Genomic DNA, 45,721 nt, shown 5'->3' with positions numbered 1-45,721 from the left:
CGCATAGCGGGTGGTTTTTTTGTCTCGCACCTAACGGAGCGAGACGGACTGAAAGTCGCATAATAAAAAAGAGTTTGAGAAAATCCCAAACTCTACTATTTTTTGATTTTATTTTCTAGCTATCTTTTCATCTTCTTCTAGTTGTTTAACTAATTGATCAACGCTATCAAATTTCACCATATCACGGATACGGTCCAACCAGGAAACGATGACAGTTTCCCCATAGATATCGTCAGAAAAATCAAAGATATGAACTTCAAAACGCTCTTCTTCGCCATCAAAGGTTTCATTTTTACCTAGACTTGCCATACCACGATAGACTTTTCTTTGGATTTCAACGTCAACGGCATAAACACCATCAGCTGGCATATATGTCCGATCCAAATTGACTAGATTAGCTGTCGGGAAGCCAATAGTTCGACCTCGAGCATTTCCGTGAACCACTACACCTCTCGTTGGTAAAGGAAATCCCAAAAGTTTGCCTGCTTCTTTTACATCTCCTTCTAGAATGGCTTGGCGGATACGCGTTGAACTAATTTTCCCCTTTTCATCCTCAAGCGGTGGAACAATAACCACATCACCATGGAAAAGTTCTTTTAAATCCTCAGCTGTTTTTCTATCTGAACCAAAAGTATAGTCAAAACCAACTACAATCGTATCTGCCTTCGCTTCCTTGACAAATGTTTCAATAAATTCTTGGGCAGTCATATTTGCTACTCGACTAGTGAAATCCATCAAATATAAACTCTCAACTCCAGCTCTCTTCAATCTACGTTCACGTTCACTAGCATACAAAATATGCAATAAGTGTTCAGGTGAGTATTGATTCAGAGTTAGTTTTGGTGATTCGTTAAAAGTTACTAGAGCTACTCCCTGGCGCTTTTCAGCAGCAATATTAGAAGCTATTTCAAATAATTTTTGATGTCCAAGATGAACTCCATCAAAATAACCAAGTACAAGGACGTTTGGTCCTGGTGTTGCAATATCTTTTTCTGTTTTAATAGGTACTGTAATAATCATAGTATCTATTATACCAAAAAAATGGCGCTTTCAAAACAATTTAGACTGAATTCAGGACATAAAACTTAGAGCAAACTTTCTCTGACTTCTTTTCGCAACATTTCTAGACTTTCGATCCCGTACTTATCCATGACTTTTGGTAGATTTTCGATAATATCTGGACAAGCATAGGGATTCGTAAAGTTGGCAGTTCCGACACCGATTGCTGAGGCACCTGCAAGATACATTTCTAAGGCTGCTTCTGCTGAATCCACTCCTCCCATACCAATGATTGGAAGCTTAGTTGTTTGAGCTACTTGACGGATTAGTTTTAGAGCTACAGGAAATACTGCAGGTCCAGACATGCCACCTGTCCCATTTGCGATAATCGGCTTTCTAGTTTTGAGATCAAAACGCATACCAACAAGGGTATTAATCATGGTGAGACCACAAGCTCCAGCAGCTTCTACAGCTTTTGCAATTGTCACGATGTCCGTCACACTAGGTGTTAATTTGACGTAGACAGGGACATCTGAAGCCTCTACAGCAGCTTTTACCACATCATAAGCTAACTCAGGGTCCTGTCCGATTAAAAGTCCATGATTTCCATGATCGACATTAGGACATGAGATATTGAGCTCTATGGCCTTAACATTATTTGCCTTTGAAATACCATGAGAAACGGCTGCGTATTCTTGCTTTGAAAATCCAGCAACATTGGCAATGATAGGGAGATTTGGATATTCTCTTTCAAGCCAAGGTAACTTCTCAGAGAGAACGACTTCTAAACCAGGATTTTGCAAACCAATAGCATTAAGCATACCAGCTGGGTTTTCTGCTACTCGAGGAGTTGGGTTACCAAAACGTGGTTTAAGCGTAGTAGCCTTTATCATGATGGAACCTAAGAGGTCTAAATCATAATATTTGGCATACTCTTGACCAAATCCAAAGCAACCTGAGGCGGGAATGATAGGATTCTTTAATTCTAAGCCTGGTAGAGAAACTTGTAATCGATTTGTAGTCATGACACTCTCCTTATAAAACAACAGTTCCTGTTTTAAATACAGGCCCATCTTCACACACACGTTGACTAACTGTTTCGCTATCTGGTACTTTCAATACGCAAGCGTAGCAAGCTCCCATGCCACAGGCCATACGGGATTCTAGGGATAGGTAAGCTCTTGGATGGTCGTAAAATGTTTGATTAATGTATTTCATCATACCTGGCGCACCGCATGAGTAGATTGCATCAAATTCTGTGTCAAATTCGTTAATCACTACAGAAACATTTCCTTTACTACCATAAGAACCATCATCAGTCGTTACAAAGACCTGACTAAATCTGGATAATTCATCTTCCAAAATAACAGCATCTTTGGTAGCGAATCCTAAAACAGTTGTTATTTCAACAGCACGCTCATTCAGTTGTTTAGCTACTTCGAGTAAGGGCGGAACTCCGATTCCACCACCAACTATAAGAACACGGTTCTGCTTGTCTAAATCAGATAAGTCAAAGCCATTTCCTTGAGGTCCCATAACATCTAAGCTATCACCTGTTTTTAAGGTTGAAAAAATTGCCGTACCAGAACCTTCGATACGATAAATAAGATGGCATTGTTTTTTAGCCTTATCTATAGACGAGATTGAAATCGGACGACGCAAGAGATGGGCATCATCGGGCACACGTAAATGAAGAAATTGTCCAGCTTTCATAGCTTCAACCATTTCTCCTTCGAGAACTAGTTCAAAGATCGCTGGTGCGATTTCCTCTTGCTCAATCACTTTCATGTTTTCTAAACGAATAGCACCCATGCGTTTTTTACAATTTGGATTCATAACTTTTCCTCCTTAAATTTTAAGGGGATCAGATAAAGAAAAACCTTGCATTGCAAGGTTTCAGTTAAGATATTCACACAAAAGTAGCAAATAAGCACTTGCTTACTTGTTTCAATCGTAGTTTCTTTTCTCTGACACCTTGTAAGTCTCTCTGGACTTCCCTTAAAGGTTAAATTTTCACTAGTATACTGTATCAAACGTGAAAAGTCAAGTAAAAATAGGTAAGGTATCAGTTCATAAAAGTTGCTTACTTTTGTGAAGAAAGAATCTGCTCTAATTTTTGATAATCTTTAACACTATCGATTTCATAGATAGAGTTTTCTTCCAACTCTTCTACGTAAACATCTAGTTCTTTGATATTATCTTTAACCATATTGTCCCAATAGAGGTCAACAAACTCGCCACTTGCATAGGCTTCATCGATAAAACCAACAATCTTTTCAGCTGTTGGAGCATCCCAGAATGATACACCACTCAAGATGCGTCCATTTTTGCTATCGACAATAATATCTTGAACTTTGTAGTCATCACCGTAAACTAGGAACCATTCGTTGGTACAATCTTCACGATAAACACTGAAATAAGTCGAACGAGTCAAATCATTGCGGAACATATTCTTGAAAAGATAATTATCCGCATCAATAACATAGCTGTTAGCCAACTCTTCTTTCACCAAGTAAAGTGAGTAAAAGTTATTGTAATCAGCATACTTATCGTTGAATACCAACCGAACTCCGTACTTTTCTTTAAGATAGTCGAATTGTTCTTTTAAATAACCTACAACGATGATAATGTCATCAATTCCGCGTTCTTTTAAAAATTCAATTTGATATTCAACCAATGGCTTTTGATTGACTTTAACCAATGCTTTGGGAGTGTTTTCTGTCATGGGTCTCAAACGAGTTCCCAATCCGGCTGCTAAGATAATCGCTTTCACGCGTTTTCTCCTTTATTCTTTAATAATAATATAAACACCAGCCATTACGATAAGTGAAGTAATGATGGTCAGTAAATTAAGGGGCGAGCCCAAGAAAATTGCTGCAAACAAAACAGTCCATACTACATAACTCACATTTAGACCTGTTGCTTTTGCTGGCTGCAATCGATTAATAGCAATATAGTAGGCTAGATAAGAAATCATATTACATGCTGCAAAGACAATCAGAAGTCCCAACAATTGTCCATTTGCCACTTCTGCAAATGAATGATGCGAGAAGAGAACAATAACAAGATAGGACAGGAAGGAAGTTACTTGTCGAATCAAGAGGGCTTCGAGTTCACTGAGATCACTTTCCATAGCAAATGAGCTTAGAACACTTTCGCTTCCCCAAGCAAGAGCACAAATCAAGGCACACAGAATTCCGATATAGAAGGAATTAACTTGTTCAACCTTGTAAGTCTGAGCAATAATCCCTGCAATGATTAATAAAATTCCAAATACTGTATTCTTAGAAACCTTGTGCTTTAAAATAAAGAAGGCCAGAAGGACAGAAACTGCAGGATAAATTGCTGAAACCGAAGAAGCTAAAGAGCTACCAATATACTTAACCGCATAGAGATTGGCCTGCATACCAATCGGCCCAGCTAATAATGCTCCAATAATGACACTAACATTTCGAATGTTCAAGAAGATTGAAAAACGTACTTTTCCTTCTTTAACTAAAAGATATCCTAGCAAGATAAAAATACTAAGAAAGTCGTGTGCTGCTGCTACTACAAAAGGCGAAAGCTCAGTAAAGATTGAAAAGATATAAGCACTAATAGTTAATCCTAATCCCCAGAACACACCTGATAGTAGCCCAAAAGAAACTCCATTTTTAGTTTTCATTTAATTCTCCTTCAGACTCTAATTCTTTTACTGCTCTATTGTAACGAGAGATTCCGTAATCTCCGAAATCTGCACCATTTTCTTCTTTGTAAATAGTCCAAAGACTCCAAATGATATCTTGCAAGATTTTGTAAATACGAATCTTCTCCCTTGAAACTGGAGTCTTGTCACTCTCATAATGACTTAAAAAGTCTTCTTCTTCTGCACTTGTAAATTCAGATTCTAGGAAGAGGGCTGCCAAATCCCACATAGGATCATTCATAGAAGAATATTCCCAATCAATGAGATAAAGATGTCCATCTGGTGCTTCAATAAAGTTTTCAGGAACCAAATCAATATGACATGATTTCTTATCAATTCCAATTTGTTCAAGCTCTTCTTTCAGAGAAAATACAGATTTCCTGACAGCTTCATAGTTTGGATAGTAAATCTCTCCTTGAATCAATGATTCATATTTTTTGATTTCCTCAAAAGGAGCAAATTCTCCTTTTAATTCTTTACCAGAAGCATGGATCGTTTGTAGAATTGGTGCAATCTTTTCAAATTTGGTTTTAATGGTAGCTGAATCAAGTGTCTCAGCATTTTCAATGTACTGATTAACTTTGATACCAGCTTCAATATCGAAAAGATAATTTTCTACATCTAATTTCAAATCTTTCAACAATTCAAGATTGAACTTCTCATTCTGGCGATCGATTAATTTATCTGTACCTTTACCGAAAAACTTAACGATATACTGGTTTGCAGTCGTCTTGACTAGATAGTTTTGATTGGTCATCCCACCTAGTTGCTCAACACTGAGAATATCCTCTTCTTCCGATAATAAAGAAGCAATCTTTTCTTTAATAAGTTTCTCCACGGTCAACCTCCATATCCTTACACTTCCCATTTAAAGACTGTCTTGAAGGCAGTATTTAAATCTGTAGCAAAAACTCGATGAATATCCTTAATCTCTCTTACTGGTTCTTCTAGATAAATGATATTCTTCAAACGATTGGCAAACTTCTTAATTTCCATCATTTGAATGGCATTTTCAAAGTCAACTCTTCCAGAACGAGAAGATCCAACTAATAACAAGCCTTTTTCTAAAGAATCACGAGTATTGATATTAACCTTATACTCACTCACTCCCATCATCAAAATGGTACCTTGGGGTTTGATGTAACGAATCAAGTCATTGATAGCAGGACCGCATCCATCACCACCACAACACTCAAATCCATGATCAAAGCTTAAATCTTCTGGAATACTATCAGTGATATAACGTTCATTCGCAAAGGAAAAGAGTTCAAGTTTTTCCCAATGACGTCCAATGACGATAATCTCTGCTTCAGGCAAGGTATAATTGATAATATTTGCCATTACAAAGGCTAGACTACCATCACCAATAACTGCAATACGTTGACGTCTGCTGTGAGATACCGTCATAAAACGATTCATAGCATGCATGCCAACACTGACAAACTCAGTAATGGCGGCAACTGTGTCTTCGACGTCCTCATAAGCTACCACACGATCCTTAGGAAGAGAAACGAATTCTCGCATGAATCCATCATAACCACTAGACAAGAAATATGTTCCAGTCATGTAATTTTCATAGAATTCCTCATCACTTTGCATAGGTGGTTGATTTGGAATCATAACAACTTTCTGACCAACTTTGTAAGTACCTGTTGGATCAGAAATGACTGTACCACAAGACTCGTGAATCATAGCCATTGGTAGTTTTTTCGCTAAAATTTTTGGATCACGTTTACCTTGGTAGTAACGTTGATCTGCGTGACAAACCGCCATGTAATTTGGTCGAATGAGAATATGATTCTCTTGATCAATTTCTTCTTCCTGATACTTAATATTGATAAACTTTGGTTTTGTCAGTTGATAAATTTGATTAATCATGTCTTTAGTCTTTCTCAATCATGCTTTTAGCAATCTTCAAGTCTGTAACTGTTGTAATTTTGAGGTTTGAGTATTCACCTTTTGCCAAGGCTACATCTTTACCCTTAATGACAAAGATTTTACATGCATCTGTTAAAATTTCTTTTTCCTCTGCTGATAAAGAACCATACAAATCAATAAAGTCTTTACAACGGAAGGTTTGAGGAGTTTGCCCTTGATAGAGGTGAGCACGGTTTGGAATATCTGTGATAAATTTCCCATTAGTACTTTCAACAATGGTATCCACGGCTTCAACTACAGTATCAACAGCATCATGATTTTGTGCAAGAGCAATGTTATCTTGAATCATACGAAGTGTGATAAAGGGGCGAACCGAATCATGCGTTACCACGATATCATCTTCCGTAATTGGACGGTAAGCATCGATAGCTTCGATAATCTTTTCAATACTAGAATTGCGATCTGCACCACCTTTGGTGATGATGATACGATCCTTATGGAGTGGTAGGAATTTTTCAACTAAATCTTCTGCGTGTGTTACCCAGTCTCCGTGAACTCCAACCACAATCTTTTCGATACTTGGCTCTAAGACAAATTTTTCAATTGTATGAATCAAGATTGGGCGATCTCCCAACTCAAGAAATTGTTTGGGTAGGTTACTAATACCCATGCGCGTGCCGGTTCCACCTGCTAAAATTCCAGCGTAGATCATTTTCATACTCCTTTAGTTCATTCTAAAAAAACTTATTGTTAACTATTATATCACAATCTGGCTCTATCTTGAAAGAAATACAAAGACTTTATGCCTAGAAAACGCTCTTTTTAAACCTTAATCTGAACATTATTTCCTCCTAGTGAACTTTCTTTTAAAAAAATCAAATTATTATCTCATTTCTCCTATCTGTATCTAATCAATCCTATTAATATAGAGTCCTTAAGCATATTATAGAAAACTTAAAGAAACCTTAAACCAAATAAAAAGAGTTGAGAATATTTGCCAGAGATAACTCCCTTCTAACATTTCTCAACTCTATTCAAAAAGATTCGGTTTATTTTTCTTCTTGCTCACCGATGCCCTTAACAGCTTTTTTAAATTCGGCAAGCATTTTTCCTACTGATTCGCCTAACTCTGGTAAGCGCTTTGGTCCAAAAATCAATAGCGCACCAAGGACAATGACGATCAAGCCTGGTGCACCAATATCACGTAAGATTCCCATCTTTTTCTCCTTTCCTTTTTCTCTTAAAAATCCATTTACTAATAGCGATACTAACCTCATACAAAAGGATTAGGGGAACAGTCATCGCTAAATCACTAATAAAATCGGCCGGCGTCAATATAACAGCCAATACTAACAAGATAAAATAAGCATAACGTCTATAAGCAATGAGTAGCCCAGGCCCAATCAAACCAATGGAGGTTAAAAAAGCAATAATAACAGGCAATTCAAAGATAAATGCTAGTGGTACAGTAGTTTGAAAGACAAAAGCTAGATAATTTTGTGCAGTTAACTGCGTTTCAAATAAGTTTTCACCCAGTCCCAGCAAGACCTGAAGTAAAGCTGGTGTTACAAAATAAAATCCAAAGGCTAATCCTAAGATAAAACAAAGGAAAGTTGCAGGGATATAAGCAAAAATCGCCCCTGCTTCTTCAGTTTTAAGGGCTGGTCGAACGAAACTCCAGACTTGATAGACCGTAAAAGGTAAGGTAAGGCTAAAGGCCATCAAACTTGCCAAACGAAGATAAATCCATAAAATATCATTCGGCCCCAAGACAATTAACTTCTGACTAAACCCTTGTGTGATATATTGATAAACCTGATCGGCAAATAATAGTGAAACGCAGAATACTAAAAAGAAACAAACAACTACTGCTAGCAATCTCTTTCTAAATTCTACCAAATGTTCAATAATTGTCAATTCCCTTTGATCCATTACTGTTCACCCTGTCTAATGGTAATTAGAAAAACTACGAGGATAAAGAGAGTCTGACCTGCTACCCCTTCCCAACTAGGGTAAATTCCCAATATATCAATACTTGGTATTCCTGAGATCAGATGGTTTGGAATCATATTTGTCAACTGTAAGGCATGGATACTGACTCCCGTCATCTTAAAGGCTAAGGCATAAATCATCCAAGTCAGGATAAAGAAAACCTTATGAGGTAGAAAAAATTGACTGGCCTTGTTCATCACAAAAGCAATCACGACTAAGACTGAGAGGGCCAGAGAAATTCCTAGGACAAAATCAAAACTAGAAATCCTTGGCAGAATCCCTACGTAGAATAAAATCGTCTCAGCACCTTCTCGGAATACGGCTAGAAAACTCAGAGCAAACATAGAAAGGAAAGATCCTGTTTTCGTGACAGTTTGCATTTGTGATTCCATAAAAGTATTCCATTTTTTAACAGAAGATTTGCTATGAAGCCAAATACCGATTAAAATCATCATGATAACCGCAAAAATTCCGACTGCACCTTCGATGATTTCACGGTTAGTTCCTGAGGTAACTGCTGGAAAGGCAATCTGTAGGATATAGGCAATTAAAAGACTAGCAACTATACCAGCAAATGCACCACCATAGACCCACTTGAGGCCCTTTCTCATCTTAGTAGCTTTCAAAGTTGTCACAAGCGCCATGACAATCAAGAGTGCTTCTACACCTTCTCGGAGCAAGATGAGCATGGCGTCAAATGCATTATAGGAAGCGCTAGTATCAATTTGAGATAGCTCTGCAATCAAGCTAGAAAGCTTTTCTTGATATTCACTTTCCTTTCCCTTAACCATGATGACCGGACTTTCACTTTCGACCTTGGTATAAAGCGAAGGATTGGTTGTACTTACAGAACCCTCGATGGTGGGCCAAATAGTAATAAACTCCTTCATAGTTGCAGCTGCTTCACTATCTTGACCAGCTTGAAATTGGGTCAAAGCCTTCTTTAAAAGATCTATCCCATCCTTCAGTGTCAGGTTTGATGATGTCGTCGCAACTTCTGTACCTTCAACAAAGTTAGAAATGGCTTTTTTCAAATCATCAAACGATGCCTGAATACTATCAAAGTTCGTTGGTTCAGTCTCAATGCTACTACGCAAGAAGGAAATTGCTGTTTCCACTTGCCCATAATGAGCTGTACTATGGTCACGAACCACTGCTTCATTGATGGTCCAGGTTGAATTCATTTTTTTATAGGTTTCTCTTACTGCTTCCAGATCTTGAGAAGCGATTGCCTTGTCTAAGGCTTCAAAACGAGGTTCTAAGCGACTTACAAGTTTCTCTTTTTCTGCATCTAGGTCGACTGGATTTTGCTCTTTCTCAAATGTCAAAAGGGCTAAAGAAATCTGAGTTAACTGGTCTTCAGTAATATCACCAGTTAAGGCTAACTTTTCTTGAACTTGTCGCCCTGCTTCAGAGTTAGAATTCTCGACTTTCTCGAAATCTTTGGTCATTTCATCGATTAGTTTTCTTGCCTGATCTTGTTTGCCTTCTTTAACAGCTTTAGTTGCATCAGTTATTTTCACAAAGTAGGGACTCAAATTTTCCTTAGCTCCTACCGGAAAAATCAACAGGAAGAAACAAGCAAATAGGAGGATAATACTTTTAGGATTCCAATAATTTCTGCCCAATGTAACCTCCCTTCTCTACTCCACCAAAGCAAGCAAAAAGGCCACTGCCTATATGGGTAACGTACTCATTCATTTTATCCGTAGCACCTAGATTGGTCTGAACTTTAACAAAGCTATCTGGATCCTTTTGAAAAGAAATAAAGAGCAAACCAGTGTCAAACTGGCCAGTCTTTTCATCTATGCCATCAGAATAAGAATAAGAGCGACGCAGTAGAGGTTTATCCACTTCTTTTGCTAAGCGAACATGAGAATCGTCAGGAAGAAGACTTAAATCAACCTCATCAAATTCGTTTTTCTTACCAAAAGGAGCGCCACTTTCTTTGTAACGACCAAAGGTATTTTCTTGCTCCTCCAGATTGGTTCGATCCCAAGTATCAAGGAACATCTGAATGCGACGAACGGCCATGTAGGAACCATTTTCCATCCAGTCCTTACTGTCTGCCCACACAACCTGATCAAATTCTTTCTCAGTGGTAACATTAGCAGTCCCGTCTTTAAATCCAAAGAGATTCCGAGGAGTTTCCATACGATTACCGATAGCTGCAAAACCTGATTGACTCCAACGAAGAGTAACTGCATTCCTTCCCTTTCGGATGAGGTTGCGAATGGCATGAAAGGCAACTTGCTCATCATCAGCACAAGCTTGGATAACTATATCTCCTCCCGTGTACTTTTCTCGTAATTGTTCCTTTGGAAAAGGAGGCAAATCTCTAAAGAGTGTTGGACGTTTGTTCTCTAGTTTCATCTTTTCTAGGAAACTAGCCGAAACTCCGAAGGTCAGGGTCAAACGATGAGGATTAAGCCCAACTGTTTCTCCAGTATCACTTGGAGGTAAGAGGCTATTGTTACCATCTTTTTTAACCAATTCTCCTTCTACAAGTTTGGCACTATAATCCGTCCAATCTTTAAATAACTGGATGATTTTCTCTTTGTCAGTTGTATGCAAATCTAAAACCACAAAATAAATGTTTTTCTGCATGACAGTTGTAATGCCAGCTTGGTGTTTGCCATAGAAGGCTATCTTTTCATCCCCGTACGAGATTTTCTCCTGACCATCAAGCTTAGGTGCGAAAAAAGCAGAAGCACCGGAGAGACCAAGTGCGAGACCAGCACCTCCGATACCTGCTTTTTTTAGAAATTCTCGACGGTCCATTTTTTGTTCAAAAAATTTTTCGCCTTTGTTTGTCATATTACTTATTCTCCACCAAGAAATTTACCCATTTGTGATAATGGTTCACCAAGTTTTGTGACTGCTTCAGACAATTCCTTGGTATCCTCTTTCGTTAAGTCTGTATAGAGCTTATAGTGTTCCTTGTCCGTCATGTGTTTGTCTAACAAACTATTGACAGATTTGAAATCTTCCTCTAACTCCTTAACCAAGGCTGCATCTGATTTTTCAAGCAAGGGTTTAAAAAGTTGGAAAATCTTTTCAGCACCTTGGATATTTGCACGGAAATCATACAAATCTGTATGAGAATAAATCTCCTCTTCACCAGTAATCTTACTTGTCGCTACTTCATTTAAAAGGTCAACAGCCCCAGTTAGCATAATCTTGTAATCAACATCTACAGTCGCAATCTTAGCCTTCAATTCCTTGATATCATTTACCAGTTGGTCACCATAAGCCTCAGTTCCTTTAGTTGTGTTTTCCTCCCAAAGAATGCGCTCAATACGGTGAAAACCAGACCAACCTTCTTCGGTCTTGTTTTCATCTAAGTAGTCTGCTAATCGAAAATCAATCTTCACATCAGATTCACCGAAGCTCTCTGCAATCGGCTCTGAACGTTCATAGGACATACGGATTAAAGGGTAGGCCTTTTTAGCTTCTTCTAACTTACCATCCTTCAAAAGTTGAACAAAACCTTCTGTATCTGTTAAAAGTTTATCAATCTGTTCTTCCACAAAGGTTTTGTAGTCACTAGTTGCCTTATCCAATAATTTTTGGTTATCTTCTGATAATTTTGCGACCTGAGATGAATCACTTGTAGTTGACGATTGTTCAAAACGAACTGCACAAGCAGATAACAACAATGCCGAAGATAAAAGGATAAAACCAAGTTTTTTCATTAGATACTCCTATTAAATCATGGGAAGCCCATTTGTTTTTAATTCATTATAACATAGATTTTCTAATTATTCAATAAATTGTCAGAAAATTTAATGTTTTATCGTTGAAAATTTGAATAGACTTTTCTAGTTAAAATTGTTAAAATAATAGGGAAAATAAAAGAAAAGGAAGCTATATACCACCATGATGAATATGCAAAACATGATGCGTCAAGCTCAAAAACTTCAAAAACAAATGGAGCAAAGTCAGGCTGAACTTGCTGCTACAGAATTTGTTGGAACTTCTGCCCAAAACCTTGTAACTGCTACACTAACAGGAGACAAGAAAATTGTTAGGATTGACTTCAATCCTGCAGTTGTTGACCCAGAAGATATTGAAACTCTATCAGATATGACAGTTCAAGCAGTCAATGCTGCTCTTGAACAAATTGATGAAGCAACTAAAAAGAAACTAGGGGCTTTTGCTGGTAAATTACCATTCTAATAGCATAAAAAGAGGCTGATGTTCAATTCAACCTCTTTTGTCTTACCTAGAAAGTAAATATTTCTGTTGCTTTCTTTAGAAGCAAGTCCGTATATTCAGGATCTTCCTGAGCGGTCTCAAGCTCTTCTTTAATTCTTTCCAAATCATCTGTTATCATACCATCAACTCCCAAACGTAGGGACTTATCAAAGGATTCCGAACCATTGATTGTCCATACATAGAGTTTTTGTTTTGTATTCCAAAGCTTGGTTACAAAATATTCATCTAAAGTAGAATATTCCATGGTATAACCTGTAGCATTTGTTCTTGGAAAAACGGAATTATAGGGCAGTATGAAATAGACTGGAATCTCTTTATCATACTGGGTAACTTTTTCAATAACATGATAATCCAAAGATTGCATCTGATGCCCATAGACTTTAATTTTTGCTCCATATTGATCTAGAAAACGATCCATCATCTGAGCACTATCTTTTCGACTTGTTTTTATTTCGATCAGCAATTTCTGATGAAGGTCATTGGCACGATTTATATAATCATCAAAGCTAGATATTTTAGTCTGATAACCATTTTCATAAATATCTAATTGCTTCAACTCATCTAAAGTTAAGTCTTGTGGTGTTACATTTAATCCCGCTAAACTTTTTAGGTTAGCATCATGCATCATGACAAACTGACCATCCTTTGTTTCTTGCACATCCATCTCAACTAAATCTGGTTTTAACTGAGCTGTTTTTTCTAAGGATTCAACTGTATTTTGGACACCATTCCCATTAGAAACTCCTCTGTGAGAGATGACAAGTGGAGGATTGACTACGGGTGCTTCGAGATAAATATAGCCTTCAATCGCAAAGAAGATACTTGCGCATCCCATTACACCCCATCTCATAATATGGTCCTTTTTCCGTCTTGGCATAATATCCAACTCCTCACCAGTTAAAAAGGAGGTAAACTTAACCAAGAAGTAGGTTAAAGACATATAGTGGATATTTTTAATCAAAATATAGTTTGAAATAGCTAGAATCAATGATTCTCGGTGTGTGAGACCATCTGCTAAAGACTGGATCAACAATAGAGGAATTAAAGGTAAGTAAAAGAAAAGATTCGTTTTGACAAGGATTAGAAAGAGATGCCAAGCGTAAAACCAAAAATGATTTCTGGTTTTTTCTAAACTGTAAACCACTGCTTCCTTAACCGTCATCTTGTCATAAAAGATTTTTGGCAAAACAAAAATCAACTTAACAGAAACGTATAGGAAAAGGATTGATAAGATGATAATAGCAAGCCACCATATCCAATACTTGTCTTCCATGTAGGTCTGAATAAACTCAGGTATCACTATTTTATTAAAATAATAAATTTTAAAAATCTTCCTGATAAACGGAAAAATCATAGCAATATAAACGAAGATAAACAAGGCCTTGGAAACAGTCAGACGTTTCATGAAGGCTATACTTTCACGAAATACCTTGCGACTATACTCAATCAAGGTTAGTTTTTCGTGATAGAGAAGGTGTCGAGCTCCAATAAAGAGGAGACTTAGTTGAAAATAGGCTACTAAAAGGTTAATGGCTATTAAGATTAAAAACCCAAGGCTGACTAAAGGTGCATGTTTTAAAATTCCAAAAACATTATTATAGGAAATAAACAAATAGCCCGTCTGACTTAGTAAAAAACCTGCTATCAATGAGTTCAGTGGCAACCAAATATAATCTACTAGCATGAAGATTAAAAAAAATAGAAATAGGATTTTATCCAGATTTAAGTAAATCTTTTTAAAACCCAATTTTTTAGGTTTTTCAGGTTTCATAAAACCTCCTAATCAAAAAACTGTGACAAATCTAGTCCACCAAAAGGATTAGAGTTCAGGCTACTCTTGGAGTCCAGTAAAATTCTGCTTTCATCAGATTCTAGAAAAGCTTCATAAACACGCGCAGTCATACGTGCATCCTCTAAACTATTATGAGACTGCCCCTTGAATCCTAAAAATTCAGCCACGGTCTGTAACTTGAGATTGGCAATACCGTGAAGATCAGAACTCCGTCGCTCAAAAGCTTCATCATAGAGATCGACTAGATATTGACGACTATAATCCAATCCATACTCTAGTAAGATTGGTAAATCACTCTTGGCTGCATTATAACCAACAAGGGGTAATTCACCAACAAAGTCTTGAAAATTCTTAAGAACTTCCTCCACCATCGGTGCATCTTTCAAGATTTCAGACGTGATACCCGTTAAGCCGTTTATAAAACTTTTCAATGGTACATCGGTATGAACATATGAGTCAAATGCTCCTACTTCTTCACCATTTTTAAAACGGACCGCAGATACCTGAATCAAGTGAGTTTTATCCTGGTGTTTATTAAATTCCAAATCAAATGAAATATAATCTCTTAATTTTTCCATCTTATCCATTCCTTATTGTATTTGAAAAAGAAACTACTTGGTTATACCTAGAAACCAAGCAGTTTTTTCTTATCCTCCAAATAAGCGAGCAAAGAAGCCTTTCTTCGTTGCTTGTACTTCTTGCTTAGCCTGATCCAACTCCAACTGAAGGGTTTCTTGGTCCTTCATAGCTTGTAGCGTTAACTGTTGTTGTTGATCCAATTGCTTATCTTTTTCTGCGATTTGACGGTCTTTGACACGCATCTGTTCATCTTTTTCAGCTAACTGTTTGTCTTTAGCCTTTAACTGCTCATAAAGACGGATGATTTCTGCGTTCTTTTCATCAACAAGAATCTCCATCAACTCACGTTGCTTCACATCATCACTAACAGGTTCATCTTCAAAAATAGTTTTTTTGTAGATTTCTTCAAGCTTAATCAAGCCACTGCGAGTTACCACAGTAACTCCTTTATCATTTTTAGTCGTATCTTCTTCAGGTAATTCCTTGACACGGTTATTGATTGCTTGACGGGACAAGCCCAAGACCTCAGCAATCTCACTAACAGTCATCTCAATACTCATAATATCCTCTGAAAGTTTTCTAGCTTTTCTTTATTTAAATATTATCATAAGCAAGCAAAACTGTCAAATATCACCGTGTTTTCAACCCTTTTTCAAAACAATTTCTCTTCTAAACTAAATTGTCTTTCAGCTTTTTTAAACTAAACATCAGTTTGCAATTTTACCACCAGCTCTAATCAATTGAAAACCTTTCTTGGTTTATAAAGAGTATCCCGTTTCTCTATAATGGCTAATAACTTATCACCTTCAAAACCAGCCAATTCCTTCTCAGTTTGTTCCAATTCAATAAAGCGACCAAAACGCACTTCTTCTGCCTGTTTTGGGGTCAAATAAACCTTAACTAAGTCACCTGTACCAATCTCTAAGGGATGAAGAAAGTCTAATTCACCAGCTTGTACCTTTTCCTCAATTTCATTCAAGGTCAAAGCATTATCTAACTGCAAGCCCGCAGCGCTTGTTCGTGTTAAATGAGACATATGAGCTGCATAGCCAAGTTTTTCTCCCAAGTCAACTGACAAGGTCCGGATATAAGTCCCTTTGCTACATTTTACACGGAAGGTAAATCGAGCCAGATTATTTTCATAGAAAATGGAACTTGTTCGTTCGAAACTATAAATCGTCACCTGACGTTCTGGACGCTCGACTTCCTGACCAGCACGCGCATATTCATAAAGTTTGCGCCCATTGACCTTGACAGCGGAATACATTGGGGGAATCTGAATAATAGGTCCAGTCAGACTTGCAATCGCTTGATCAACAAGCTTTTCATCTAAGGGAGACAATACTGGTGTCTCAGCAACCACCTCACCACTAGCATCCTCGGTTGTTGTAGAATATCCTAGAGTAATTTCACCCTCGTAAATCTTACCTTCGTCCTGCATAAACTCAACCATGCGAGTCGCCTTCCCTACAGCAATGGGTAAAACACCCACCACATCAGGATCCAAGGTCCCACCGTGTCCAATCTTCTTGGTTCCTAAAATCTTACGTAATTTAAAAACCGCGTCATGCGAGGTCATCCCCGCTTCCTTTTTTAAGTTGATAATACCGTTCATATGTTGCTTTCTACTCCCCCTTCAATGCTTCAAACTTAGCTTTCATGGTTGGATTCTTCCGAGTCAATTTTTTAACGGAAACATCTTCCAGCTTGTTGTTTGCAAGGCGGAGTTGGTTTTCTGATGTTGTCAGGAATTTCTTGACTTCTTCCATTCGCTTAATTGCCTTGTCGATTTCGTCGATGGCCTTGCCAAAGTTGACAGAAGCTGAGTTATAATTCTTTGCAAAAGCTACCTTGAAAGCGTCCAAATCTTCCTCAAAATGCGTGATATCGATATTTTGCTCACGAACAAGCGCTAACTCCTGCTTGTATTTTAGGGAATTAAGGGCAGCATTGCGCAAGAGTCCAATTAGTTGAATAAAGAACTGGGGACGAATGACATACATCTTCTCATATTCATGGCTAACGTCAACAATTCCTGTATTAAAGTAGTCGTTTTCTGCTTCAAGCATACTTACCAAAACAGCATACTCACAGTCTTTCTCACGGCGGTCTTTATCTAATTCCTTGTAAAAGTCTGCATTCTTATGTTTCTTCTCTGTCCCGTCTGCTTCATTTTTCATCTCAAACATGATGGAAATGAATTCTAGTCCATTTTCATCAAAATCACGGAAAATGAAATCGCCCTTAGAACCACGTGCTGAAACCTTGTTGTCCTTTTCAAAGTAAGCATTTGGGAAGGCAAAGCTACGAACCTTGTTGAACTCACCTTCCGCATAGTGTTCCAGACTTTCACCAATAGCCTTTGTTGATTGTTGGGCTTTGAAATTCTTATAGAACTCAACCTGCTCACTGGCTGCCTTTAGCTGGGCTTCATAATTTTGTTTTACAGAGGCTAGAGACAACTCATTTTCTTTTTCTTGTAAAAGGAGCTGGTTTTTGACCTGATCACGTTCTTTCTCTAAATCAGATAGTGTTTTTTGTAGTTGATTTTCATGCTTTAAGCGCAAGGTAGCCAATTGATTTTCGAGAGCTTGGACTTCTTTTTCTTTCTCTAGCAAGCTTTGACTTGCACTTTGCTCCACTTCTTTCTTAGCCAATTCTTTTTCTGTATCAAAGTTGTTAATTTGACTTTGAAGCTGGGCAATTTCTTGATCTTTTTGAGCCAGTTTTGCCTGTTGTTCATTTAAGGCTTTTTGTTCCACCAATGTCAACTCTTGTTTGATTCGTTCATGCAATTCCTTATCAAACTCTGCAGTGCGAACTTGAGAAAGCAGTTCTGCATATTGACTTTCATTGACTGTAAATACTTCGCCACAATTGGGACATTTAATCTCGTTCATGTTATTCCTCTAAATTTATCTATTCTACTTTCATTATAGCATGGATAAACAAAAAGAAAAAGTTGGAATGAATCCAACTTTTAATCTACATATGTATCTTCGTTTTTATTTAAGAAGGCGTATGGTAATCCCATGAGTAAACCACCACCGATAAAGTTACCAATGAAGGTTACACCCCAGTGACGAAGAATATTTCCAATACCGAAGTTTGCGATTGAATCAGCAGCAACACTGAATTTCACAATAGCAAATGAAGCAAAGTTTGCGGCGATGTGCTCGTTTGTTAAGAATACAAACATGTAAATAGCTGAAAGAACTAACCAAAGTTTTGCTCCACCATCCTTAACTAAAACGAATGAAAGAATCGCGATATTTACAAAGACATTAGCCAAGATAGCTTCAAGCAAGATAAGTTCATTTGAACGGCCCAACTTCATTTCCACAACTCCAGAAATAAAGCTATCATGTGTTAGGTTTGCATAAGCCGCTGAATGGGCAAAGCCCCATCCTGCTATAAGAGCACCGATTAAGTTGAAGAAAGTACAATATAGAAGGATTTCAGCTGTTTTTCTCCAGCTAATCTTTTTCAAAAAGCTACCAGCTGTCAAGAACATCATGTTAGATGTTACTAACTCAGCATTCAAGAAGACAATGTAAGCCAATCCCCAAGCGAAGCGAAAACAAATGGGAAGAGGAAGCGTCCACTACCTGGAGCAATCTTATTAATCAAGTCAGCTCCAACTGCACCAGCTGCTGTACTAAATGTTAAGAATGCACCAGCAAACATTGAACGGATAGCATACTTGAATTTACTTTGACTGTAAAGACTTTCCTTTTTCTTACAAGCAAACTCAATTTTTGAGATAAATTCTGAAGAAACCATATAAACTCCTAAAACTTTTATTTGTGAATATTATAACATAAAATCGAAATTATGGGAAGGCTTTCTTAATTCTATTTACAATATTTTTATCATTTTTAGCAATCGTTTCCATTTGCTTTGTATCAGCATCTTTAATGTTTTCAACTCTTTATTTTCAAACTATTCATTCTATATATTTAATATATGTTTTATTTTTGTTCTATATTGAATTTACAAAAGAGTCTCTTTAGTTTTCAGCTAAAATCCATGCACTAATAATTTGTTTGAATTTATAGACAGAAAAAATAACGTTTTTATCAAAAGGTTTTTTGGAAAAAAATCGAGGTCTGGATTTTTTTCCCCGACCTCCTCTATTATTGATTTTCATTTTATTTAGTAAGAGCTAAGTGCTAATCAACATAAGTCTCTTCATTTTTATTAAGATAAGCGTATGGTAAACCTATCAGGAATCCTCCACCAATCAAGTTAGCAATGAAGGTAACACTCCAATGACGGAGGATATTTGGAATATCAAAGTTAGCAATTTGATCAGAAACAATGCTGAATTTAATAATGCTAAAAGATGAAAAGTTAGCTGCAATATGCTCGTTAGATAAGAAAACAAACATAGAAATAGCTGACAAGATAATCCAGAGTTTGGCATTGCTATCCTTAACCAAAATTGAAGATAGAATGGCAATGTTTACGAACATATTTGCCAAAATCCCTTCCAACAAGACCAACTCACTAGGTCGTGCCAATTTCTTAGCTACAATCTTTGGTAAGTAACTATCGTGAGTCAAATATGAAAATGCCGATGAATTAGCAAAGCACCAACCTGCTAACAGAGCGCCAACTAAGTTGAAAAAGGCACAATAAAGTAAAATGATAAAGGCTTTTTTCCAATCAATCTTCTTCAAAAATGTTCCAGCTGTCAAGTACATCATATTTGAGGTAACCAACTCGGCATTCAAGAAAACGATATAGGCAAGGCCCCATGCAAATACAAAAGGAAATAGGAAATAACCAGCACTTGGAACGATGCTATTGAGTAGATCAGCACCTATGGCCCCAGCGGCTGTACTAAAGGTTAAGAAAGCACCTGCAAACATCGAACGAATGGCATATTTAAACTTACTTTGGTCAAATAAACTTTCTTTCTTATGGCAATAATAATCAATCTTTGAAATAAATTCTGACGAACTCATATAAACTCCTTAAAATATCATTGTTAATATTATAACATAAAATATTTTAAGTGGAAATAAATTTTTGTCCTTTACATTTGATTGTTTTTAGTGCTTGCAAAAGCTTCAATTTCTTCTGCAGTCAACCCTACCAGCTCTGAAACCCACAAGCCGACAATATCCGACAAAACAGAATCACAAATGTATTCATTCTCACCATGACCATATTTACAAGTGAATTGAGGGGTTCTTATGGCTGATTGATAAAAATTGAAGGCTAACTCTTGCAGTTTTTCTGGCTGAAATTCAAGTCCCAACTCTTGTGCAAGTTCAGCTCTCACTTTATCCCACTCTTCGCCTTTTGACTGATAGTTTTCTCGTGCATTGTCGATAAATCCTTTACAGAATTGTGCCAGCAAATGCTTGTTTTGATAGAGCAAACGACAGGAAAAGTCTGAGATAGATCCAGCATGAAGTAAGAAGGCAAGTAAGTCATTAAGGCTTTCTGCTACCCGACCAACTTGGCCTTCACTCCCTATAAAGCCGATACTCTCATCCTCAAGAATTACATATTCTCCCCCGCTACCATCCTGGGCAAGTGCTTGACAAGCTAAAGAATATTCCTCATTGTTATAAGAAATTGTTATAAGAAAATTGTACTTCTCTTATTTCATCATAAAAACAAATATCACACTCTGCCAATAGCAAGTTTCTTAAATGATTATTGTCTCTGATTGCTTCTAGTTTTTCCATTTTCACCTATCCTTAGACTAAAGTCCTACCAATTGATGATAACTTTAATATGATACTTTTTCGTCTCATTTTTTAGATTTCTGACAAGCTTATCATTCTCTTTTGATTGGCCAAAGAAATAGGCTAGAGCTTTTCCGCTCTTTTGTTCAATACACAAAAAATATCTAGCACCATTCAATTTAACACTTGGAATAAAATCGACCTCAATCTTTTTAATATTATTCAGTGGTATAATGCGCTTTCTAAAAACATAAGCATTATGGATATAAAATCTTCCCTTAGAAATATGAAACGGGGCGAAAAAGTTTCCGCCACTTTGACGCACAATGACATAACGACGCCATAGAATCAGTAAAAGAAGGAAGGAAATAAAGTAAATAGCAAAAGTCAAAACCGAGCTTTTCATCATCAATTTTATCCCAATCAAAAAATAAACTATCATAATTAAACCGCTTTTTCTACCTTATTATACCACTTTTGTTGAGCTTCTAGGTTGATGGACAAGGAAAAAGACTGAACAAAGTTCAGCCCTTTTTAATAATATTTGATGTGATATCTTTATCTGGTCAAATCAAGTCGTTTCCCGATTTTTCCGATAAGAATAGCACCAACAATCAAGGAAGCAAATTCTCCGATAGCAGTTGTAAACCAAGTTAAGAAGAAAGGTGCTTCTGCTACGATGTTCAATTCAGCAGCAATGGTGATCATTGAAATCGAAAAAAGAATTGAAAAGAAGAAATGATCTTTACGAATCAATCCATTAAAAAGATAGTCTTTTTTATATTTGCTAAACAACCATACGCCTAAACTTAGGAAGACAAGCGTAGAGACTCCACCAACTGCGACATCGATGATTCCAAAACTGAAGAAATTAGCAATCATACAGCCAAGAGTAACACCGATAATGTACTTAGGATTGTAAAAGGCAAGGAAATTCATCATTTCAGAAATACGGAACTGATAAGCACCGTAACTGATAGCATTAAGGGGTGGTGTGATTGTCAAAACCACATAAATTGCTGCGACAATGGCAATATCTGCCATATCACGAATAGTTAGTTTTTTCATGTTTTCTCCTTTAGCGAGTAACCCGCGTAAAATATGCTTGGTGAAAGAAGCTAAGCACCAAGGGTTGAACAAGTCAACCTTTCAAGTATAGCACATTTATGCCCTTTATGCTATACTATTTTTATGAAAACATACATCAAAAAATTCTTCGATAATGAAATCCTCTCCTACTTATTTTTCGGGGTTGCAACTACACTTGTTTCTATCATTGTTCGTATCACTATTTTTTACTTTTTCCAACAAGAATTATGGGCGACTGCTCTGGGAAATATAACTGGAATTTTGTTTGCTTTTTTTACCAACGATACCATTGTTTTTAAACAGAAACGAAAAAATTGGTTCAAGCGTCTGATAAAATTTACGACCGCAAGATTCATAACCTTCCTCTTAGACCTGCTGCTGACCTTTATTTTTGTGACGAGTTTCCCCCATATTATCGGTCAGTTTGTAGGTGATAATCTCAATACTATCAATACAATTGAGACTATTTTTGCACAAGTTACTATCATAGTCCTCAATTACATCTTCAGTAAAGTTTTTGTTTTTAAAAAACACTGAGCATATTACTTGCATTCAACAGATGATTAAGATATAATTTAGATTGTAAAATTCGAAAGGAAAAAGAAAATGTTAAAAGATCTTAAAGAATTTTTGCTCCGTGGTAACGTCGTGGACCTTGCTGTCGGTGTGATTATAGCTTCAGCATTTGGTGCTATCGTAACTTCATTTGTTAATGATATCATCACTCCACTTCTATTGAACCCAGCTTTGAAAGCTGCAAAAATCGAACGTATTGCTGAACTTTCATGGAATGGTGTTGCTTACGGTAACTTCTTGAGTGCTGTTATCAACTTTGTTGTTGTAGGTACTGTTCTTTTCTTTGTGATTAAAGCAATGGAAAAAGCTCAAAACCTTCGTAAAAAAGAAGAAGTCGCTGAAGAGGCACCTGCTGGTCCAACTGAATTGGAAGTTCTTCAAGAAATCAAAGCTCTTCTTGAGAAAAAATAATCATCTAGAGGATTCGTTTCAATACTGAATCCTTTTTTTATTCTCCTTTTGCTGAACTTAGAAAAAACTTGAGTTCAGCTCTCTTTTTTGATATAATAATTAAAGCTTCCACCCTTAGTGTAATGGATATCACGTAAGATTCCGGTTCTTGAGATGGGGGTTCGATTCCCTCAGGGTGGATATTTTATAAAGAACTTACCAAAATTTGTAGATAAAGCTGTAAGGATTCAGGCTCTATAATATTTCTAGTGGATAAATTCCCTATAGATATTATGGAGTCTATTTTATTGTTGAAAAGGTTTACTTTTATCTAGGTTTCAGTCTAGATCTTTTTGATAATCGGAATAGCCTCTGTAAGGATGTCTATCCCAAAATTAATTCCCTGTACTTGGTAGTGATAGATGGGGTCAGGATAAAACTTTTGAACTCTTTTTTTGAGGTGACTATCTATCATTTCAAGTAAAATCCCATCTGATAAATGAGGAAATTCTGGTCCACTAAGTAAATCTTCTTCGAGCAAATTCAGGTCCCATCCCTCATCAATAGATCTGCAAAAAAGAATCTTACCAAAATCAATACAGTATTTGAGCTTTTGATTCTTTAAGCCTTCGATAAAAATTTGCAGGTGATTTTCTTGAGAAAGTTGACACCGTAATTCATACCAATCATACTCTATTTCCTCACCAATATGAACCCACTTCATTTTTTACCAACCTCTTCTATCCTTATATCACTCTCTTGATTTTTATAGAGAACTAAGTCAATGACTAGATTCTTTGCACAAATACGAAAATGAGCCAAGTCTTCTTCAGTCAAAACTCCACCCGCCCTATGAATCACTTCTGTAATCAGGCTACTGGTCTCTAGCTTACAAATAGGGGATTCAAACTCTGGCGAACTAGGAATCTGATGAAGAGTATCAAATAAGTTTCTATCTACGATTTGGTAAAAATGACAGAAGGGAAATTTCAATCGAATCAGATGTTTCTTACCCTTCAAAGTCATCGTAGAAATCTCGTAATGACTATTCTCACTAAAAGCTGCACTAGCTTCATATTCATCTTCTGGAATAATAAATTTCCACTCTAGCATTAAATCTCTCTCCACTATTTTCTCATCTCACACGCTTTCTCTATAAAAATCTAAAGTAGTTTGAAAAACGCAGTATTGATTTACTGTTAAATCCAGCCTTTTTCCTTAAATTCAGCAATACGAGCTAAATCCTCATCTGAAGGTTTATTGGAAACAATTTCTTTTGTAATAACCGAATACTCTTTGTTCCATTTTTTAAGAATTGCAATAATAGAATCTGAAATCCTGATATCTCTTTTCGAAATTGACTCTAAATTCCACTCTTGAATTTCAGAAAGTCCCATAACTTTTGTGATTTCGATTTTAGAAGCTGCATATTCTTTTTTCTTTTTAGCAAAGTAACCATTTCCTGCTATAATATTTAACTTCTTTTCAAATGGTAATTTATTGCCTATATGCTCGATTTTCTCTCGGATTTTATTATCTGATTCATCGATAAAGTAGTTAGTTTGCCACTTTTGAGGGAAAATATGCTCGATTTCCCATTTACTTGGTAATAATGAATCCTGATGTTTATAAGCAAGTGTTTTAAGCAACATTCTCACCACATTACGGTGAGGATTTTGGATTCCTGCTTCAAGTTGAGCTTGGTCTAGTTCTTTGAAATCAAATTTAGGAATATCTGATACAACAATTGCTGAATTTAATTTCAAAATATCACCTTTAACAGCATTGATAGTTGGAATAAGAATGTATTTTGTCATTAGTTCAGCGAGTAATTTGTTTAAGAATCTTGCAAATTTATCCTCAAAGTTTTTATCCTTACGATAACAAATATAATATATAATCACCGGATATTTCCAGAACTCATTAGGATATGAAGTAAGTGTATCTAATGTTTGTTTTATCTGTATATTTGATGACCAACTCTCATCTTCCAGCACTTCACCTTTATTAATTACTTTCCATAATTCGATCATTACGAATAAATTATCTAATAATTCAGATTGATAAAGGCGCTCAAATTTGTTACTCGAATAGTATTTTCTGACACCAGGTGTAGTACTTTTAGTATCTTTTTCCAAAGCTCTAAGATAGAACATATAGTAATAGAATAATTGTTGGATACTTTCATTAGCTGCTGTAGCTTGTTCATCAAGCTCTTTCCAGCGTTCAATAAATATTTCCTTATCTTTTCCCTCAAGATGGTTATAAATCTTAGCTTTAAATATATCAGCATCAGATAGCGGTAAACCTCTGTCATTTAAAGTAGAGAAAATAGTCAATGCTGTATCTTGGGTATCAGCAGTTATTGGTAAAAGAATAGCTTGATTTAATAGGGAATAAATGAACTGATAAATCATCAAGGGATTATCACTTGAATGTTTATCAAGTAACTCCTGAAAATGAATATAATTTCTAGAATAATTATCTTTAGAATCTTTATTTGCTCTTCCAGTTTCGAGAATTTTACGAAGAATTTCATTACCTTCATTATTAACAACACGTGATGTTAGAAGAGTAGTCTTATAATCAACTGTTCCAGTCAGTTTATTAGTGCGCCAGATTGAGGGTTCAATCTTACCAATAAAATTGTTCGCTTCTGGAGTTCGTTCTGATAATGGAGAATTAAATAGCTTTGTGTAAATCGCTCTTAACAATAAAAACAGAGAGGTAATACGTTGCTGACCATCAATAATTTCCTGTTCACCATTATCATTTTCATACGAAACGATACTTCCAAGAAAATACGAACCTTCGCGTTCAGTACCACCATTACTGACGGTAAATTCCCATAAATCTTCAAACAGTGTTTCAACCTGCTCATCTGTCCAAGCATAAGGACGCTGATATTCTGGAATAACAAATGGTTTTGTTCTTCCACTACCAAGTAGTGCCTCAACACTCTGCTTATTAACTTCTATTGTAGTTGGCATCTTAAACCTCCATATTATATTTGCTAAAATACTACATTTTTTATTGATTATTTGAACACTATATCAAATTGCTTTAACTAGCAATCCTACACATTCAAAACGAAGTTTGAGTAACTATTGCATATCTTCCATGGCTTCTTTCACATATCCTTCTACATCTTCAATCTCTACAAACGAAGGATCAATGTGACATAGGAAGTGCCAATCTTCGGTGTCGCGTTTTCTGTAGACAATCGCTTCCCCGTCTTCACTTCCGAAAAAGCTTCTGTCGACTTCGTACCCTTTGCTTTCTAAGAAAGCTTTTGCCTTGCGGAAGTTTGCTTCTCTGGCTTCAACATAGACTTTCACTTCATCGTTGTTAACGACATAGGCATCGACTTTTGTAAACCCTTCGACCACTCTATCGCTTGGTTCGGATAGATTCGAAATTTCTTTCCAAATAATCTCGACATTTTTCTCAGGTTCAAATGAGAATCTAGATAAAGGGACAATGTTGCCGTTGAAGATAATTTCTATATAATCTGGCAAGCGTTTAGGATTCACATACTCCACTTCAAACCCATCTTCGTTTTCTAAAGTATATCCAGGGATTTGAGCTACAAAGGCTTTCCCCTCTTCTAAAGACTCAAAAGCGACTAAATCTTTTGAATAATTATTTTGGTACAATTCCAATATAAGCATTGATAATCTCTCCTCCTTCAAATCTAGGGACACTAACGTCAATCAGTGTACAACCTCAGCATACTTTGAATAAAATATGGTATAGCCCTATCTTATATATAAATCTATATCCCATTGACTTAATTCGACAGGCTCTAAAGTAAAATCTGTTAAATAAACACTTACTTCATTATAGTGATTAATCTTTTTAATTTCCTTCAAGTGTTCTTGCGAAACACCAGCGACAATAACATTTATATGATTTTCAAATTTTTCCTTTTTATAATCTTCTGCTAATTTTTTACTTGAAAATAGTAATATTTTATTTTCGAGTACACTGTTTTGTTCTATTGAAGATTTACCATTAGTATCCATTAATATCCAAAATGGGTCTCCGACTGTTTCGAAATCGGGTTTTAAGTACCTAGTATATTCAGATAGAGCAAAGCAAGCAAAATCTTCATACTTAACTAATTTAATGCTGTTATAGTCTGATACTTTACAAGCTCCATTCTGAAATTCACTTTCGGCAGAAATAAATATTCCATTGATTCCACCAATATGATTCAGTTTATAGTCAAAATTTCTCAATTCACTAACATTTATTGGATTTTTCCAATTTTTACACTCTATTCCAACTTGATAAGATACACCAAAATGTTCAAATGAATAAAGAACATCTATTTCATGGGTTGCTCCATCATCTCCAATCATTTTAACTTTCGTATTGATTTTAGCATTAATTCTCTCTTTATTTGAAAGTTGTAAACAAATATCTTTGATGGTAGCTTCAAAAGCGTCACCTTTTCCCATCGGGATCACTTCATATATATTTCTTTAAGATTTTTACATCCAATTTTATACATTACTCCATTATAATCTATTGTTGAAGATGTTTGTTTGCTTGGACACACAATACCTAATTCTGGCAAAAAACCGTTTTCTACAAAAGAAATCAAGATAGATAAGTGATGTTGAGAAAGACCAAAGACAGCAAAATCTGGGTTCCTTTTGCATAGTGCATCAGCAAGTTTCTTTGATGTAAAAAGTGGTATAGAATCCTCTAGACCAAAATAATCTCCTGTGTTATCTTTGGTCCGATTTTTAACCTTCATCAAAACCCAAAATGGATCTCCTATAACGTTTCTATCAGGTAAAATTAGATCAAGAGTTTGGCTCACATTCCTTATTGTTTCTTCTATAACGTCAAAATGTATTACTTGAATATTTCTTTTTTTTGCGATTTTCAATGCATCTTCATCTATTTTATTATTAAAATATAAGATTCCTTTAGGGAAGAAATCTAAATCTTTTAATAGATTATCAAACTGCCACACATCTTTCGCTTTTACATTTTTACTGTCTATGGTTTTAATAATCGTTCGTTCTAAATTATTCATTTGAACAAATTCAACATAGACATCTATCCTGTGTTCAATATTTTTTCCTTTTACTTTAATATTTTTTAAAATCTTACTATTGATAACATTTTCTCTTCCCATTCTGTAACAGTATAGAGAGAATACTAAATCAGTCAATGTCAATCCTTGACTGTTATTGTTTTCCATACTTCTTACCTCTTAATATAGAATTTTCTACATTATAGCACTAAAACAACAAAAGACTGCTTCTCTGAGTCAAAACCCTTTGCCATTCTACTACAGTCCTTCAATCAGACTTTCTTCCATAAAGCTTCTTAATATCAAAATTAGTTTGTTTCCTTAGACATTACGGAAGTAGATTAACAGCCTATAAATATATTAAATAAACACTATCAACAAAAACTGTTTCTATGATACGTCCCTTCCATACATCAAAAAAACTTGCAATCAATAATTTTTATTTAAAGGTTGCTATGCTTTCACTAACAAACTTACACACTCAACATGTGGTGCTAGTAAACTTCTATATTATAGAACGAAAGCAACTGAGTTATTGTTTAAAATTAAACTTTAGAATGAAACTATTTTATAGTTACCATTTTTTAACTTTATAGTTTAGAATTATCATTTTATAAATTTACTTGCCAGTTTGAATACTTGTTGAATCTCTTTACTCTTAACATCCCAACCATCAAGTTCTTCTTTAATTAACTCTGGAAATTTTTTGCTAATATCCCTCAAAGAATTGCCGACTGATTTTCTAACATATTCACTAGAATCTTCTTTTAATGTTGCGATTCGTTTAATAGCTTCATCTGGATTGTCCTTGAAATATGGTCTACTCGTCCATATTCTCAAACCTTCTGTAACAGCTCTTCTGACATTTGGATTATTATTTTGTAGCCAGTCGTCAATAACCGGAAGAGATTTTTCATAACCTGTTTGATTACAAAATTCATCAAATGCTTTTGCTAATACTTCTTGAACTCTCCAATTGTCATCTTTTGAAACCTCATCCCTCATGAAGATCAAAATTTCTTCATACGATGACAAATATCCAAAGAGAAATACACTGTACATTCTAACTTGATATACATTGGATTTAAAGGCTAAAAATGCTAATTCTTTGGTATACGCATTATCGTTTGATTGATAGTCAGCAAGAGCTCTTTTCTCTTCTTCCTTAAATCCATTTTCTATTAAAGAGAATTCTTTTTCTAAATTTAAAATATATTCTTTCATGTAACTTGAACCCGAAACAACATCCCAATTTTCAAGATATTTCTCGATAGGTATTAATAAAGAATTGAATTCGTTATAATATGAGCAAATAATCTTGACATTTTTTCAAATTGATATTTAAACTCTTTTATTATTCAACTTTTTCTCAATCAAATACCAACTAGGAATGATTTGCTTCATATCATCATACCATTCTAAAATTTCCTTAGCTTGATTTTGCATTACTGATATTTCTTCAACTCCGTAAGGAACAGACCATGGAAGAGCACCAACTATGTTATTTACAATATAGATAGCAAGAAGTTTCCAAAATAAATCTGGAACCTTATGATCAAAATATCCATCTATCATACCAGAGGCAAAAGAAGGTGAAACTTGAGCAGACCATACAATACGATTGAATTCCTCCCAAGGATCTCCAAGGTCAAATCGATCAAAGTCAATGACATAAATTTTACGATCTTCACCAATCATGAAATTCCCGATATGATAATCTCCATGTTGGAAGACCTGAGGTCTATCTTTTAACAATTCTCGATTTGCATTTAAAAAATCAATAAAGATCTGACCATTTTCATATTGGACGGGACATTCTTTGTATTTTGCGATTTTGTCATCAATTTTTTGATTAAAAAAGGATTCCCAATCTTCACGAACTTCTGTTAAAGAGAGTGAATGAATTTTTTGAAGGATGCTTCCTGCTTCTACTCCGTAAGTGTATTGTTGTTCTTTTGAAACAGTTAAAATGGTTTCTCTTGCATCTTTCCCGTCTATCCATTCGTGTAAAGAATGTACACCATCATCGCAGAGTTCTATGCTAATTGGTCTACACATTGGAACTCCAAGAAAAGCTACTTTCTCCATCATATCAAATTCAAATTTTTTAGAATCTAACTTCTCCTTATCAGAAACACGCAAGAAATATTTTTGCTGATTTTGATCTGTCACACAATATTTTTTATCATCTGACCAGCCTTTATTTATGGCTATCTTACTACTAAAATCCATCAAGCACTCTCCGATTCATTTCACAACACTTTTTGCAGTTTTCACTAGTAACCTATCCAGTTCATCAATACTTTAGTTTCGTAGATTCAGATTCGCATGATTAAAACTAGTCAATTTTCTCTATGATATTTCCAAGTTTATCCAATACAAGACAGGAATGATCATTTAGTGAAATTATGGGAACATTAACGAGTTCTTCAGCTCTATCCTTATTAGCTTTATCATTCCATGAATCATAATGGACACTAATTAAAAACTGATTAAAGAGTCCTAATCCATTTTTTATCTTTATCTGATGATCTGAATTATCATTAGGTGAAACATAGACTTTTTTTCCTAATAATAGGGCTCCTGCAGAAAACCCTATAACTTTCGCCCCTTTATTCAGCATACGATCGATATAATTTTTGAACTGCTGATTGACGTAAGTAGCTAAATACTTTTCCGTATTTCCACCACCGATAATGATGACATCAGCATCTAGATAGCTACCAAAATTAATCTGCTCAATGTCCAAGAGTAAGTAATCAGTGTTTAGGTTAGAAAAATGGCTTTGGAAAACTTCCGTGTACTTTTTCATATAGGGTTGCCAATTTTCTCGATAAACTGTAAAAATGACAATTCTTTCGATCTTCCTTGATGACATAATTTTATTAACAATCGTATGGTTCTTTATCGGCGGATTTCCACCCATCAAAAAAATTTGTTCGTCCAATCTTTCACGCTTTCTAAAGATACATAAAGTTTAAACAAGTTTATTCACGTTTCTAAATTATAATTTCTTCTTAAAATGAATAATTCTATTTGCCTCCTGAAATCCAATATTGAGATGAAATCCTATAGAATCCGTATTCGTTAAAGTACAGTCACTTGCAAATTCCTTACATCCTTTATTTTTCGCCCATTCCTCACATTTTGTACAGAGATTTTTAGCAATATCCTTTAAACGATATTCCTCGTCGACAATAATCCCTTCTAAGAATCCAACAGGACTATATTTACAACCTTCAACATAATCAAATCTGAGTGAACATAGTGCTAGACCTACAATTGTGTCACCTTCAACTTCAGTAAAGATTGCAGTATTTTTGCCATTCGTATATTTTTTCACTTCATCAATAGCTTCTTTATCGGTCAATTGGGGCCATAATTGTTTCATTAGTTTAGCCGTTTTTATAGAATCTTTTGTTATTCCATCCATATTGATGTTCCTCCGCAAATTACAAGCAAATGTTACGAATCATGCTGTTCCTTTGTTACTCATTGATTGATACCAATACCATCCCCTTCTACTTTTCGCTGTCTCAGATCGGAAGAGCAGAGCCACGCACTCAGCGGTTCGGACTTACCGTATCATTTCGTCGGTTTCCCTCCTCATTCTACAAGTACTATCCCATGGGCGGAGCATCTACTTCTACTTCGCTGATGCCTCAGCTCGGACAAGCAGTGATACGACCTCAACATGAAACGAGCGAACACTAATTATGCCAGGTAGTCTTGTCTGTTCTATAAACTTTTTAACGATAGCATAAGGTTATCGTTAAATAGTATTACCTAGATAAACTGAGATTTTATTATTTCTTTTTCTTTGGTTTTGTTGCAGGTAACTCATCATGCATTGAATTAAATAAGCCGGTTAAATATTCTTTGTTGTCAACATCATCTACCAATAGCATTTCCTTTGCACCTTCATACGGCAATTCGTATTCTACATTCGACATATACGCTATTGCAGATTTGACAGGCTTCACTAAAAATCTATCATCATAAATTCCACCCATTATTTTCCCTCGATAATAAATTATGTATTCCCCCATCATTGCTCTATATGATATTTCTTCCAACTCGGACAATTGTTCTAAAATGAAATCTAAATATTCTTTACTTGAAGCCATTTTTGCTATCTCCCTTAATTACTAAAATTTCAATAGTCCATTTTCATCAAATTGAAAATTGGGTCCCCAAGAAACTTCCCAATAATATCCATCTAAATCCGAAAAATATACGTGATATCCACCCCAGAAAAGTCCCTGTGGCTCTTTTACAATTTTTCCACCTGCTTTTTCTTACTAATTCTAGTACTCGCAAATATAGTATAAATTAAATAACCAATAAAAATGATAATAAAAATAACATAGCAGCCAGTCTTACAACTTACTACTTTTCATATGATAATTTACAAATGTCTTTCCAGCCACTCGATCTTTTTAAAATCCTTATTGTTATTGTGATCATTTCGATAGGAGTCTTGAGAAGAAGCTTTGTAAATACTTAGATACTGCTCCAGACTTGGAAGACGAAAAGTGATGCCTTCAATGTGAATAAGCTCTATATCCGATTCCGAAACTCCTGCAAAATCAAGTAAGGAATCGATACTTCCAAATTCAACACTCACTCGATCCTTTTTGAATTCATGCTCATGAATATCTATTAAGACGTAGCCTAAGTCTTTCATCACTTTCATTATCTTGTCCCAGTCATAAATTCTGAGATGATCAGGTGCTTCCCAACCTCTAGGGTCACCAGGCACATGAATGTCAATGTCAGACGGCCCCCAATTTTCTTTCGTTCTAAACTCCAATCCCAAAGAACCCATCAGTGTCGGTGTAATTCCGACTCGATTTAAATGGAAACAAATGGTTTTAAATTCTTCAAATAAGAGACTCATGTTTACTCTAAACCTTTCATCTAAATGTTCTTTATTTCTACTTTATTACCTTGAACAAAATCATCTTCATTTTCTAGAGTATATCCAGTTATTTTGGATACAAATTCTTTTCCTTCTTTTAAGGACCCAAATACGACTAGATCTTTATAAGAAGGATTTTGATATAATTCCAACATATACATCTCTAGTCCTTCTGATTTTTGAACGATTATCCACATTTCACTAACAAGCTTACACATTCGACATGTGATAATATTTTTTTGTACTAATAAACAAAAGGCAATGAAAATCATTTTAAAATGATACTGTGGAACGGAAAGATTTTCGCTAGTTCCAAAAGAAACGATATTCATCATTCCACTTGAAATTACAACAGAAAATTCTTTAACATCGATTATCTAGATAGACCGATTGTTACCTTCAATAAAGGATATCCTGATCTAAATTTTAAAATGTTGTTTCCTTACTAATTCTAGTACTCGCAAATATAGTATAAATTAAATAACCAATAAAAATGATAATAAAAATAACATTAATTTTTAACACAAAATAGAGATTTAACAAATTTGCGAACGCATGAAATAATATACAGTATCCCACAGATTTCGTTTGACGGTAAAGAAGCCTAAAAACAAAACTTAAAAATAATGTATATATAAAAAATAAAATGAAAGGAAATCCTTGATGCCTTTCTCCAACTATAAACCATAAAGGCAGATGCCATATTCCCCAAATTGATCCTACAATCAAATTAGATTGCCAATAAGTATATTTTTTATCAAGTAAGGGTTGTAATATTCCTCTCCATCCTAATTCTTCATGTCCACCACCAAAAAAAATTAGTTGTATAAAGAATAATGGCATCAGATAAATTGATACTTCATTTAATTCTAAGGAAGATACAGAAAATAGTATCAAAATTGCTAACAAATGAATGATGAAATAAATACTACTATTTTCTTTCTTACTAAATACAAAATGTTTAAATTTTATATTATTCCTTTTCAAATAAAAGCCACTTGCAATAGCTGGTCCAAGTGCACCTACTATATGTAAAGTTCTTCCTATAATCGTTTCTATTCCAAAAATATGAGATTGCGTAAAGATGGCAAGAATCCCCCAAGCTATATAAGTAATTCCAAATGTACAATAAAGATAATTTTTTAAATTCTTTTTGTCAATTTCTGTCATTTTATTGCCCTTATCTTAATTATTTTATGAATAATATTTTTACTGCTTCTTAGTTGCTGTCGATTATAACTACCTATATTCTATCACAAAAACACAAAAAAAGCCTTACAATCAAGGCTTTTGATTATCCCTTTCGTTACAAGGTTTCTAGGCTTTTACCAGCAAAGCTACACACTCAACGTGATGTGTTTGTGGAAACAAATCCACCAGCTGGACTTTCTTCAATTCATAGCCCAATTCTTGATAGAGTTTGATATCACGCGCCATGGTGGCGACATTACAGGAGATATAGGCAATGCGGTCAGATCCTGTTTGGGCGCTTGCTTTGATAAAGCTTTCGGTCAAGCCCTTACGTGGAGGGTCAACCAGGATGGCAGTTGGTTGGATGCCTTCCTTGAGCCAATTCTTCATGGCATTTTCAGCTGTGTCACAGACATAGTGGGCATTGGTAATACCGTTCAACTCTGCATTCTTCTGGCTATTTTTTACTGCTTCTGGGATAACTTCCACTCCGTAGACTTCCTTAACGTGCTTAGCGACTAATAAGCCAATAGTTCCGATTCCTGAATAGGCGTCAATCACCACATCCTCTTCTCTTAACTCCGCAAAATCAATAGCTGTCTGGTAGAGCTTCTCAGCCATTTCTGTATTGACCTGATAAAAGGCTGGTCCAGAGATTTGGAAGCTATTCCCTAACATTTGGTCCGTAATGTAATTTTGACCATAGAGAACCCGCCATTCTTTCCCGAAAATGGCATTGGTATTTTGGTCATTAATATTTTGCATAACTGATACGATTTCTGGAAACTGCTTGATAACTTGTTCAATCAACTGTTCTACTCGGAAAATTTTAGGACGAGTTGTCACCAAGATAACCATGATTTGACCTGAATGATGTCCACGACGAACGACAAGGTTACGAATCAAGCCAGACTGTTCCTTCTCATCATAGGGTTTTAAGTCATAACGACGAAGCAACTCTCGTAAAACAAGGATAACTTGGTCGATGACTGGATCCTGAATATAAAAATCTTCTAGAGGCATAAGGTCATGAGAATTCTTACGGAAAAAACCAGTCTCCAGAACACCATTGACACGACGAACAGGAACCTGAGCCTTGTTACGATACTTGACAGGATTTTCCATGCCAAGAGTATGAGCAACCTCTACATCCGTGATTCCAGCAATCTTATAAAGGCTGTCTTTCACTTGCTTGGTTTTAAACTTGAGTTGCTCTGGATAAGCTAGATGTCCCAAGTCAGCAATGCCTGAACGCAGGTAAGCCAAATCTAAGTCTTGATTACGATGTGGAGACTGTGTGAGGTATTCCTCGACCTTACCAAAGCCAATCTTCTTGTTGACTTTAAGGACTCGCATAAGGATTTTTTCAGTCGGTAGAGCATTCTCTACAAAAAAGATCAAGCCATCGACCTTGGCAACACCTGATCCCTCATGGCTCAAATCGACAATCTCAACTTCTACAATATCATTTTTCTTTAACATAATTTTCACTTTCTATGTGCCGAAAAAAAGACGGCAACTGTTCTGTTACCATCTATTATACCATGAATTGACCTAAGCACCAAAACTCTTGAAAAAGTTTACAATTGCTTGCCAAATAGCACTGAGAATATTGCCCCCATCCTCAAATGCTTTATTAGCATCAAAGTTAAGGTCAATATTGCTGAAACTATCACCTGCTTGTGCAACAATGCTTTGTTTCAAATCTTTTAGGGTCTTTGTGAAGTCTTCGTTATTCAGAATATCACTCTTTGAAAGATTAAAGGCAAAGTTGATGATGATATTGATCTGATTTCCTGTTATAACCTGATCCAGCTTATAATTTTTCAATGTATCTTCTACAATCTTACGAACATCATCTTCTGTAAGCTCACCCTTGGACTCTTTAGCCTTAGCGATAGCAGACTTGATATCGGCAAGGGCTACATTGAGTTTATTGGCATCATAGCCTGATTTATCCTTGTTTTCATCGTTGATGTCTGACAAGGCTTTTAGCTCTTTCTGAGCTAGGTCTTTATTTTCTTGAGGAAGTTGAACACCATTAGCTTCTAATGAATAGTAAATACCTGCTAAGGCACTTTCACCTGTTACAGGGATTGGTGCCGCAACGGTGATACGCGCGTGCTCCACACCCAAGGTAACAGCCGCATTACGGTACATGTCTTGGGTCACTTTAGTGATATTTTCAGGTGTTTCAATCTTGACTTCAAGTGGAGATTTTTCACCTAATTTTTGAATTTTTGCAGATGAATAGAGCTGGAGACTAGAGTCATTGGCGACGTTCATAATCTTTGAGTAGACATCTGGCGTCATAGTCTTCAGTTCTTTGGTATCTGTAGAGGCATTATAGCCGAGTTTTTTTAAGGTTTGATTTTTTTGATCCTCTGTTAATGATGAACCCAAGACGTACTCAGGTTGAACATAAGTTTCATCAATTACTTTTTGAACATCAGTGGCTGCTTGAGCGCTTTGCAAAGTTGCAACTGCTAAAAGAACTGCAGCACTAGTCAGAAAGAATTTCTTTCTCATTGGACGCTCCTCCTTTTCCTATCTAGGATAGTCGATTAGCCTTAAAGAAAGCTTATAAAAGCACCTAGAATTTTCTAAGTGCTTAAAATAGATTAAAAAATTTAATAATATAGAGATTCAATCTAACCTGCCTCGAATAATAGTAATTCCCCCCATCAACGTAGAGTTCAGCCCCGCTAAAGAGTGAAATAGGATTAAGGTAAGTGTAGGTTTCTCCAGTTGTATTTCCTAAAATTGGAGCAACTGTTTCTCGTGAGTATTGTTTGGCTAGGGCAAGTGTATTCTCTTTCCCGTTTTGAGCGATAAAATCGATATAAGCTGGACCAAAGTTATATGCCTGTACAGCAGTCCAAACATCTACTTCTTTTTCTTGCGCTAAATAAAGATTTTCAGTCAAAGTTTGAATTCCCTGACGAATACTACTCCTATTGTCAGAAATTGTATTTGTCGTACCGCTAGCAGACTCACTGGACTGCATCACGTCACTTTCTTTACCTTTGGTTTCGGTATAAATCATGGCCAAGACTAGTTCTTCATTTGCTGGCGTATCTTGCTCACTTAAAACTTCTCGTACCAAGGATTGATAGGTCATGACCTGCTTCACATCCTGATACATATGAAAAAGTTTATAGCCAGTAAATAAGATAAGAACAAGTAGCAAGACCCTTCTTATAAATTTAAACATTATTTGCTTTGTATATCCTCGATGTTTTTGATTAAGATAGAGTAGGTTCCATTGTCATTTTGGATAAATTCTACCGACTCAGCATCTTGGTAAATATTATTGGGTACAATTAATTCAATACCATTTGACAGAGAAAGTTTTTGGTTTTCAAATTTCTTTAATTGGCGACTAGCATCGATTTCATCAAACTGAACTGGCTCTGGCACTGCTTCCTTGACTTGATCAATAAAGCTAAGACGTGCAGTGAGATTGTTGTCAAAAAGGTCATTTGCCAATTTTTCAGGAGACAATTCATTACTTTCTTCAAGGTTGTTGAAAATAGCAGACTTGACCTTGGATTGAAACTGGAAATCGTCTGTGTTGAAGGTTTCTGCAATTCTCTGAGCCGTTTTTTCCAGCTCCTTGATTGACTTCTTAGGTGAAATCTTTGGCTGAGCCTGAATCAAATTCTCAGAAAAATAGTTCAAAAAAGTTCCATTATATTTGATTCGTTTTTCGATCAGATGGTACTTGCAACTCTGAAGATTGACGACCAAGGCCTCGTCAGCTCCCGTTCCAAATCCAGGAAGGTTATTCTGAGTCAGCTTGATTGGATTGTCAACTTCTCCGCCTAGATGGGTCAAGGTTTCTCGTAGGGCAATTCGTAAGAAAGCGAAATGTTCTACACCTTCTTTAGAAAATTGCACAAAAATCAAGTCATTGGTCTTGAGGTTTTCAGAAATACTGAACTCTTCTTTCCAGAGATTAGCCAGTGTTACTGATGTCTCCAACAAATCGTCTGTGATATGATTGAAGAAGGGATTTTCTTCTTCGAAAATCCCAGTCTTGGCTTCATCTGAATACACACGTTCAATTTTCTTGCGCAGGTATTCTTCGATTTTTGGAGTGATATTGAGAAATTTATCCGCTAGAAACAACTCGGTGTCATCTGGGCTGAACTGATGGATAATGGCTTTCTTAATATAAATGTCCATAAAAGTATTAGTCCTCATACAATGGGAAGGCATCTGTCAATTCTTTAACTGCACTTCTCACTTCTTCTAAAGCAGCCTCATTTTCTGCATTCTTAAGAGCTTTAATGATGAGCTCAGCCACTTTACGGCTTTCTTTTTCACCAAAACCACGTGCAGTTGTTGCTGCTGCTCCGATACGAATACCACTTGTCTTAAATGGTGACAAGGTTTCGTAAGGGATTGAGTTTTTATTTAGGGTAATATTGACCTCATCTAGCAAGTTTTGAGCAACTTTTCCGTTTTCTACAACTTTTGTTACATCAACTAGGAAGAGGTGATTTTCAGTACCACCAGAGATAATACGGAAATCAGGGTCTTGCAAGAAGACATCTGCCATAGCCTTGCTGTTCTTGATGACATTGGTAGCATATTCCTTGAAGGCTGGATCCAAAACTTCTTTGAAAGACACAGCTTTAGCAGCGATAACGTGCTCCAAAGGTCCACCTTGGATACCTGGGAAAATAGCTGAGTTAATTTTATTAGCTAGATCTTCATCGTTGGTCAAAATCAAACCACCACGTGGTCCACGAAGGGTTTTGTGGGTCGTTGTTGTAGTGATATGAGCATAAGGCACTGGACTTGGATGAAGGCCTGCTGCAACTAAGCCAGCAATATGAGCCATATCAACCATGAGTTTAGCACCAACAGCATCTGCAATTTCACGGAATTTTGAAAAATCAATAATTTGAGAGTAGGCTGAAGCTCCTGCTACGATGAGTTTAGGTTTCACTTCTTGGGCTTGTTTCAAGATAGCGTCAAAGTCTAAGAGTTCTGTTTCAGGATCAACGCTATAAGAAACAAAATTGTAGGTTTGACCAGAGAAGCTGACAGGAGCTCCATGAGTCAAGTGCCCACCTGCTGCCAAATCCATTCCCATGACCGTATCACCTGGCTCAATCAAAGCCATATAGGCAGCACAGTTGGCTTGGCTTCCTGAGTGGGGTTGGACATTGGCAAACTTGGCACCAAAAATTTCTTTTGCACGTTCAATAGCTAGACTTTCTACCACGTCTACCACATCAGTTCCACCATAATAGCGACGTCCTGGGTAACCTTCGGCGTATTTATTGGTCAAGATAGACCCTTGAGCAGCCATAACAGCCTTAGAAACGACATTTTCAGACGCGATTAGCTCAATATTGTTTTGTTGGCGTTCCTCTTCTTTGGCAATGGCATTCCAAAGATCTGCATCATATGATTTAAAATCATCTTTGTCAAAAATCATAGGTCTTCTCCTTTATAGTGTGACAGGTCTTTAGTTTGTTTTTACAACAAGAATATAAAATCCAAACTAAAAAATGCGAATAAACCGTTTCTGCGTCTTATCGCAGGTATAACCAACTTTTTCATAGAAAGCATGCGCACCTAAACGATGGTCTGCAGAATTTAAGCGAATAAAGTTATAGCCTCGTTTTTTTGCTTCATGTTCCAAGCCTTGGAGTAAAGTTTTTCCGATACCCTGACCCTGTGTTTGAGGCAAAACAGCTAAAGCTAGGATATTAAAACCTGGTTTTGAATAAAGGGATTCATAAACCTCGGCATGAACATAACCAAGTAAGTCATGGCTGGTCGAATCCTCGAAACCCAGTAGGTAGTGATGAGAGTCTTGAGATAACTTATCTAGTTGACTAGACGTTTCCTCTAAACTAAACGAATAGCCTAAAGCTTTTTTGTTAATCTCACAAATAGCTGCAACATCTGTTGCTTTCAAATCACGTAGCATATCATACCTCCTCAAAAGGAATCGCTGGTATCTTGGTAAGGATATCTTCTCGAGTAATCGCTCCTTGGCGTAGAATCTTTACCTTGTCGCCAGATAAGTCTAAAATAGTAGAATCTTTACCTGTTAAAAAACTATCGTCTTCAAATCCCAAGACCTCTTGGTCAAAATCATGAAGAATCTTTCGAAAAGTAACTCCACTTGATTGACCAGAGATATTAGCAGATGGGCCAATTAGAGGTCCAAATTCTCGTATCAATTCAAGAGTTACAGGATGACTAGGCATTCGAAATCCAACTGTAGTCAAGTCTGAATTGACCCAGTAGGGAACTCTGTCATTAGCTTCTAAGATAATGGTCAAAGGGCCTGGCAAAAAACTTTCAACCAATTGTTGTAAATAAGTTGGCTGATTCTTAGAAAAGTTCAAGATATCGTCTAGACTAGCGACATTGAGATTGAGTGCCTTGTCTCTTGGACGACATTTAAGCTGATAAACATGGTCAACAGCCTTTTCATCCAATGCTTTTGCAAAAAGTCCATAAACTGTCTCCGTTGGCAAAACAACAGCTCCACCATTTTCAAGCTCGTGCTTAATTTTCTCCATCATCAATGACAACCATCCTATCTTGGCCAAATTGGTCTTTCAGAGTTCGAACTCGCTTCTCGGGAAAATTTTCCTTGAAAAGAGCTGGAACGCTTTGGCCTTGTTTGTAGCCAATTTCAAGATAAATCTTACCACCATCATTTAGATAGTCCTTTGATTCTTCCGCGATTCTGCGATAGATCGCTAGACCATCCTCATCTGCAAATAACGCCAGATGAGGTTCTGAGTGTAGGACATTCAAACCAACTTCTGACTCATCTCTACGAGAGATATAGGGTGGATTGGAAACAATTATATCATATTTTGAAAAAATTTCAGAGAAACAATCAGATTTTTTAAAAAATATATTAAAATTTTGAAATTCGGCGTTTTTGCTGGCCAAATCGAGAGCATCTTGAGAGATATCGCTAGCTGTGATTGTCCAATCTGGTCTATTTTTAGCTAAAGCAAGGGCGATAGCACCGCTTCCTGTTCCGATATCCAGAACTTTGAGATTTTCCTCTGGATTCTCAGCTAGGATGAGCTCCACCAACTCTTCTGTCTCTGGACGGGGAATCAAGACCCGCTCATCGACCTCTAACTGCATCCCAAAAAATTCTGCATGACCGATAATGTACTGGGCAGGTATATGATTTGCCAGTTTCGTGTAAATTTCCTCTACAAACTCTTTTTCTTCCTCTATAACTTCTTGCTGGAGGGCAAAGACAAAGTCTGTAAAAGATAGATTTTTCAGGCTACGATAGACAAAGGAGAGGCTTTCTGCTTCCTCTCCCTGTGCTATCAACTTTTCCTCAAAATCCTTAAAAATTTGAGCTAATTTCATTATTTGTTTAATTCTTCCAATTTTTGCGTTTGATCATAAAGAACCAAGGCATCCACAACTTCATCTAGTTTACCAGACAAAATAGTATCAAGTTTTTGAAGGGTTAAGCCAATACGGTGGTCTGTGACACGATTTTGTGGGAAGTTATAGGTACGGATACGTTCTGAACGGTCACCAGTACCGATAGTAGACTTACGCTCAGCGTCCTGCTCATCTTGGGCAATCTGTGCAAAGTGGTCAGCAACACGCGCACGGATGATCTTCATAGCTTTTTCACGGTTTTTCTGCTGGGTACGTTCTTCCTGCATCTCAACCTTGATATTGGTTGGCAAGTGAACAATACGAACGGCAGTCGCAACCTTGTTGACGTTCTGTCCACCAGCACCAGATGCGTGGTAGATATCCACCCGAAGGTCTTTTGGATCAATATCGTACTCTACTTCTTCCACTTCAGGCATAACGAGAACTGTCGCTGTAGAGGTATGAACACGGCCTTGGCTTTCTGTCACAGGGACACGTTGAACACGATGGGCACCAGACTCATACTTAAGCTTAGAGTATACAGACTGACCTGATACCATAGCAACCACTTCCTTGAAACCACCGACACCGTTCATAGAAGCCTCCATGACTTCAAAGCGCCAGCCTTGGGCTTCAGCGTACTTTTGGTACATGGTTAGCAAATCACCAGCAAAGAGGGCAGCTTCATCACCACCAGCTGCTCCTCGGATTTCAAGGATGATGTTCTTGTCATCGTTTGGATCTTTAGGAAGGAGCAAGATTTTCAATTTTTCTTCGTACTCTTCTTTTTCTGCCTTAGCATCTTTGAGTTCTTGTTTGGCCATTTCTTCCAAGTCAGCATCTCCGCCAGACTCTTTAATCATTTCTTCAGCATCAACGATGTTTTGAAGGACTTGTTTGTATTCGCGGTAGGCAGTTACGGTATCACGAGTAGAAGCTTCCTCTTTTGAAAGCTCCATGAAACGCTTGGTGTCTGAAACTACATCAGGGTCACTGAGCAATTCTCCCAACTCTTCATAACGGTCTTCTACAGCTTGTAGTTGATCATAGATGTTCATTTTTTCTCCTTATTTTTCAATTGTTAAATCGTATATGGCTACTACTTCGTTCTCGGATATTTCCCCAGTTTCTTTGAATCCATAACTGAGGTAACAATATCTTGCATGTTCATTTTCTGGTTCATAAGACAACCAAAGTTTATTGCTTAAACCTACTGGCGCTGTCCGAACATAGTCTAGTACTTTATCCATAATTGGTTTAAAATATCCTTGATCTTGAAAATGCTTATCAATCATGAAACGAAATAGTAAATAATTTCCATTACTAATTCCGATTTTTTTATCATAAGCTAACATCACAAAACCTATGATTGCATCATTATCGTAAACTGCCAATGGAGCTACAAAATCTCCATTTTTAGTGTAGACATATGCTTCAGCTAAACTAATTGCGTTAGTAGCAATAAATTGTTTTTGATATTCCTTAACATCCAAATTCAGAACATCAAAATAATTTTCCATTGTAACATCTCTTAGTTCAATTGTCATAGTCTTGTTCCTTTTTGGATGTTATCAGTGGTGCAAAATAATGTTTACGGCAAACCGAGATATAGGTTTCATTGCCACCTATCTGGATCTGCTCACCATCATAGACTGGCAGACCATTCTGCGTACGCAACACCATGGTCGCTTTTTTCTTGCAATACTGACAAATGGTCTTGATTTCATCAATCTTATCTGCTAAGAGCAGAAGATATTTTGAACCTTCGAATAGTTCGTTGCGAAAATCATTTTTTAAACCAAATGCCATGACAGGTATGTCTAACTCATCCACAACACGAGCTAGGTCGTAAACATGGTGACGCTTTAAAAATTGGGCTTCATCGACAAGAACACAGTAGGGCATTTCAGGTAAATCTCGGATAAATCCAAAGATATCCGTTGTTTCCTCAATAGCAACTGCAGGTCTTTTCATCCCAATTCGACTTGAAACATAGCCAACACCGTCACGCGTATCCAGAGCCGAAGTCATAATCACAACTCCCTTTCCTTGCTCCTCATAGTTATAGGCTACCTTGAGAATCTCAATCGTCTTGCCTGAGTTCATAGTCCCATAACGATAATACAACTGTGCCATGTTTCTATTTCACGTCCATTCTAATTTTCTGCTACATTCTAGTATATCATATTTTCCAAAAGCTTTAAACGGCAAATTGTGGTAAAATAGAAGAAATCAAATAACTAGTGGAGGAAGCTATTATGCCATTTGTACGCATCGATTTATTTGAAGGACGCACGTTAGAACAAAAGAAAGCCCTAGCCAAGGAAGTAACGGAAGCTGTGGTTCGCAACACTGGTGCACCCCAATCTGCTGTTCATGTCATTATCAACGATATGCCTGAAGGAACCTATTTCCCACAAGGTGAAATGCGCACTAAGTAAAGCTTAAGCAATCTGCTTAGGCTTTTCTTTATAAGTAACATTCATTGAAGAAAATACTAAAATTTGTTACAATTTGAAGAGATATTAGTCTATACAAACAAATAAACTATAAAGGAATTGAAATGATTACACGGGAATTTGATACCATTGCAGCCATCTCGACACCGCTTGGTGAAGGTGCTATTGGGATAGTCCGCCTAAGCGGAACGGATAGTTTTGCCATTGCGCAGAAAATCTTTAAAGGCAAGGACTTGAGCAAGGTTGCTAGCCACACTCTTAACTACGGCCACATTGTTGATCCTCAAACTGGTAAGGTCATGGACGAGGTTATGATTGGGGCTATGAAATCTCCAAAGACATTCACTCGTGAAGATATTATCGAGATTAACACTCACGGTGGAATCGCCGTAACCAATGAAATTCTCCAACTAGCTATCCGTGAAGGAGCTCGCATGGCAGAGCCTGGTGAATTTACCAAGCGTGCCTTCCTAAATGGACGTGTGGACTTGACTCAAGCCGAGGCTGTGATGGATATCATCCGCGCCAAGACTGATAAGGCTATGAATATAGCGGTCAAACAATTAGACGGTTCTCTATCTGACTTGATTAATAATACTCGTCAAGAAATCCTCAATACACTAGCACAAGTAGAGGTTAATATCGACTATCCTGAGTATGACGATGTGGAAGAAGCCACTACTGCTGTTGTCCGTGAAAAAACTATGGAGTTTGAACAACTCTTGACCAATCTCCTAAAAACTGCACGTCGTGGGAAAATCCTCCGCGAAGGGATTTCAACGGCCATCATTGGTCGTCCTAACGTTGGAAAGTCTAGCCTTCTTAATAACCTCCTGCGCGAAGATAAGGCCATTGTAACGGATATTGCAGGAACTACTCGAGATGTCATCGAAGAATACGTCAACATCAATGGTGTACCTCTCAAATTGATTGATACAGCTGGTATTCGTGAAACAGATGATATCGTGGAACAAATTGGTGTTGAACGCTCCAAAAAAGCCCTCAAGGAAGCTGACTTGGTTCTACTTGTCTTAAACGCCAGTGAACCTCTAACTGCCCAAGACCGACAACTTCTTGAAATCAGCCAAGATACCAACCGTATCATCCTACTTAACAAAACTGACCTGCCTGAAGCGATTGAAACTTCGGAACTACCTGAAGACGTTATTCGTATTTCAGTCCTTAAAAACCAAAACATCGATAAGATTGAAGAACGGATTAACAACCTTTTCTTTGAAAACGCAGGCTTGGTCGAACAAGATGCTACCTATCTATCCAACGCCCGTCATATTTCATTAATTGAAAAGGCAGTTGAAAGCTTACAAGCTGTAAACGAAGGCCTCGAACTAGGAATGCCTGTTGATTTGCTTCAAGTTGATTTGACACGTACTTGGGAAATCCTCGGAGAAATCACTGGTGATGCTGCGCCAGACGAACTCATTACACAGTTGTTCAGCCAATTTTGTCTGGGTAAATAAGAAAAAACTAGGTCAAAAAAATGCTAGTCACCTAAAAAGAGGTTGGGACAAAAAGATCCCGACCTCACTTTTTATTATCAATCATAATTTGACGCGGTAGCTGATTGAACTTTTTGTTCGTCTTTTAGACTCCAAAAAGCTCCTAATCATCCTCGCGGGGCTGGGACTACGAAATCAAGACTTTGTCTATCGATTTCTGTCCCACTCTCTTTTTCTTACAATTTCTAAGTTAGATCCTACCTTAGCAGAAATCTGAAACAAACCTTATACTCAATGAAAATCAAAGAGCAAACTAGGAAACTAGCCGCAGGCTGTACTTGAGTACGG

The 45,721-nt window shown here is 36.6% G+C and carries 51 protein-coding genes, 1 tRNA gene, 3 pseudogenes and 1 riboswitch; of the genes and pseudogenes, 6 read left to right on the top strand and 49 right to left on the bottom strand.

The genetic code is table 11. The features are described from left to right. Positions 1-108: 108 nt before the first annotated feature. The 13 genes from ADF68_RS08950 to efeO all read right to left on the bottom strand — a co-directional run bounded on the left by ADF68_RS08950 (position 109) and on the right by efeO (position 12,249). A complete protein-coding gene (locus tag ADF68_RS08950; protein WP_049549509.1) occupies positions 109-1,020 on the bottom strand; it encodes a bifunctional riboflavin kinase/FAD synthetase in 912 nt (303 codons plus the stop codon). Positions 1,021-1,085: 65 nt separating this feature from the next. Next, positions 1,086-2,072: a dihydroorotate dehydrogenase gene (locus tag ADF68_RS08945; RefSeq protein ID WP_080979408.1), complete on the bottom strand. Its 987-nt coding sequence runs from the start codon at positions 2,070-2,072 to the stop codon at positions 1,086-1,088. Continuing rightward, a complete protein-coding gene (locus ADF68_RS08940) occupies positions 2,035-2,835 on the bottom strand; it encodes a dihydroorotate dehydrogenase electron transfer subunit (protein ID WP_049549507.1) in 801 nt (266 codons plus the stop codon). The genes ADF68_RS08945 and ADF68_RS08940 overlap by 38 nt, the downstream gene beginning before the upstream one ends. A 247-nt stretch (positions 2,836-3,082) precedes the next feature. Continuing rightward, a complete protein-coding gene (locus ADF68_RS08935; protein WP_049549506.1) occupies positions 3,083-3,772 on the bottom strand; it encodes a CTP--phosphocholine cytidylyltransferase in 690 nt (229 codons plus the stop codon). A 12-nt stretch (positions 3,773-3,784) separates the two neighbouring features. After that, positions 3,785-4,663, bottom strand: a complete 879-nt coding sequence (locus ADF68_RS08930; protein ID WP_049549505.1) for a DMT family transporter — start codon at positions 4,661-4,663, stop codon at positions 3,785-3,787. After that, positions 4,653-5,522, bottom strand: a complete 870-nt coding sequence (locus tag ADF68_RS08925) for a phosphotransferase family protein (RefSeq protein ID WP_049549504.1) — start codon at positions 5,520-5,522, stop codon at positions 4,653-4,655. The genes ADF68_RS08930 and ADF68_RS08925 overlap by 11 nt, the downstream gene beginning before the upstream one ends. A gap of 17 nt (positions 5,523-5,539) precedes the next feature. Beyond that, the gene (locus ADF68_RS08920; RefSeq protein WP_049549503.1) at positions 5,540-6,562 is read right to left on the bottom strand and encodes a ribitol-5-phosphate dehydrogenase; all 1,023 of its coding nucleotides are present in this window, start codon (positions 6,560-6,562) and stop codon (positions 5,540-5,542) included. A 4-nt stretch (positions 6,563-6,566) separates the two neighbouring features. Then, positions 6,567-7,274 carry an IspD/TarI family cytidylyltransferase gene (locus tag ADF68_RS08915; protein ID WP_049549502.1) on the bottom strand — a complete coding sequence of 236 codons (708 nt, stop codon included), beginning with the start codon at positions 7,272-7,274 and terminating at the stop codon, positions 6,567-6,569. A 337-nt stretch (positions 7,275-7,611) separates the two neighbouring features. Next, positions 7,612-7,779, bottom strand: coding sequence for a twin-arginine translocase TatA/TatE family subunit (locus ADF68_RS08910; RefSeq protein ID WP_000512114.1), 168 nt, complete (start codon positions 7,777-7,779; stop codon positions 7,612-7,614). Further along, positions 7,763-8,494 (bottom strand): twin-arginine translocase subunit TatC, encoded by a 732-nt coding sequence (gene tatC, locus ADF68_RS08905; protein ID WP_049549501.1) that lies wholly within the window; start codon positions 8,492-8,494, stop codon positions 7,763-7,765. Before tatC ends, ADF68_RS08910 begins: the two co-directional genes overlap by 17 nt. Further along, the gene (locus ADF68_RS08900) at positions 8,494-10,182 is read right to left on the bottom strand and encodes an FTR1 family iron permease (protein ID WP_049549500.1); all 1,689 of its coding nucleotides are present in this window, start codon (positions 10,180-10,182) and stop codon (positions 8,494-8,496) included. Before ADF68_RS08900 ends, tatC begins: the two co-directional genes overlap by 1 nt. Further along, complete coding sequence (efeB, locus tag ADF68_RS08895) at positions 10,157-11,371, bottom strand: iron uptake transporter deferrochelatase/peroxidase subunit (RefSeq protein WP_049549499.1); 1,215 nt, start codon at positions 11,369-11,371, stop codon at positions 10,157-10,159. Before efeB ends, ADF68_RS08900 begins: the two co-directional genes overlap by 26 nt. Before the next feature lie 5 nt (positions 11,372-11,376). Further along, positions 11,377-12,249 carry an iron uptake system protein EfeO gene (gene efeO / locus ADF68_RS08890; RefSeq protein WP_049549498.1) on the bottom strand — a complete coding sequence of 291 codons (873 nt, stop codon included), beginning with the start codon at positions 12,247-12,249 and terminating at the stop codon, positions 11,377-11,379. Positions 12,250-12,433: 184 nt separating this feature from the next. Here efeO and ADF68_RS08885 point away from each other — a divergent pair, with 184 nt between their 5' ends. Further along, the gene (locus ADF68_RS08885) at positions 12,434-12,733 is read left to right on the top strand and encodes a YbaB/EbfC family nucleoid-associated protein (protein WP_049504982.1); all 300 of its coding nucleotides are present in this window, start codon (positions 12,434-12,436) and stop codon (positions 12,731-12,733) included. A gap of 46 nt (positions 12,734-12,779) precedes the next feature. Here ADF68_RS08885 and ADF68_RS08880 read toward each other — a convergent pair whose 3' ends face one another. The 10 genes and pseudogenes from ADF68_RS08880 to ADF68_RS08835 form a co-directional block, all read right to left on the bottom strand. Beyond that, positions 12,780-14,543 carry a glycerophosphoryl diester phosphodiesterase membrane domain-containing protein gene (locus ADF68_RS08880; RefSeq protein WP_049549497.1) on the bottom strand — a complete coding sequence of 588 codons (1,764 nt, stop codon included), beginning with the start codon at positions 14,541-14,543 and terminating at the stop codon, positions 12,780-12,782. 8 nt (positions 14,544-14,551) lie between these two features. Next, complete coding sequence (locus ADF68_RS08875) at positions 14,552-15,142, bottom strand: 3'-5' exonuclease (protein ID WP_049549496.1); 591 nt, start codon at positions 15,140-15,142, stop codon at positions 14,552-14,554. Between the two features lie 69 nt (positions 15,143-15,211). Then, positions 15,212-15,703, bottom strand: a complete 492-nt coding sequence (locus ADF68_RS08870) for a DUF536 domain-containing protein (protein WP_049504976.1) — start codon at positions 15,701-15,703, stop codon at positions 15,212-15,214. A 176-nt stretch (positions 15,704-15,879) separates the two neighbouring features. Next, positions 15,880-16,758, bottom strand: coding sequence for a tRNA pseudouridine(55) synthase TruB (gene truB / locus ADF68_RS08865; RefSeq protein ID WP_049549495.1), 879 nt, complete (start codon positions 16,756-16,758; stop codon positions 15,880-15,882). A 10-nt stretch (positions 16,759-16,768) separates the two neighbouring features. Continuing rightward, entirely contained in the window at positions 16,769-18,043 is a 1,275-nt protein-coding gene (locus tag ADF68_RS08860) for a DUF2130 domain-containing protein (protein ID WP_049549494.1), read from the bottom strand. Between the two features lie 80 nt (positions 18,044-18,123). After that, positions 18,124-18,926, bottom strand: a pseudogene (locus ADF68_RS08855) (formate/nitrite transporter family protein). 389 nt (positions 18,927-19,315) lie between these two features. Beyond that, positions 19,316-20,113, bottom strand: coding sequence for a formate/nitrite transporter family protein (locus ADF68_RS08850; RefSeq protein ID WP_049549493.1), 798 nt, complete (start codon positions 20,111-20,113; stop codon positions 19,316-19,318). 71 nt (positions 20,114-20,184) lie between these two features. After that, positions 20,185-20,845: pseudogene (locus tag ADF68_RS08845) on the bottom strand (hypothetical protein). Positions 20,846-20,870: 25 nt separating this feature from the next. Next, positions 20,871-21,287 carry a hypothetical protein gene (locus tag ADF68_RS08840; protein ID WP_049549492.1) on the bottom strand — a complete coding sequence of 139 codons (417 nt, stop codon included), beginning with the start codon at positions 21,285-21,287 and terminating at the stop codon, positions 20,871-20,873. Between the two features lie 116 nt (positions 21,288-21,403). Then, positions 21,404-21,913 (bottom strand): QueT transporter family protein, encoded by a 510-nt coding sequence (locus ADF68_RS08835; RefSeq protein ID WP_049549491.1) that lies wholly within the window; start codon positions 21,911-21,913, stop codon positions 21,404-21,406. Continuing rightward, positions 21,911-22,008, bottom strand: a riboswitch (PreQ1 riboswitch). It overlaps the preceding gene by 3 nt. Positions 22,009-22,036: 28 nt before the next feature. Here ADF68_RS08835 and ADF68_RS08830 point away from each other — a divergent pair. From ADF68_RS08830 to ADF68_RS08820, 3 genes are all read left to right on the top strand, one after another. Beyond that, the gene (locus ADF68_RS08830) at positions 22,037-22,471 is read left to right on the top strand and encodes a GtrA family protein (protein ID WP_049549490.1); all 435 of its coding nucleotides are present in this window, start codon (positions 22,037-22,039) and stop codon (positions 22,469-22,471) included. Positions 22,472-22,540: 69 nt separating this feature from the next. Further along, the gene (gene mscL / locus ADF68_RS08825; RefSeq protein WP_049549489.1) at positions 22,541-22,921 is read left to right on the top strand and encodes a large conductance mechanosensitive channel protein MscL; all 381 of its coding nucleotides are present in this window, start codon (positions 22,541-22,543) and stop codon (positions 22,919-22,921) included. A gap of 108 nt (positions 22,922-23,029) precedes the next feature. After that, a tRNA-Arg gene (locus ADF68_RS08820) sits at positions 23,030-23,101 on the top strand. Positions 23,102-23,243: 142 nt separating this feature from the next. On the opposite strand, the gene ADF68_RS08815 is transcribed toward ADF68_RS08820, so the two are convergent. From ADF68_RS08815 to ADF68_RS08695, 26 genes and pseudogenes are all read right to left on the bottom strand, one after another. Further along, positions 23,244-23,624, bottom strand: coding sequence for a hypothetical protein (locus ADF68_RS08815; protein ID WP_049549488.1), 381 nt, complete (start codon positions 23,622-23,624; stop codon positions 23,244-23,246). Further along, entirely contained in the window at positions 23,621-24,013 is a 393-nt protein-coding gene (locus ADF68_RS08810; protein WP_049549487.1) for a hypothetical protein, read from the bottom strand. The genes ADF68_RS08815 and ADF68_RS08810 overlap by 4 nt, the downstream gene beginning before the upstream one ends. An 86-nt stretch (positions 24,014-24,099) precedes the next feature. Then, complete coding sequence (locus tag ADF68_RS08805; RefSeq protein ID WP_049549486.1) at positions 24,100-25,890, bottom strand: DUF262 domain-containing protein; 1,791 nt, start codon at positions 25,888-25,890, stop codon at positions 24,100-24,102. A 114-nt stretch (positions 25,891-26,004) separates the two neighbouring features. After that, positions 26,005-26,571 (bottom strand): hypothetical protein, encoded by a 567-nt coding sequence (locus ADF68_RS08800; RefSeq protein WP_049549485.1) that lies wholly within the window; start codon positions 26,569-26,571, stop codon positions 26,005-26,007. An 87-nt stretch (positions 26,572-26,658) separates the two neighbouring features. Beyond that, entirely contained in the window at positions 26,659-27,363 is a 705-nt protein-coding gene (locus ADF68_RS08795) for a restriction endonuclease (RefSeq protein ID WP_049549484.1), read from the bottom strand. A gap of 5 nt (positions 27,364-27,368) precedes the next feature. After that, complete coding sequence (locus tag ADF68_RS08790) at positions 27,369-28,118, bottom strand: hypothetical protein (protein WP_049549483.1); 750 nt, start codon at positions 28,116-28,118, stop codon at positions 27,369-27,371. A gap of 438 nt (positions 28,119-28,556) precedes the next feature. Next, on the bottom strand, positions 28,557-29,174 hold the full coding sequence (locus ADF68_RS08785; protein ID WP_049549482.1) for a DNA alkylation repair protein: 618 nt from the start codon (positions 29,172-29,174) through the stop codon (positions 28,557-28,559). A 117-nt stretch (positions 29,175-29,291) separates the two neighbouring features. Next, the gene (locus ADF68_RS08780) at positions 29,292-30,182 is read right to left on the bottom strand and encodes an aminoglycoside phosphotransferase family protein (RefSeq protein WP_049549481.1); all 891 of its coding nucleotides are present in this window, start codon (positions 30,180-30,182) and stop codon (positions 29,292-29,294) included. 106 nt (positions 30,183-30,288) lie between these two features. Beyond that, on the bottom strand, positions 30,289-30,897 hold the full coding sequence (locus ADF68_RS08775; protein ID WP_049549480.1) for a Type 1 glutamine amidotransferase-like domain-containing protein: 609 nt from the start codon (positions 30,895-30,897) through the stop codon (positions 30,289-30,291). Between the two features lie 57 nt (positions 30,898-30,954). Further along, positions 30,955-31,383, bottom strand: coding sequence for an aminoglycoside 6'-N-acetyltransferase (gene aac(6'), locus ADF68_RS08770; RefSeq protein ID WP_049549479.1), 429 nt, complete (start codon positions 31,381-31,383; stop codon positions 30,955-30,957). 373 nt (positions 31,384-31,756) lie between these two features. After that, on the bottom strand, positions 31,757-32,077 hold the full coding sequence (locus tag ADF68_RS08765) for a TfoX/Sxy family protein (RefSeq protein WP_049549478.1): 321 nt from the start codon (positions 32,075-32,077) through the stop codon (positions 31,757-31,759). Between the two features lie 21 nt (positions 32,078-32,098). Next, a pseudogene (locus tag ADF68_RS10690) lies at positions 32,099-32,239 on the bottom strand (VOC family protein); the annotation flags it as partial. A 119-nt stretch (positions 32,240-32,358) separates the two neighbouring features. Continuing rightward, positions 32,359-32,850, bottom strand: coding sequence for a nucleotidyltransferase (locus tag ADF68_RS08760; RefSeq protein WP_049549477.1), 492 nt, complete (start codon positions 32,848-32,850; stop codon positions 32,359-32,361). Positions 32,851-32,870: 20 nt separating this feature from the next. Then, complete coding sequence (locus tag ADF68_RS11530) at positions 32,871-33,203, bottom strand: hypothetical protein (protein WP_152901838.1); 333 nt, start codon at positions 33,201-33,203, stop codon at positions 32,871-32,873. 94 nt (positions 33,204-33,297) lie between these two features. Continuing rightward, positions 33,298-34,041 carry a CPBP family intramembrane glutamic endopeptidase gene (locus ADF68_RS08750; protein ID WP_049549476.1) on the bottom strand — a complete coding sequence of 248 codons (744 nt, stop codon included), beginning with the start codon at positions 34,039-34,041 and terminating at the stop codon, positions 33,298-33,300. Between the two features lie 147 nt (positions 34,042-34,188). Beyond that, positions 34,189-35,544, bottom strand: coding sequence for a 23S rRNA (uracil(1939)-C(5))-methyltransferase RlmD (gene rlmD, locus ADF68_RS08745; protein ID WP_049549475.1), 1,356 nt, complete (start codon positions 35,542-35,544; stop codon positions 34,189-34,191). A 72-nt stretch (positions 35,545-35,616) separates the two neighbouring features. Next, positions 35,617-36,591: a DUF1002 domain-containing protein gene (locus tag ADF68_RS08740; RefSeq protein ID WP_049549474.1), complete on the bottom strand. Its 975-nt coding sequence runs from the start codon at positions 36,589-36,591 to the stop codon at positions 35,617-35,619. Between the two features lie 82 nt (positions 36,592-36,673). Further along, positions 36,674-37,276 carry a lysozyme family protein gene (locus tag ADF68_RS08735; RefSeq protein ID WP_049549473.1) on the bottom strand — a complete coding sequence of 201 codons (603 nt, stop codon included), beginning with the start codon at positions 37,274-37,276 and terminating at the stop codon, positions 36,674-36,676. After that, entirely contained in the window at positions 37,276-38,250 is a 975-nt protein-coding gene (locus ADF68_RS08730) for a nucleoid-associated protein (protein WP_049549510.1), read from the bottom strand. Before ADF68_RS08730 ends, ADF68_RS08735 begins: the two co-directional genes overlap by 1 nt. Positions 38,251-38,257: 7 nt before the next feature. Then, a complete protein-coding gene (glyA, locus tag ADF68_RS08725; RefSeq protein WP_049549472.1) occupies positions 38,258-39,514 on the bottom strand; it encodes a serine hydroxymethyltransferase in 1,257 nt (418 codons plus the stop codon). Between the two features lie 66 nt (positions 39,515-39,580). After that, positions 39,581-40,012, bottom strand: a complete 432-nt coding sequence (locus ADF68_RS08720; RefSeq protein ID WP_049549471.1) for a GNAT family N-acetyltransferase — start codon at positions 40,010-40,012, stop codon at positions 39,581-39,583. Between the two features lies 1 nt (position 40,013). Next, positions 40,014-40,616, bottom strand: coding sequence for an L-threonylcarbamoyladenylate synthase (locus ADF68_RS08715; RefSeq protein WP_049549470.1), 603 nt, complete (start codon positions 40,614-40,616; stop codon positions 40,014-40,016). Next, complete coding sequence (prmC, locus tag ADF68_RS08710) at positions 40,600-41,436, bottom strand: peptide chain release factor N(5)-glutamine methyltransferase (RefSeq protein ID WP_049549469.1); 837 nt, start codon at positions 41,434-41,436, stop codon at positions 40,600-40,602. The genes ADF68_RS08715 and prmC overlap by 17 nt, the downstream gene beginning before the upstream one ends. Then, positions 41,436-42,515 carry a peptide chain release factor 1 gene (prfA, locus tag ADF68_RS08705; RefSeq protein ID WP_001028815.1) on the bottom strand — a complete coding sequence of 360 codons (1,080 nt, stop codon included), beginning with the start codon at positions 42,513-42,515 and terminating at the stop codon, positions 41,436-41,438. Before prfA ends, prmC begins: the two co-directional genes overlap by 1 nt. A gap of 9 nt (positions 42,516-42,524) precedes the next feature. Then, on the bottom strand, positions 42,525-43,004 hold the full coding sequence (locus ADF68_RS08700) for a GNAT family N-acetyltransferase (protein ID WP_049549468.1): 480 nt from the start codon (positions 43,002-43,004) through the stop codon (positions 42,525-42,527). Further along, a complete protein-coding gene (locus ADF68_RS08695; protein ID WP_049504679.1) occupies positions 42,994-43,593 on the bottom strand; it encodes a thymidine kinase in 600 nt (199 codons plus the stop codon). The genes ADF68_RS08700 and ADF68_RS08695 overlap by 11 nt, the downstream gene beginning before the upstream one ends. Before the next feature lie 122 nt (positions 43,594-43,715). On the opposite strand from ADF68_RS08695, the gene ADF68_RS08690 reads away from it, so the two are divergent. Both ADF68_RS08690 and mnmE read left to right on the top strand, forming a co-directional pair. Beyond that, positions 43,716-43,898 (top strand): 4-oxalocrotonate tautomerase, encoded by a 183-nt coding sequence (locus ADF68_RS08690; RefSeq protein WP_001117401.1) that lies wholly within the window; start codon positions 43,716-43,718, stop codon positions 43,896-43,898. A gap of 122 nt (positions 43,899-44,020) precedes the next feature. After that, positions 44,021-45,394: a tRNA uridine-5-carboxymethylaminomethyl(34) synthesis GTPase MnmE gene (gene mnmE, locus ADF68_RS08685; protein WP_049549467.1), complete on the top strand. Its 1,374-nt coding sequence runs from the start codon at positions 44,021-44,023 to the stop codon at positions 45,392-45,394. Positions 45,395-45,721 lie beyond the last annotated feature (327 nt).

The organism is Streptococcus pseudopneumoniae, assembly GCF_001068775.1.
Lineage (GTDB): Bacteria > Bacillota > Bacilli > Lactobacillales > Streptococcaceae > Streptococcus > Streptococcus pseudopneumoniae_N.
This window is presented reverse-complemented; position numbering and strand designations above follow the sequence as displayed.

Excerpts from the sequence above, each read along its gene's own strand:
- ADF68_RS08740 (WP_049549474.1), bottom strand. The coding sequence starts at position 36,591 with ATGAGAAAGAAATTCTTTCTGACTAGTGCTGCAGTTCTTTTAGCAGTT.
- prfA (WP_001028815.1), bottom strand. The coding sequence starts at position 42,515 with ATGAACATCTATGATCAACTACAAGCTGTAGAAGACCGTTATGAAGAG.
- ADF68_RS08885 (WP_049504982.1), top strand. The coding sequence starts at position 12,434 with ATGATGAATATGCAAAACATGATGCGTCAAGCTCAAAAACTTCAAAAA.
- rlmD (WP_049549475.1), bottom strand. The coding sequence starts at position 35,544 with ATGTTAAAGAAAAATGATATTGTAGAAGTTGAGATTGTCGATTTGAGC.
- ADF68_RS08700 (WP_049549468.1), bottom strand. The coding sequence starts at position 43,004 with ATGACAATTGAACTAAGAGATGTTACAATGGAAAATTATTTTGATGTT.
- ADF68_RS08950 (WP_049549509.1), bottom strand. The coding sequence starts at position 1,020 with ATGATTATTACAGTACCTATTAAAACAGAAAAAGATATTGCAACACCA.
- prmC (WP_049549469.1), bottom strand. The coding sequence starts at position 41,436 with ATGAAATTAGCTCAAATTTTTAAGGATTTTGAGGAAAAGTTGATAGCA.
- ADF68_RS08830 (WP_049549490.1), top strand. The coding sequence starts at position 22,037 with ATGAAAACATACATCAAAAAATTCTTCGATAATGAAATCCTCTCCTAC.
- ADF68_RS08720 (WP_049549471.1), bottom strand. The coding sequence starts at position 40,012 with ATGCTACGTGATTTGAAAGCAACAGATGTTGCAGCTATTTGTGAGATT.
- ADF68_RS08840 (WP_049549492.1), bottom strand. The coding sequence starts at position 21,287 with ATGATAGTTTATTTTTTGATTGGGATAAAATTGATGATGAAAAGCTCG.
- efeB (WP_049549499.1), bottom strand. The coding sequence starts at position 11,371 with ATGACAAACAAAGGCGAAAAATTTTTTGAACAAAAAATGGACCGTCGA.
- ADF68_RS08860 (WP_049549494.1), bottom strand. The coding sequence starts at position 18,043 with ATGAACGAGATTAAATGTCCCAATTGTGGCGAAGTATTTACAGTCAAT.
- mscL (WP_049549489.1), top strand. The coding sequence starts at position 22,541 with ATGTTAAAAGATCTTAAAGAATTTTTGCTCCGTGGTAACGTCGTGGAC.
- ADF68_RS08930 (WP_049549505.1), bottom strand. The coding sequence starts at position 4,663 with ATGAAAACTAAAAATGGAGTTTCTTTTGGGCTACTATCAGGTGTGTTC.
- ADF68_RS08945 (WP_080979408.1), bottom strand. The coding sequence starts at position 2,072 with ATGGGCCTGTATTTAAAACAGGAACTGTTGTTTTATAAGGAGAGTGTC.
- ADF68_RS08695 (WP_049504679.1), bottom strand. The coding sequence starts at position 43,593 with ATGGCACAGTTGTATTATCGTTATGGGACTATGAACTCAGGCAAGACG.
- mnmE (WP_049549467.1), top strand. The coding sequence starts at position 44,021 with ATGATTACACGGGAATTTGATACCATTGCAGCCATCTCGACACCGCTT.
- ADF68_RS08735 (WP_049549473.1), bottom strand. The coding sequence starts at position 37,276 with ATGTTTAAATTTATAAGAAGGGTCTTGCTACTTGTTCTTATCTTATTT.
- ADF68_RS08800 (WP_049549485.1), bottom strand. The coding sequence starts at position 26,571 with ATGCTTATATTGGAATTGTACCAAAATAATTATTCAAAAGATTTAGTC.
- ADF68_RS08870 (WP_049504976.1), bottom strand. The coding sequence starts at position 15,703 with ATGAGTATTGAGATGACTGTTAGTGAGATTGCTGAGGTCTTGGGCTTG.
- efeO (WP_049549498.1), bottom strand. The coding sequence starts at position 12,249 with ATGAAAAAACTTGGTTTTATCCTTTTATCTTCGGCATTGTTGTTATCT.
- ADF68_RS11530 (WP_152901838.1), bottom strand. The coding sequence starts at position 33,203 with ATGAATATCGTTTCTTTTGGAACTAGCGAAAATCTTTCCGTTCCACAG.
- ADF68_RS08920 (WP_049549503.1), bottom strand. The coding sequence starts at position 6,562 with ATGATTAATCAAATTTATCAACTGACAAAACCAAAGTTTATCAATATT.
- ADF68_RS08805 (WP_049549486.1), bottom strand. The coding sequence starts at position 25,890 with ATGCCAACTACAATAGAAGTTAATAAGCAGAGTGTTGAGGCACTACTT.
- ADF68_RS08715 (WP_049549470.1), bottom strand. The coding sequence starts at position 40,616 with ATGATGGAGAAAATTAAGCACGAGCTTGAAAATGGTGGAGCTGTTGTT.
- ADF68_RS08915 (WP_049549502.1), bottom strand. The coding sequence starts at position 7,274 with ATGATCTACGCTGGAATTTTAGCAGGTGGAACCGGCACGCGCATGGGT.
- tatC (WP_049549501.1), bottom strand. The coding sequence starts at position 8,494 with ATGGATCAAAGGGAATTGACAATTATTGAACATTTGGTAGAATTTAGA.
- ADF68_RS08790 (WP_049549483.1), bottom strand. The coding sequence starts at position 28,118 with ATGGAAAACAATAACAGTCAAGGATTGACATTGACTGATTTAGTATTC.
- ADF68_RS08785 (WP_049549482.1), bottom strand. The coding sequence starts at position 29,174 with ATGAAAGAATATATTTTAAATTTAGAAAAAGAATTCTCTTTAATAGAA.
- ADF68_RS08910 (WP_000512114.1), bottom strand. The coding sequence starts at position 7,779 with ATGGGAATCTTACGTGATATTGGTGCACCAGGCTTGATCGTCATTGTC.
- ADF68_RS08810 (WP_049549487.1), bottom strand. The coding sequence starts at position 24,013 with ATGCTAGAGTGGAAATTTATTATTCCAGAAGATGAATATGAAGCTAGT.
- truB (WP_049549495.1), bottom strand. The coding sequence starts at position 16,758 with ATGAACGGTATTATCAACTTAAAAAAGGAAGCGGGGATGACCTCGCAT.
- glyA (WP_049549472.1), bottom strand. The coding sequence starts at position 39,514 with ATGATTTTTGACAAAGATGATTTTAAATCATATGATGCAGATCTTTGG.
- ADF68_RS08765 (WP_049549478.1), bottom strand. The coding sequence starts at position 32,077 with ATGGCTTCAAGTAAAGAATATTTAGATTTCATTTTAGAACAATTGTCC.
- ADF68_RS08875 (WP_049549496.1), bottom strand. The coding sequence starts at position 15,142 with ATGGAAAAATTAAGAGATTATATTTCATTTGATTTGGAATTTAATAAA.
- ADF68_RS08780 (WP_049549481.1), bottom strand. The coding sequence starts at position 30,182 with ATGGATTTTAGTAGTAAGATAGCCATAAATAAAGGCTGGTCAGATGAT.
- ADF68_RS08795 (WP_049549484.1), bottom strand. The coding sequence starts at position 27,363 with ATGGGAAAAGGTGACGCTTTTGAAGCTACCATCAAAGATATTTGTTTA.
- ADF68_RS08880 (WP_049549497.1), bottom strand. The coding sequence starts at position 14,543 with ATGAAACCTGAAAAACCTAAAAAATTGGGTTTTAAAAAGATTTACTTA.
- ADF68_RS08940 (WP_049549507.1), bottom strand. The coding sequence starts at position 2,835 with ATGAATCCAAATTGTAAAAAACGCATGGGTGCTATTCGTTTAGAAAAC.
- ADF68_RS08760 (WP_049549477.1), bottom strand. The coding sequence starts at position 32,850 with ATGAGTCTCTTATTTGAAGAATTTAAAACCATTTGTTTCCATTTAAAT.
- ADF68_RS08815 (WP_049549488.1), bottom strand. The coding sequence starts at position 23,624 with ATGAAGTGGGTTCATATTGGTGAGGAAATAGAGTATGATTGGTATGAA.
- ADF68_RS08835 (WP_049549491.1), bottom strand. The coding sequence starts at position 21,913 with ATGAAAAAACTAACTATTCGTGATATGGCAGATATTGCCATTGTCGCA.
- ADF68_RS08730 (WP_049549510.1), bottom strand. The coding sequence starts at position 38,250 with ATGGACATTTATATTAAGAAAGCCATTATCCATCAGTTCAGCCCAGAT.
- ADF68_RS08690 (WP_001117401.1), top strand. The coding sequence starts at position 43,716 with ATGCCATTTGTACGCATCGATTTATTTGAAGGACGCACGTTAGAACAA.
- ADF68_RS08850 (WP_049549493.1), bottom strand. The coding sequence starts at position 20,113 with ATGAGTTCGTCAGAATTTATTTCAAAGATTGATTATTATTGCCATAAG.
- ADF68_RS08750 (WP_049549476.1), bottom strand. The coding sequence starts at position 34,041 with ATGACAGAAATTGACAAAAAGAATTTAAAAAATTATCTTTATTGTACA.